Annotated in this window: 37 protein-coding genes, 1 pseudogene and 1 riboswitch; of the genes and pseudogenes, 30 read left to right on the top strand and 8 right to left on the bottom strand. The window is 27.7% G+C overall.

What is annotated here, in order from left to right; translation table 11 throughout:
* Positions 1-523: 523 nt before the first annotated feature.
* Positions 524-1174, bottom strand: a complete 651-nt coding sequence (locus BUA77_RS05685; RefSeq protein WP_072888179.1) for a site-specific integrase — start codon at positions 1172-1174, stop codon at positions 524-526.
* Between the two features lie 26 nt (positions 1175-1200).
* Positions 1201-1419: pseudogene (locus BUA77_RS05680) on the bottom strand (IS3 family transposase); the annotation flags it as partial.
* Positions 1420-2534: 1115 nt separating this feature from the next.
* Here BUA77_RS05680 and BUA77_RS05670 point away from each other — a divergent pair.
* A complete protein-coding gene (locus tag BUA77_RS05670) occupies positions 2535-2708 on the top strand; it encodes a hypothetical protein (RefSeq protein ID WP_330390026.1) in 174 nt (57 codons plus the stop codon).
* 33 nt (positions 2709-2741) lie between these two features.
* Positions 2742-2876: a DUF1659 domain-containing protein gene (locus BUA77_RS14165; RefSeq protein WP_200773929.1), complete on the top strand. Its 135-nt coding sequence runs from the start codon at positions 2742-2744 to the stop codon at positions 2874-2876.
* A gap of 723 nt (positions 2877-3599) precedes the next feature.
* Here BUA77_RS14165 and BUA77_RS13490 read toward each other — a convergent pair.
* Positions 3600-3728, bottom strand: a complete 129-nt coding sequence (locus BUA77_RS13490; protein WP_072888176.1) for an IS3 family transposase — start codon at positions 3726-3728, stop codon at positions 3600-3602.
* Positions 3729-4032: 304 nt separating this feature from the next.
* A riboswitch (Lysine riboswitch) is annotated at positions 4033-4211 on the top strand.
* 138 nt (positions 4212-4349) lie between these two features.
* On the opposite strand from BUA77_RS13490, the gene nhaC reads away from it, so the two are divergent.
* Positions 4350-5753, top strand: coding sequence for a Na+/H+ antiporter NhaC (gene nhaC / locus BUA77_RS05660; protein WP_072888175.1), 1404 nt, complete (start codon positions 4350-4352; stop codon positions 5751-5753).
* A gap of 307 nt (positions 5754-6060) precedes the next feature.
* A complete protein-coding gene (locus BUA77_RS05655; protein WP_143151307.1) occupies positions 6061-7692 on the top strand; it encodes a Na/Pi cotransporter family protein in 1632 nt (543 codons plus the stop codon).
* Positions 7693-7827: 135 nt separating this feature from the next.
* Here the strand turns inward: BUA77_RS05655 and BUA77_RS05650 are convergent, their stop codons facing one another.
* Positions 7828-8028: a cold-shock protein gene (locus BUA77_RS05650; RefSeq protein ID WP_072888173.1), complete on the bottom strand. Its 201-nt coding sequence runs from the start codon at positions 8026-8028 to the stop codon at positions 7828-7830.
* A gap of 213 nt (positions 8029-8241) precedes the next feature.
* On the opposite strand from BUA77_RS05650, the gene BUA77_RS14530 reads away from it, so the two are divergent.
* Complete coding sequence (locus BUA77_RS14530) at positions 8242-11505, top strand: S8 family peptidase (protein WP_072888171.1); 3264 nt, start codon at positions 8242-8244, stop codon at positions 11503-11505.
* 183 nt (positions 11506-11688) lie between these two features.
* Here BUA77_RS14530 and BUA77_RS05640 read toward each other — a convergent pair whose 3' ends face one another.
* Together BUA77_RS05640 and BUA77_RS05635 are read right to left on the bottom strand one after the other, a co-directional pair.
* Entirely contained in the window at positions 11689-12939 is a 1251-nt protein-coding gene (locus tag BUA77_RS05640) for a peptidoglycan-binding domain-containing protein (protein ID WP_072888169.1), read from the bottom strand.
* Positions 12939-14240, bottom strand: coding sequence for a LysM peptidoglycan-binding domain-containing protein (locus BUA77_RS05635; protein WP_072888167.1), 1302 nt, complete (start codon positions 14238-14240; stop codon positions 12939-12941). Before BUA77_RS05635 ends, BUA77_RS05640 begins: the two co-directional genes overlap by 1 nt.
* A gap of 114 nt (positions 14241-14354) precedes the next feature.
* Between BUA77_RS05635 and BUA77_RS05630 the strand changes: the two genes are divergently transcribed.
* The 3 genes from BUA77_RS05630 (at position 14355) to BUA77_RS05620 (ending at position 18253) form a co-directional block, all read left to right on the top strand.
* Positions 14355-15074: a PrsW family intramembrane metalloprotease gene (locus BUA77_RS05630; protein ID WP_072888165.1), complete on the top strand. Its 720-nt coding sequence runs from the start codon at positions 14355-14357 to the stop codon at positions 15072-15074.
* Complete coding sequence (locus BUA77_RS05625; RefSeq protein WP_084605540.1) at positions 15071-16369, top strand: RsmF rRNA methyltransferase first C-terminal domain-containing protein; 1299 nt, start codon at positions 15071-15073, stop codon at positions 16367-16369. Before BUA77_RS05630 ends, BUA77_RS05625 begins: the two co-directional genes overlap by 4 nt.
* A gap of 198 nt (positions 16370-16567) precedes the next feature.
* Positions 16568-18253 carry a putative bifunctional diguanylate cyclase/phosphodiesterase gene (locus tag BUA77_RS05620; RefSeq protein WP_072888163.1) on the top strand — a complete coding sequence of 562 codons (1686 nt, stop codon included), beginning with the start codon at positions 16568-16570 and terminating at the stop codon, positions 18251-18253.
* 13 nt (positions 18254-18266) lie between these two features.
* On the opposite strand, the gene BUA77_RS05615 is transcribed toward BUA77_RS05620, so the two are convergent.
* Positions 18267-18695 carry an endolytic transglycosylase MltG gene (locus BUA77_RS05615; RefSeq protein ID WP_072888161.1) on the bottom strand — a complete coding sequence of 143 codons (429 nt, stop codon included), beginning with the start codon at positions 18693-18695 and terminating at the stop codon, positions 18267-18269.
* 171 nt (positions 18696-18866) lie between these two features.
* Here BUA77_RS05615 and BUA77_RS05610 point away from each other — a divergent pair, with 171 nt between their 5' ends.
* From BUA77_RS05610 to BUA77_RS05555, 12 genes are all read left to right on the top strand, one after another.
* Positions 18867-20855, top strand: a complete 1989-nt coding sequence (locus BUA77_RS05610; RefSeq protein WP_084605538.1) for a 5'-nucleotidase C-terminal domain-containing protein — start codon at positions 18867-18869, stop codon at positions 20853-20855.
* A gap of 127 nt (positions 20856-20982) precedes the next feature.
* On the top strand, positions 20983-21804 hold the full coding sequence (locus BUA77_RS05605; RefSeq protein ID WP_072888159.1) for a hypothetical protein: 822 nt from the start codon (positions 20983-20985) through the stop codon (positions 21802-21804).
* Positions 21794-22327 carry a signal peptidase I gene (gene lepB / locus BUA77_RS05600; protein WP_072888157.1) on the top strand — a complete coding sequence of 178 codons (534 nt, stop codon included), beginning with the start codon at positions 21794-21796 and terminating at the stop codon, positions 22325-22327. The genes BUA77_RS05605 and lepB overlap by 11 nt, the downstream gene beginning before the upstream one ends.
* 9 nt (positions 22328-22336) lie before the next feature.
* Positions 22337-23095 carry a sugar phosphate isomerase/epimerase family protein gene (locus BUA77_RS05595; RefSeq protein ID WP_072888155.1) on the top strand — a complete coding sequence of 253 codons (759 nt, stop codon included), beginning with the start codon at positions 22337-22339 and terminating at the stop codon, positions 23093-23095.
* A gap of 59 nt (positions 23096-23154) precedes the next feature.
* Complete coding sequence (locus BUA77_RS05590) at positions 23155-23592, top strand: CBS domain-containing protein (protein WP_072888153.1); 438 nt, start codon at positions 23155-23157, stop codon at positions 23590-23592.
* Positions 23593-23690: 98 nt separating this feature from the next.
* A complete protein-coding gene (locus BUA77_RS05585; protein ID WP_330390024.1) occupies positions 23691-25349 on the top strand; it encodes a nucleoside kinase in 1659 nt (552 codons plus the stop codon).
* Between the two features lie 22 nt (positions 25350-25371).
* On the top strand, positions 25372-26289 hold the full coding sequence (gene glsA, locus BUA77_RS05580) for a glutaminase A (protein ID WP_072888151.1): 918 nt from the start codon (positions 25372-25374) through the stop codon (positions 26287-26289).
* Positions 26290-26368: 79 nt separating this feature from the next.
* Positions 26369-26950, top strand: a complete 582-nt coding sequence (locus BUA77_RS05575) for an ArsR/SmtB family transcription factor (protein WP_072888149.1) — start codon at positions 26369-26371, stop codon at positions 26948-26950.
* A gap of 71 nt (positions 26951-27021) precedes the next feature.
* A complete protein-coding gene (locus BUA77_RS05570) occupies positions 27022-27855 on the top strand; it encodes a deoxyribonuclease IV (protein ID WP_072888147.1) in 834 nt (277 codons plus the stop codon).
* Between the two features lie 155 nt (positions 27856-28010).
* Positions 28011-29150: an acyl-CoA dehydrogenase gene (locus BUA77_RS05565; RefSeq protein WP_072888145.1), complete on the top strand. Its 1140-nt coding sequence runs from the start codon at positions 28011-28013 to the stop codon at positions 29148-29150.
* A 14-nt stretch (positions 29151-29164) separates the two neighbouring features.
* Positions 29165-29947 (top strand): electron transfer flavoprotein subunit beta/FixA family protein, encoded by a 783-nt coding sequence (locus tag BUA77_RS05560; RefSeq protein WP_072888144.1) that lies wholly within the window; start codon positions 29165-29167, stop codon positions 29945-29947.
* Between the two features lie 12 nt (positions 29948-29959).
* On the top strand, positions 29960-30961 hold the full coding sequence (locus BUA77_RS05555; protein WP_242939086.1) for an electron transfer flavoprotein subunit alpha/FixB family protein: 1002 nt from the start codon (positions 29960-29962) through the stop codon (positions 30959-30961).
* Positions 30962-30971: 10 nt separating this feature from the next.
* On the opposite strand, the gene BUA77_RS05550 is transcribed toward BUA77_RS05555, so the two are convergent.
* Positions 30972-31379 (bottom strand): RusA family crossover junction endodeoxyribonuclease, encoded by a 408-nt coding sequence (locus BUA77_RS05550; protein WP_072888140.1) that lies wholly within the window; start codon positions 31377-31379, stop codon positions 30972-30974.
* Positions 31380-31452: 73 nt separating this feature from the next.
* Here BUA77_RS05550 and queG point away from each other — a divergent pair, with 73 nt between their 5' ends.
* The 10 genes from queG to BUA77_RS05500 all read left to right on the top strand — a co-directional run bounded on the left by queG (position 31453) and on the right by BUA77_RS05500 (position 41846).
* Positions 31453-32343: a tRNA epoxyqueuosine(34) reductase QueG gene (gene queG, locus BUA77_RS05545; protein WP_072888139.1), complete on the top strand. Its 891-nt coding sequence runs from the start codon at positions 31453-31455 to the stop codon at positions 32341-32343.
* Positions 32344-32610: 267 nt separating this feature from the next.
* Positions 32611-34827, top strand: a complete 2217-nt coding sequence (locus BUA77_RS05540; protein WP_072888136.1) for a Lon protease family protein — start codon at positions 32611-32613, stop codon at positions 34825-34827.
* A 53-nt stretch (positions 34828-34880) separates the two neighbouring features.
* The gene (nth, locus tag BUA77_RS05535; RefSeq protein ID WP_242939085.1) at positions 34881-35525 is read left to right on the top strand and encodes an endonuclease III; all 645 of its coding nucleotides are present in this window, start codon (positions 34881-34883) and stop codon (positions 35523-35525) included.
* Positions 35526-36953, top strand: a complete 1428-nt coding sequence (locus BUA77_RS05530) for a VanW family protein (RefSeq protein WP_072888134.1) — start codon at positions 35526-35528, stop codon at positions 36951-36953.
* A 100-nt stretch (positions 36954-37053) separates the two neighbouring features.
* Positions 37054-37890, top strand: a complete 837-nt coding sequence (locus tag BUA77_RS05525; protein ID WP_072888132.1) for a DUF2225 domain-containing protein — start codon at positions 37054-37056, stop codon at positions 37888-37890.
* The gene (gene cobU, locus BUA77_RS05520) at positions 37814-38374 is read left to right on the top strand and encodes a bifunctional adenosylcobinamide kinase/adenosylcobinamide-phosphate guanylyltransferase (RefSeq protein WP_072888130.1); all 561 of its coding nucleotides are present in this window, start codon (positions 37814-37816) and stop codon (positions 38372-38374) included. The genes BUA77_RS05525 and cobU overlap by 77 nt, the downstream gene beginning before the upstream one ends.
* A 5-nt stretch (positions 38375-38379) precedes the next feature.
* Entirely contained in the window at positions 38380-39249 is an 870-nt protein-coding gene (cobS, locus tag BUA77_RS05515; RefSeq protein ID WP_242939084.1) for an adenosylcobinamide-GDP ribazoletransferase, read from the top strand.
* Entirely contained in the window at positions 39243-39848 is a 606-nt protein-coding gene (locus tag BUA77_RS05510) for a histidine phosphatase family protein (RefSeq protein WP_072888128.1), read from the top strand. Before cobS ends, BUA77_RS05510 begins: the two co-directional genes overlap by 7 nt.
* Before the next feature lie 4 nt (positions 39849-39852).
* Complete coding sequence (locus BUA77_RS05505) at positions 39853-40674, top strand: Cof-type HAD-IIB family hydrolase (protein ID WP_072888126.1); 822 nt, start codon at positions 39853-39855, stop codon at positions 40672-40674.
* An 11-nt stretch (positions 40675-40685) separates the two neighbouring features.
* A complete protein-coding gene (locus tag BUA77_RS05500; RefSeq protein WP_084605544.1) occupies positions 40686-41846 on the top strand; it encodes a DUF362 domain-containing protein in 1161 nt (386 codons plus the stop codon).
* The last annotated feature ends 105 nt before the right edge of the window (positions 41847-41951 follow it).

The raw sequence follows: 41951 nt of genomic DNA, 5'->3' as shown, positions 1-41951 counted from the left end.
GATTTGAAGAAGATGTACCTAGGTTTATTATTGATGAATTTATTGAAGATGACTTTTTTGCTTCTGGTTGTGATATTGAGAATTTTGAAGTAAAAATGCCTATACTTATATGTCCAAAATGTAATGGTGAATTAGTTTCAAAAAATACAGATGAGTAGCTCTGCTACTCATCTGAGAGTATCACGAAGTGATATTTTGTTCTTTAACATATTTTATGATTACTAATATTATTTATCAGAAGAATATTTTTCAAGGATAGTTGAAATTTATTGTTTGTAAGTTTGATGGTGAACATTCTTATGGGGTAACAGTAACTTTAAAAAAATAGTAAAACAAATTTGTGGTAGGGAGGTAAAAGGGAGTAAATCTTTTTTTCGAGGAAATCTATCGTTGTTCTATCAAAACACATGTTGAAACTGTTGTACTACTAACTAGGAAATAACTGATTTTTCAATGGAATATTAATGATATAAAATGATTTTTCCACCATTCTTCCACCCTCGGTTTTAAGTGGGTGGAAGAATTATTTTATTTTACTATTCAAAACTCCTTCAAATATATTCACACTATCTTGATTCATTTTATCTGTTACATGAGAATAAGTGTCCATGGTTGTTGCTAACTTACTATGACCTAATCTTTTTTGAAAATCCTTTATATTTGCATCAGCTTCTAAAAGAATAGTAGCGTGAGTATGTCTTAAAGAATGAAAATTAAAATTAATACCAAGTTCATAATTTACAACTCTACTTAAATATTTTAAGCTATCAGTAGATACTAATTCTCCATTTTCTTTAGTACAAACTAAATCGGTACTGTTATATTTTTTATTAATTTCTTCAAATTTATATAAATTATTGCTGTAGAATTCACCATATTTTAGCCTATTCTCTAGTTGATATTTTTTATGTTTTTTAAGTATATCAATTAATGTTTTTCCTATTAATATTTCTCTTTGAGAACTAGTCGTCTTTGGTGTTCCAAAGCACCACTGCATAGCTTTTTTTAGAATTATTTTTTCAACTTTTATTTTGCCTTCTTCAAGATCTATGCAATCCCAAGTAAGTCCACATACTTCTGAATCTCTCATTCCTGTATTAAAAGCAATTTGTAAGGGTATATAAAAACTACTTCCAAAAGGAAATCTATCCACTATTTTATTAAATTCATCCACAGTTATAATTTTTAAATTCTCATTTTAAGTAAATTAGGCAACACTTTGTGTTCTTTTGTAGCCTTCATCATTTTTCTATAAGCGTTAGTTTTTCTTATTGGGCAAACTATATTGTATTTTTTCATGATTCTTCTAATTCTTTTTAAATTGTATTTTATTCCATATTCACTTTCTAGTACCATTTTTATTTGTCTAGCACCTTTTTTACGACCTTTGAAATTAAATGCTTTTAATATATTTTCTTTACTTCGCTTGTGAATGTTTTTTTACTCATGACCATACTCCTAATGTTTTTTATTTAATTATATACAAAATACCCTATAGAGTAGTTTTTTTTCATTGTCTACTCTATAGGGTACATTTTATAATTCATACCAGGTTTTATTAATGGAGCAAGAAAAATTAAAAGAACTGGTATCAAATTAAATATATATATAGTTAAATAAAATATATGGAGAGATAAATTTATCCATAATGTTTTTTTAGAAAGGTTAAAAGACGTGAAAAATTTTTTGAACAATTTAATTAGTATAATTAAATTAATAATGGTAGGTATAATAGAAAAAAGCATATATATAAAAATACAATTAAATATAAATTGAGGCATTTTTATAGTACTTGGATGGTATACTTCAATAATATAGCATATGAAAGAAAATAAATTTATTATAACTATAAAAAATGTTACTCTTAAAATAGTTATTTTTTGCATTAATTACACCAATCCTTTCATTTATTGAACATCAGCTTAATTCTAAATATATGCTTAATTATATCACAACATTATTCCATTTATTATCTTATGTTTATTTAAAGAATAATTCAGCTAAAACTACATAGAATTATATTAGGTGATTCGACTTAAGTATTTTATTCCATATTATTTCATAGCAAAAGAGATAGTTCTTAATTGGGCTACCTCTTTTTTATGCCATGGCATTTAATTTTATAAAAAATTGGATACCTGAGGTTGATATTAGAGGATAGGAATTAAGAATAAAAGCAAGAAAAGGAAAAGCACCTTTACTTGCTTTTTCTATTTAAAAATATTAAATAACGAAAGACTAAAGCTTACTTTAAGGTAAAGATATAGGGGTGCTTTAGGCTTTTTTAGTAATATAGTTTGAGATTGGCTTTGGATAAAATTGTAAAAGAATTCATTTTGATGTTATAATTTAATTTGTAATATATGTAAAGTTTAAATAGAATATGAAGTCTAAAAGAAGAGGTAGATAAATGAAAATACAACCTACAGGTTATTGGACTTTTTTTGCAATCCAAAGTATTGGAAAATAGATGATTCTCTATTAAATATTGAAAAAGGAATTCAAGATCCTATAGATGGTTGGAGAATAACAGATTGGCAAAAAGTAAACAAACATTTATAGAATTTCTAAGAAGCTTTGTAAAAAAAGATTGGGTAAATTTAATAAAAGAAGAAAACGTAATATTAATAGATAAAGAATTTATATTAGAAGATTTTAAAGAAGAAGAATTATGCAACTTAAATAATAATGCTAAACTGACATTGTAGGCCTACGAAAATAATTTTAAAGGAGGCGTTATTATGGCAGTTGCAATACCAGTTTCAACATCTGTAAGAATAAGCTATGAAGTAGGAGAAGAAAAGAAAAATGAAATAATAAATAATGTAAAGGATACAGCACTAGATGATTATGTATATGAATGTAAGAGGATATAAAGCAAGGTGGTAGAAAAATTAAATACTTCCGACATCAAATTGATGACGGAGTAAAAAAGGATAAGTCTAAGATCTGAAAGAGCAGAACTTAGACTTTTTAATTGAAAAAATAGGGTCAAAAGACCATGGAACTATTAGGTCAAACTTTAAGGTCGGCCATGGACTTTTTTCTTTAGGGTCTAAAATAACATACTCCTAAGAGTAAATATTTATCTTGTATAAGCTATTTCAATTGGATGATTTTTATCTAAAGTCCTAAAAAACACTTAAAAACTAAAATAAATGAGTTTTTATAATAAATTATTTTGTATAAGTTTTTTATAACGAATAGGAAATTATATTCCTATTTAAATTGTGGATAAATATAAATTCCGTTATGAGTTTCAAAAAAGTCTACATTGTAAAATCTTTAGAGTAAAGACTTTTTTATATAATAATTATTTCTCGGGAAATATATGGTTTTGTGCTGTGATATTTTCTTTTATATCATATAATTTCGAAAAAAGGCTTTTTATCTTATATAGAGTTATACCATATATATTATGTTTTAAAATATAGATATAGTGTAAGTAATTAGATAGTATTTATAGTAGATTATATTGCATTTATATAGTATAAGAATTTTTTTTGTATTGAGAAAGCCAAGGCTCACTTCTCATTAGAAATCACTTAAGAACAGGATAAGACTAAAAACGCAAAACCAACGTATTTAGTCTTTTTAATTCATCCACTGATAGTTGATTTTGAAAGGGCATATTCGTCACTTAACTCTGCAAGACTCTTCCCAGAGTTATAAAGTTCTACTATTGTATTCTTAAATTCTTGAGTATATCTCTTTTGTCCTTTAGCCATTGTAAACACATCCTTTTCCTAATATATATTTTAATGCGTTCGGCTTAATGTGTCTACAATATTATACTAACATCAATAGTTCAAAGTGAGTCTGAAATAGATAAAGGCTATATAGATATGGACTAGGTTTTAATTATATTTATACCTAGTAATATTATTTATTAAACAAGATGAAAATATAAAAATATACTGACTCTTAATAAGATTTTAAATATTCCACAAAATCGTCAAATATTGACAAAATTGTATTAATTAATATATAATAAATATATATTTAAAATTTAACAAAGTTTCATTTCTAAGTTAATGAGGTAGAGGAGCGGGGATTATGAGTAGTTTAAATGAGGCAGGCAGACCTATGAATTTAAATGAAAGGAAGACCGCCGAAGTGTATAATCTTTTGCCATAGATATATGCTGGTTTTATATCGAAGAGGTGTAAAACGACCACTTAAATATATTTAAGTGGTGAGCTATCTAAAGAAAGAGGTTATAGTGTCTATTGGTATATTTTAGGCATCTAGGAGTACTCTTAGATGCTTTTTTGTTTATATTCAAAGTTAAGCTGAAACTTTAATAGGCAGAATGTAAATTATGTATTTCTAAAATAAGGGGGATTTTGATGAAAGAAAAAAAGAATATTACACTAGGTATTTCACTTATACCTATAGCAGCTTTAGTGTTATTTTTATCTATAGCAGTATTTAAATATGAAGCATCTCCTCATATACCATTAATAGGAGCATCTGTTATAGCGGCTTTAGTTGCTATTTACTCAGGATATACTTGGTGTGAAATAGAAAAGGGTATATTAAAAAGTATTAACATGGGAATGCAGGCTATTTTAATATTAATGATAATAGGTACTATAATAGGAACTTGGATTTTAAGTGGAGTAGTTCCTACTATGATATATTATGGTCTAGAATTACTTTCTCCGTCAATATTTTTAGTTGCAACAGCTATAATTTGTGCAGTAGTAGCACTATCTACAGGTTCTTCTTGGACAACAGCAGGAACGGTAGGGATTGCTCTTTTAGGAGTTGGAAAAGGACTTGGAATACCTGATTATATGGTCGCAGGAGCTATAATATCTGGTGCTTATTTTGGAGATAAAATGTCACCTTTATCTGACACTACCAATCTTGCACCAGCCATGGCAGGAACAAATTTATTTGATCATGTAAAGCATATGCTATATACAACAGGACCATCTTTTATAATAGCTTTAATTTTATATGGAATAATTGGAATTAAGTATTCAGGTGGAAATGTAAATACAGATTCAATAAACTTAATACTTAATACATTAAACAATAATTTTAATATAAATTTATTTTTATTATTACCACCTTTACTAATTATAGCATTAGTAATATTTAAGGTACCAGCTATACCAGGGCTTATAGGAGGAAGTGTTTTAGGGGGAGTATTTGCAGTTATTTTTCAAAATGCAAGTTTAGAAAGTATTATAAATTCAGCACACTATGGATTTACATCTAATACAGGAATACAAATAGTTGACGATTTATTAACACGTGGTGGACTTGATAGTATGATGTGGACGGTATCGCTTATAATATGTGCTCTTACTTTTGGAGGAATATTAGAAAATACAGGAATGCTTGAAGCTATAGCAGAAAGTATACTAAAGCTTGCTAAAGGAACAGGTTCGTTAATATTAATTACTATACTATCAAGCTTATTTACAAACTTAGTTACAGGAGATCAGTATCTTTCAATAGTAGTTCCAGGTAGAATGTATAAAAATTCTTATAGAAAAAGAAAACTTCATCCTAAGAATTTATCTAGAACATTAGAAGATGCAGGAACATTAACTTCACCATTAATTCCTTGGAATACATGTGGAGCTTATATGTGGACTACATTAGGAGTTCATCCTTTTGCTTATCTTCCATATGCATTTTTAAATTTAATAAACCCATTAATTGCTATAATATATGGATATACAGGATTTACAATTGAACACGTAGATGATGACTTTTTTGAAGAAGAAATAGCATAGAAAAAATAATTTAACTCAACCAAACAAAAGTAGGAGTTCTTTAATTATAATTAAAGAACTCCTACTTTTGTTTGGTTGAGTTAAATACATATTCTTTGGCTATATACAAATAATATTAAAGCTAACTATATTCTTAACCTAAATTTAACCATTTTTGGCTTTAACTTAACTTATTGATAATTTTTTTTACTCATTCTTAACTTATTTTTAACCTAAACTTAACATTTAGGATAGTATATTTTGATAATATTAAAAATGTCGGAATTTTAATATTACTAACTAAAAAAAACAAGGAGGATTACATAACATGGCTATTAAAATAGCATTAGGAATTATAGGTGGCCTTGGATTATTTTTGTATGGAATGAACTTAATGGGATCTGGGCTGCAAAAGGCAGCTGGAGAAAAGCTTAAAAAGACAATTGAACTTTTAACTAGTAATAGATTTATGGGAGTTCTAGTTGGAACACTTGTTACAGCTATTATTCAAAGTAGTAGTGCAACTACAGTTATGGTGGTTGGATTCGTAAACGCAGGTATTATGAAATTAACTCAAGCAGTTGGAGTTATAATGGGAGCAAATATTGGAACTACAGTTACGGCACAGCTTGTATCTTTTAAACTAACGGATATGGCTCCAGTAGCTGTAGGGATAGGTATGATAATATACTTATTTTCTTCCAAAGAAAAAAACAAACAAATTGCTGAGATATTAATAGGATTTGGTATATTATTTATAGGTATGGATTTTATGAAACATGCTGTTAAGCCTTTGAGGGAAGTTCCAGCATTTACAAATATGTTGGTTAGCTTTGGGCATAATCCTTTCTTAGGAATTTTAATGGGATTTGGTTTAACAGTAATAGTTCAAAGTTCTAGTGCATCTATGGGTATACTTTTAGCACTTGCGTCTGAAGGTTTAATGCCTTTATCATCTGCACTTCCAATTCTTTATGGAGAAAATATTGGAACTTGTGTTACGGCACTGCTTTCAAGTATAGGTGCAAGTAAGAATGCTAAAAGAGCAGCTATTATGCACTTAACATTCAATATTATAGGAACTACTTTATTTGCGTTTGTATTAACTAATCCAATAACAAGTTTGGTAACAAAACTTAATCCAGTAGATGTTACAAGACAGATAGCAAATGCTCATACATTTTTTAATATTATAAATGTTATTATTCAATTCCCGTTTGCTATGCTTTTAGTTAAAATAGCTATGACAATAATACCAGAAAAAGATGATGAAGTAGTAGAACATAAACTAACAAAGTATATAGATGAAAGAATACTTGAAACTCCATCAATTGCTGTTGCTAATACAATAAGAGAAAGCTTAAGAATGGGTAAAAAAGCTGGAGAATCATTTGAGAGCGCAATGAATGGTTTCTTTAATAAGTCTAAGAAGAGTGTATATGAAACATTTGAAAAAGAAAGAATAGTAAATGATTTAGAAAAAGCAATAATGGAGTATATTATAAAATTATCAAATAAATCTGTATCTGTTGGAAATAGAGAAATAGTAGATGGGCTATTTCATACTATAAATGATATAGAAAGAGTAGGAGACCATGCGGATAATATAGCAGAACTTGCTATGGAGGTTATAGAAAAAGATTTACCGTTTTCAGATAGTGCATTAGAAGATTTAAAAGTAATGTTTGATAAAGTTATGAATGCATATAAATATTCATTAAAAGCTATGAAAAATGGAGATAGAAATCTAGCATTCAATGTAATAAAATTAGAAGAGCAAATAGATGAAATGGAAAAATCATATAGAAAAAATCATATATATAGATTAAACAATAATATATGTAATACTGAGTCAGGGATAATTTACTTAGATTTAATTAGTAATATGGAAAGAATAGGAGATCATGCTTCGAATATAGCTAAAGCCGTTATAGATGCAAGTACAAATAAAATAAACTAATAAAGGGACAGTCACTTAGTTTAAATTAAGTGACTGTTTTTTATTTCTTATTATTTTTGAAATCACAAAAGGCACTAGAAAAATCTAGTGCCTTTGTAAAAATCAATATATATATTAACAATATATAACTATCGATTATAATTTAACTACGTTAGCAGCTTGAGGTCCTTTAGGTCCTTCAGTTACTTCGAATTCAACCTTTTGACCTTCTTCTAATGATTTAAATCCTTCTCCTTGGATTGCTGAGAAATGTACGAATACATCATCTCCACCATCTACAGTGATAAATCCAAATCCTTTTTCGCTGTTGAACCATTTAACTATTCCTGTTTTCATTTAAAAAATCCTCCAAAAAAATTATATTCTGTAACATTGTTACTAATTCATAATACCATATATATAAATTATTGTCAAACCTTAAATTTAATATACATATATTTCACATTTTTAATTAGTAGCTACTTTTTTATTTATAAATATATATATTTATATCCTAAAATAATAAATTTAAAAGCTTTTAATACATAGAATTATAAAGGGGGTGATAAATTGAATTTTGAGGTTATTGTAAAATACCATGGAAGTCTAGATAAATTAAAAGAAGAAATGGGTGTAGAAGTTGAAGTATTGAATGAAAGATTTGCAATAATTACTTTAAAAGAAGAAAGTGATGTAAATAAACTTCTTGATTATGAAGAAATAGAGTATATAGAAAGACCATTTATATTAGGACCAAGCCTTACAAGTTTTGAAGCTAGTGGAGTTGATTCTTTTAAAGATAAAACGGGACTTACTGGAGATGGAGTGATTCTTGGAATTATTGATTCTGGTATAGATTATAAGCATCCATTTTTTATAAAGGAAGATGGTACATCTAAAATAATAAGTATATGGGATCAAACAAGAGAAGGAAATCCTCCAGAGGGTTTTACAAGTGGATATGAATATACTAGTGAAGATATTAATAATGCATTAAAAGGAGAAGATATTCCTTTTTTTGATCAGATAGGCCATGGCACACATGTGTCAGGTATTGCATCAACTATTGCTCCAAATTCTGATATTATAGCTGTTAAAGTAGGGACTAAAGGTATAGAGTCTTTTGCAAGAACTACTGAGTTTATGAGAGCTGTAAAATACATAATAGATAAAGCAGAAAGTTTAGGAAGGCCTGTAGTTATAAATATAAGTTATGGTACTAATGAAGGACCTCATGACGGAACTTCATTATTTGAAGAGTATTTAGATGAAATGGCTTTAAGATGGAAAACATCTATAGTTGTTGCATCTGGAAATGAAGGAGATAAATCTCATCATAAGTATGTAAAGCTTCAAGATAATATGTTAAAGCCTATTGAGTTTTCTGTAGGATCAGGAGAAAGAAATTTAAGAATTGAAATTTGGAAAAAATTCTCTGATGATTTTAGTTTTTCAATTCAAAATCCTTCAGGCGTATCTAGCCCTAGTATTGATAAAAATACTGGAGAAATAAATATGATACTTGGCAACACAAATATGAGAGCATTTTTTGTTTCAGCTACTCCATATACACTAAGAGAAAAAGCAGTAATTGAATTAAAAGGTAATCCTTATATACAAGAAGGTATATGGAAAATAACTTTAGATGCAAAGGAGATAGTTGAAGGAGATGTAGATATATATTTACCTATATCTGAAAAGTTAAGTAGAGATACAAAATTTTTAGATTCAAATTTAAACCTTACAATAACTACTCCAGCAACTTCTAAAAGAGTTATTTCGGTAGGAAGCTATGATTATAATAAAGGTACTTCTTCTGTATTTTCAGGAAGAGGAGATATAGATAGAAAGGTTGTAAAACCAGATATAGTAGCTCCTGGAGAAGAAATAGTATCAAGTATTCCAGGGGGAGGAGTTGGAGCACTTTCTGGAACTAGTATGGCAGCTCCTCATGTAACTGGAAGCTTAGCGCTTTTGATGGAGTGGGGAATAGTAGATAAAAATGACCCATTTTTATATGGTGATAGAATAAAAGCACTTCTTTTAAAAAATGCAGTAAGAGATAAGGAATTTTTAAAATATCCAGATTCAATTTGGGGTTATGGAAAGCTAAATTTAAAAAATATTAATCTGGCTAATTTTAGAGATTTATATAGAAAGGAAGATAATAATTTGAAGGAATATGTAATAGAATATCAAGGGGATATAAAAGAAGAATTAGGTCAAATGGGAATAGAAAAAGTTCAAATGATAGATGATAGATATGCAGTAATATATGTACCAGATGATTTTAATGTAGAAATACTAGTAGAAGAAATAGATAATATAGTTTGCATAAAAAAACCTTATAAAATGGTACCACTTATAGACACTAGTGTAGAAGAAATTGGGGCTAAATTTTTTCACAATCATCCATACATCCCTCTAACGGGAAGGGGGGTTTTGGTAGCTATAATTGATTCGGGAATAGATTATTCTCATCCTGATTTTATATATGAAGATGATACTTCTAAAATAGTAAGTATTTGGGATCAAACTTTAGAGGGAAACCCACCAGAAGGATTTATATCTGGAAGAGAATATACAAGAGAAGAAATAAATGAAGCAATTAAAACTGGTGAAAAATTAGAGACAAAGGATGAAACTGGCCATGGAACAAGGGTTGCAGGAATAATAGGATCAAGAGGAAGAGCAGATGAAAAATATGTAGGAGTTGCTCCTGATAGTGAGTTTGTAGTTGTAAAATTAAGAGATGATGAAGGGTATTATAATTCTGCTGATTTAATGCTTGGAATTAAATATGCATATGAAAAAGCATTAGAGCTTAAAATGCCACTGGTTATAAATATATCTTTAGGAACAAATGAAGGAAGTCATGATGGTAAATCTATGATAGAAAATTATATATATGAATTAACTAGAAATAGAGGAATTATAGCTGTAGCAGGTGCTGGAAATGAAGGAGATACAAAGACTCATTATAGTGGAAAATTTAATAATACTGGGGAAGTTCAAGAAGTAGAACTTAGAGTTGGAGAAAATCAAGGAGATTTAGATGTTTATATTTGGGGTAGAAAGCCAGATAGGATATCTTTAGGCTTTGTTTCTCCAACAGGAGATGCTATAGAAAAAATACCTGCAAAACTTAGTGAAACAGAACTTGTAAAGTTTACAATGGAAGGTGTAGAAACAAATGTTATATATAAATTTCCAGATGAGCTTACAGGAGATGAGTTTATATATATTTCCTTTAGCAATATAAAACCTGGAACTTGGATTATAAGATTATATGGAGATTATATTGTAGATGGTAAATATGATATGTATTTACCTAATAAAGTATTGCTATCACAAGGAACTGAATTCTTAAAGGCAGATCCTTACGGAACTATAGTTACTCCAGCCACTGCAGAAGCAATAATAACTGTAGGAGCATATAATCATAAAGACAATAGCTTATATAGAGCATCATCAAGAGGACCAACTAGAGATGATAGGATAAAACCAGATTTAGTAGCACCTGGAGTTAATATAACGACTACTGTTCCAGGCGGTGGATATGGAAGCTTAACAGGAACAAGTGCTTCTGGTGCTCATGCTGCGGGAGCAGTAGCACTACTTTTACAGTGGGGAATTGTAGAGGAAAATGATCCAAGGCTTTATAGTCAAAAAGTTAAAACCTACCTAATAAGAGGAACTAATATGAGAGAAGGAGATACATATCCTAATATATCTTGGGGATATGGAATTCTTAATTTAAGGAGAGCATTTGAAAAAATAAGATCTGTATTTAATTGGAATTATTCTAGACAGGTTAAAGATGAAAATATATGAAAAATAGGAGTAAGGGTATAAAACTAAACCCTTCTCCTATTTTTTTATTGTATAGGAAACTATAAATTTTTTAAACTGTTGATAACTTTGGTAACTGAATAAAAGTATCAACTATTTTGAGCAACGGAGTCCGTTAGGACTCGTTGGCGACATGAGCCATGCGATAGCATGAAGCGAATTTTTTTATTTTAGTTCTGCAATTTTAGTTACAGCTACATATATGTCAGAAATTCTATACCAAGTAGCAAAATCTACTGTTCCAGTTACAGGAAGTCTAAATATTTCTTGGAATTTTTTAACTGCATCAGCTGTTCCTTTACCATATACTCCATCTACTTTTACTTTAGGTATTGCTGGATAGTTTTGAGCAATTCTATTTAATTGTTGCTGAATTGTTCTAACAGGTTTTCCACTAGAGCCTATTCCTAAAGTATATCCAGGAAATGAAACAGGTACTCCAGATACAACTTGTGCTTTGTCAAATCCAATATCATCTCCATAAAAATATTTTAATATTTCATCATAAGATTTTCCTAAATCTCCTTGATACTTACTTCCCCATTGAGTCATCCAAGTAGGGCACTGGACCTGTACTCCGTCGCAGTATTGAGCAAGAAGAGGCTGTCTTCTACTAGATGGTCTTTTGAAATATAAATTAAATATATCATCTACGACTCGACTTATATTTTGATATATATTTCTTCCGAAAATAAATTTATGATCATATGCTGTTGAAGAGGTAATTGTAAAGTTTTTGCCTTTTCCTCTATACCATTCAGTAAATACTCTGTTTAATGTAAATGATACTATAGCACATACATTTGCATAAATAGTGCTAATAGGCCAAGTTGAGTATATTTCTGATGAGGCTACATTTTTTATATAATCTTTATACCTTATCCAGTAATTAGGAGCAGAAAAATCATCTGGAACACCATCGTGGACTATTACAAATTCTGGAACTTGAGGATAATCAAGTACTACAAATCCTGTTGGTGGAGGTATAACCTTATTAGGCGATTCTGGAATTTTTGGAGGATAATTTCCCCATAATGTATTTGGGCCTATTGTTATTACCATTGTATCTTGCCTCATAAATCTTGTGTTTTCAATTTTAACCAACTCTATTTGTTGTATAGCAAGTTCGGTTGGAAGTATTTGAACTCCATCTACAATAACATCTATATAGCCATCTTTAATAACTTCAACTACATAATCACTCCATGGCTTCACTTCAGAAGGTTTTTGTGAATATTTTAAGTCTGGAGCAGGAAGTTCTATTATAGGTGTTTGACCTGATATATCAGTAGGTAAATTTTCTGCTATAGTTTTTTGTGTATCAGTATCCTTTGTATATATATTAATTCTACAATCTTGTATTGGAGATTTAGTTTTTTTATCTATAACTTCAACTAATAATCTACCATCAGTCATTATTGCATCACCTTCTTAACTTTAAATAACTCATCTAGAATATACCAAGTAGGAGCAATTTTAGTATTTAACACCCAGTAACCAAATCCTTCTAAATTAAGCTGTTTTGCAAGTTCATGCTTATAAAGCTGACTTAAAGCATCTTCAAAGTGAACTTCACGAAGGTCTCCTTTTTCGTCTATATATTTAAAATAAGGAGTCTTAGATTTATTGTTCCATAGAATTTGAGCATTGTTATCTATAGCTAATTTATATGCATCTTTTAAAGTTACTGTTTTAGCAGGTTCTTGTTTATATTTGTAAACAGGCCAGTTATATCCATAAAGATTCATTCCCATATATATTATGTCACTTGGCATTTTAGTTAGAGCATAATCTATTACTCTTTTCATATTAGGTAGTGGAGCTATAGGTTGAGGATCTCCTCCTACCCATCCCCATTCATAGGTCATAAGATATGCTATATCTAGGTATTTTCCTAGTTCTTCATAGTCAAAAAATCCAACCCAAGGTCTATCAGACCAATCTTCCCATTTAGGAGCTATAGCCATTCCAAGTACTTTGTTTTTTTCATGAAGCTTTTCAGATAATTTTTTTACAAAAGTATTAAATAAATCTCTGTCTTCTGGATATAGGTTTTCAAAATCAAGTATTACTCCTCCATAGTTTTCTTTTACTGTTAAATCTACTATATTTTTAATTAAAAGGTCCATATTATTAGTGAGTACTTCTCTTGCTAAATCTTTATTAAAATTTTCTCCATCAAAATTAGTTATTACAGGAAGTGGGCTTATATTATTATCTAGAATAAACTTTGTTAATTCTTCAGGTATTTCACTTATTAAATTACCATCTTTATTTGTTCTTATATCGAATATTGCCATATAAGTAAGTTGTGGAGATATTTCTTTTATATAATCGTAGTAATTTTTATATTTAGTTCCTGGTTGAAAAAAAGGAAGAGTTGAGACTAATTTCTTTTTATTTTTTTTAGGTATTTTAATAATTTGACCAGGATAAACTACGTAAGGTGGTTTTAAATTATTAAAAGCAATTATATCTTTATAATTTACTTTAAATTTTTTAGCTATTTTATATAAAAAATCTCCAACTTGCACTTTGTAATTAAAATAATCTTCATTAGATGCTGTTGATTTTGAAGGTATTAAAAGATTCATTCCAACAGATAATTTATCATTATATGGAAGGTCATTAGCCTTTATAATTTCATCTATAGAAATGTTGTATTTTTTTGAAATATCATAAAGGCTATCTCCTTTAACAACTCTATATATTTCCATTTTATCCCTCCTAAATTAAACTATTATATAATATGAAAAAAAATATATTTTGTTAAGTGATTTTGGGAATTATAAATGATAACAATAGTTATATATTTAGGAGGGCGCTATTTTATGGATTTAAAACTTTTACTTATAGCTATAGCTCCAGGGCTAGCATTAGCATTTGGTATATATCTTACTGATAGGTATGATAAAGAGCCAGTTGACCTTTTACTTAAAGTATTTATATTAGGATGTTTATCAGTAATTCCTACTATAGTTGTTGAAAAATTTTTAAGTAGATTTAATGTGTTTTCTGGTATTATGTGGCCTTTATATACAGCTTTTTTAGTAGCTGGGTTTACAGAAGAATATTTTAAAAGATTTGTTGTATTAAAAAGTGCATTTAAAAGTCATCATTTTAATGAAAAACTAGATGGTATAGTTTATTGTACATTTTCATCTCTTGGGTTTGCAACAGTAGAGAATGTTATGTATGTTGTTTTTAGATTTGCTTCAAATCCTTATATAGGAATAGGAAGAGGAATATTATCTGTTCCTGCTCATATGCTATTTGGAGTAACAATGGGTTATTATCTTTCTTTAGCTAAATACTGTGTCCAAGAAGAGTCAAAATGCAAAGAATTTTTAAGAAAATCTCTTATAGTACCTGTAATTTTACATGGCATATTTGATTTTATTTTAATTGCTAATATGCCTATACTTATGGTATTATTTATTCCTTATGTGTTATACTTATGGAAGATTAATTTAGATAAATTGAATGAATATACTAAGAACTCAAGAGATACATTTGGAAGAATCAACAACAAAAGGAGAGAAGAATTTTGATTAATTTGCCACAAAAATTTTTAGAAGATATGAAGGAAATTTTAGGTGAAGAATATGATGATTTTTTAAAATCCTATAAAGATAGAAAAACTACAGGTCTTAGAATTAATAATTTAAAAATATCTGTAGAAGACTTTTTAAATATGGGGTTATTTAATTTAACCCCTATTTCTTGGTGTAAAGAAGGTTTTTACTATGATGATGAAGAAGTAAGACCAGGGAAAAATCCTCTTCATGAAGCTGGAGTTTATTATCTTCAGGAGCCTTCTGCCATGGCTGTAGTTCCAAATTTAGATATAAAAGAAGGTGATAAAGTACTAGACATTTGTGCAGCTCCTGGTGGAAAATCTACATATATAGCTTCAAAATTAAATGGAAGTGGACTTTTAGTATCTAATGAAATAAACAATATTAGAGTAAAAGCTTTAGGAGAAAACATAGAAAGATTTGGAGCTAAAAATGTTATAATAACTAATTCATCAGCTAGAGAACTTGAAAAAATATTTAAAGGATATTTTGATAAAATAATTATAGATGCACCTTGTTCTGGTGAGGGGATGTTTAGAAAAGATGAAGGTGCAATAAAAGATTGGACATATGATAAAGTACTTGAATGTAGGAGTATACAAGAAGAGTTATTAGATAGAGCTTATAATATGCTAAATACAGAAGGAATACTTGTATATTCTACTTGCACTTTTGCAAAAGAAGAAAATGAAGATGTTATAAATAATTTTTTAAGTAAACATGAAGATATAGCTCTTTTACATATGGAAAGACTATGGCCTCATAAAGTAAAAGGAGAAGGTCATTTTGTTGCTAAAATGAAAAAAAATTCTAAAGTTGAAAGTAAACTTAAAATGAGTAAAATCAAAAAGCTTACAAATGAGATAAAAGACTTTAAAGAATTTGAGAAAAAATTTTTAAATATAAAAATTGAAGGTAATTTAGAATTAAAAGGAGATAACTTATATTTAGCTCCAAATGAATATCCAAGCTTAAAAGGAATAAAAGTTTTAAGGAGTGGACTACATCTTGGAACTTTAAAGAAAAATAGATTTGAACCATCTCATGCATTATCTCACTATTTAAAGAAAGAAGACGTGAAATTTGTACATAATTTAAAATTAGACTCTAAAGAGGCAATGGATTATTTAAGAGGAAATATATTAAATACAGGTGAGAGTAGAGGTTGGGTATTAGTTACAGTAGAGGGGTTTCCTCTTGGATGGGGTAAAGAATCTAATGGAATACTCAAAAATCATTACCCAAAAGGACTTAGAATAAAATATTAAAATAAGTATAAAAATGCCACCTAATATATTATTTGATATAGTAAAAAAGTATTAAAAAATATAAATATAATCGGTTAGAATGTAAATTTTTCATTTGAAATGATATAATATATATGAAATGACATAGTTTTGTAGAATTTTATAATCTTATATATTTTGAATATATAAGATTATATATGACTTAATTGGAGGATATATATGAATAAAAGACATTATAAAAATATATCGGGATTATTTTTTTTAATGCTGTTGTTTTTGGCAACAATAATTATATCGTCTAAAAATAGTTTGCCTATAAACATATTTGATTTTGTAGTTGAAGGTGTATGCTTTATTTTTGCTGTAATTTGTATTTTTTTATCAATAGATTTAAAAATAAGATATTTAAGCATTGGATGGATAATATTTTCAATATCATTGCTTACAGATTCTATTGATGAACTTAAATTTATTTCAATACCAGAATGGATTGATACTTTATTTGAGAAAATTTTTCTAGTATTAGGAGTGATATTTATTGCTTATGGTTTTTATAAAGCTATTAGAGAAAAAGAAAAACTTTTAAAGAAATTAAAATATGTAGCTTATAATGATCCATTAACTAATCTACCAAATAGGAGAGTCATAGAAAATAATTTAAATTCAACTATTAATAAAGCATTAAAAAATAATAGTAAAGTAGGTATATTATTTATAGATTTAGATAAATTTAAATTTATAAATGACTCATTAGGGCATAGTGCAGGAGATTATGTTCTTAAAGAGGTTGCTAGTAGGTTAAGAAAAATTATTAAAAAAGATGATTATATTGCACGATTGGGCGGAGATGAGTTTATAATAATATTAAGTGATATTAATGATAAAGATGAAATAGTACATATTTCTAGAAAAATTTTAGATAACTTTGAAAAACCATTTATATTGAAAGAAAAATCAATTCATATAACATGTAGTATTGGAATATCTATATTTCCTGAAAATGGGAAAAATATAGAGGAATTGATGAAAAATGCAGATATAGCTATGTATAAGACTAAGGAAAAAGAAGGAAATAGCTACCAATTTTATGATTGCAAAATGAATAATCAAATAGAGAAGAAATTTGATATAGCAGAAAGCCTTAGAGTAGGACTAGAAAAAAGAGAGTTTATTCTTCACTATCAACCTAAGGTTGATATTAAAACAGATAAAGTTATAGGTCTTGAAGCATTAGTAAGATGGAATCATCCTGAAAAGGGTTTAATTTATCCTAATAATTTTATATCTGTAGCAGAAGAAACTGGTCTTATTAAAAAGTTAGACGAATATATATTAGAATTAGCTTGTATTCAAGTTAAAGAATGGGAAGATAAAGGTTTAGATCCAGTAAATATTTCTGTAAATATTTCACCAAAACTACTCAATGAAAGTAATTTTGTTGAAAAGGTAGAGTCAATTTTAATAAATACAAAGATTGACCCTTCACTTATAAGCATAGAAATTACTGAAACAGCTGCTATGAGAGATAAGGAATATGCTTATAAGGTTTTAGGTCAGTTAAGATTAAAAGGAATAAGGATACTTTTAGATGACTTTGGAAAAGGATATTCATCATTAAGTTATTTAAAAGATTTTCCAATAGATGTATTAAAGATTGATAAATCATTTGTTGATGAAATATGTTCAAACAATATAAATAGTGCAATAATGAGAGCTATAATAGATATGGCTAAAGCGTTAAATTTAAAAGTATTAGCAGAGGGAGTAGAAACTCAAGAACAATTAAAGCTTTTAAATGATTTTAACTGTGAAGAATATCAAGGTTATTTATTCAGCAAACCTGTGCCTGTAAAAGAAATTGAAGATATGTTAAAAGAGAGATATAAAAAGGCTGTCAATGCATAATGACAGCCTTTTGCTATTTTGTAAGTATATGTATAATTTCTTCTAAGGAAGAACCTTTTGTTATTTTATAAGTACCTGCTTTCATAGAGTTTTCTAAGTTAGATTTTTTAAGAGTATTTAAAAAATCATCTACAGAATCAATAAGTTCTAAATTCTTTAAGTTTTCAGCTATTTTTATTCCTGTTTGTCCAGATTTAATTTCAAAGCTTACTATTTCTTGTATAGTTATTTTGGGATTTTCAGTAGTATTTTTTTTGATAGAATTGTTAGGTATTTTATCTTCTACTTTAATTTCATTATCAATTTTAAATGCACTTTTTGCCTCACTAGAGTCAAACCAACCATAAAGCTGCCAACCTATAGTAGAAATTATTACTAAAAGAACTACAAATCCAAGAATTAGGTCACTTATTTCATAAAGAATATCTTTGAGTTTTTCCATAGTATATTACCTCCCTTATATATTTTAGAATATCAGCAGATATTTGTAAATTCAATATAAAAATTAAATTAAAAATGGAGGAAAATGTTATCTTATGTAGAATATTATATTGTATGTAAGAAATCCTATATTGTTTTTAATTAAATACTAATAAAAGAGGAGGGTTTATTTTTGAGAAAAAAAGTATCAATATTAATTATAATGGCATTATTAATAAGTGTAGTTACGCCTATAGGAGCTGTTGCAAATGAAAAAGAAACTAATATAACTATACTCGGAACTAGTGATGTTCATGGAAGAATATTCCCTTGGGACTATGCATTAGATTCAGAGGATAAAGATGCAGGGTATCTAAAAATTGCATCAGTAGTAAAAGACATAAAAAGTAAAAATAAAAATGTAATTTTAGTAGATGCAGGAGATACAACTCAAGATAACTCTATTGAGCTTTTTCAAGATGAAGAAAAAAATCCAATAATAGAGGTTATGAATGATATAGGATATGATACATGGACATTAGGTAATCATGAATTTAATTTTGGGCTTGATGCATTAAATAAGGCTGTTAAAACATCTAAAGCAACAGTTCTTGCAGGAAATGCATACAAAGAAAATGGAGAAAGAGCATTTGATGCTTATAAAATAGTAGAAAAAGATGGCGTTAAAATAGCGCTAATAGGAATGATTACTCCAAATATACCTAGATGGGAAGCATCAACTCCAGAGCATTTTAAAGGACTTAAATTTAAAAATCCAGTTGAGGAAACTAAAAAAGTTATAAAAGAATTAAAAGATAAAGCAGATGTATTTATTGGAGTATTTCATATGGGACTTGATAATGAATATACAGATTTTGATGGAAGTAAAACTATAATTGAGGCAAATCCAGAGCTTACTGCTGTTATTATGGGGCATGCTCATAGTGATATTTCTGGTGAGATGATTGGGAATACAATAGTTGTTGAGCCTAAAAGCTATGGAAATAGAGTATCTAAAATAGATTTAAAACTTAAAAATGAAAATGGAAAATGGATTGTAGTAGATAAAACTAGCGAAAATATATACACTAAAAATTATCCAGTAGACAAAGAATTGGAAGAAAAATACAAAAGAATTCATGAAATTTCTAGAAATGATGCGAATACTGTGATTGGAACTGTAACAGAAGATTTTATAAAAGATACTCAAGTATTACCAGGAATACCGAGAGTACAAGTTGAAGATACAGCTTTGATAGACTTTATAAATGAAGTTCAAATGCACTATTCTGGTGCTGATATATCAGCTGCTGCAGCTTTTAAAAGCGATATGAATCTTTTAAAGGGAGATTTTAAGAAAAAAGATGTAGCAAATATATATAAATATGCAAATACATTAATTGGAGTAAAAGTTACAGGAAAGCAATTAAAGGATTATATGGAATGGTCAGCAAGATATTATAATACATATAAAGATGGAGATGTAACAATTAGCTTTAATCCTGATATAAGAGGTTATAACTATGATATGTTTTCAGGGATTGAGTATGATATTGATATATCAAAGCCTGAAGGACAAAGAATAGTAAATCTTAAATTCAAAGGAAAACCAGTTACAGATGATATGATATTTACTTTAGCAGTAAATAATTATAGATTTGGAAATATGGTTAAAGATGGATATTTTAAAGCTGAAGATAAGGTTTATGATTCATCTGAAAAATTTGCAGATGGAAGTATTAGAAATCTTATAGGTCAGTATGTAAAAGAAAAGAAAACTATATCTCCAAAGGTCGATAATAATTGGAAAATAATTGGTATAGATTTGAATAATCCGTTAAAAGATACTATTTATAAATTAGTTAAAGAAGGAAAAATAAAAGTTCCAACTTCAGAAGACGGAAGAACTCCAAATATAAAATCTTTAAATGTATATGAGCTTCAAAAAATGGGATTAATTCCTACCGAACAAAAAACTCAAAAAATTGAAAAGAAAGAAGAACAGTCTAAAGAAATAGTTAAAGATAATGTAGAGAAAACTTATGTAGTTAAAAAAGGAGATGTACTTTGGAAAATAGGCAAAAAGTTTAATGTTGATTGGAAAACTTTAGCTAAATATAATAATTTAAAAAATCCAAATTTAATATATCCAAATCAAATAATTAAAATACCTGTAATGTAATTTAAAAAGGCCCTAAATTTAGGGTCTTTATTAATATTAAAATTTTAAACGTGTTAATAATTCAAATAGGAGGGCATATTATAATATAATATTAGTTATAAAAATTATAATCCGTGGGAGTGATTATATGGGTAGTATCGATAAGAAATATGAATTTGTAATATTAAAATTTTTAAGCAGATATAATTATGACGCAGTAGTAGATATATTAGAAGAACTAGGAATAGAAAATGGAGATTTACATACATTTGTTAGTTCTTGTAAATCTTCAGTTAATTTTGATTTTAAAACTTCTATAAAAAAAATAGATAGTTTAACACCACAAATTAAAAATAGGAAAGAAATAAAAGCACTTAGAAACAATTTAATAGATTTATTAGATGGAGAACCAGAAGCTATATTTTCTGAATTCATAGAAAATATAAAGATACAACTTATAAATGAGGAATATATAGATTTTTTAGGAAGGATATACAGATTAAAAGAAGCTCTTTTTAAATATATATTTGTAAGAAATCAGTCTGGAAAAAATAAAATATCAATGCTTGGGTATATGGTATCTAAAAAAAATATATTGAATATATTGAGAAAGAGGTATAATATATATACGAGTAATCTAACTCATGGGATAACTAAATATATAAACAAATATATGAGAAAAACTAGGAAAATGAGTAAAGCCCTTGAAATATTAAATAGCGAAAAATTAGAAAATTTAATTAGGTTAAGAAATGATTCTCCTGTTGGTCATGGATTCAAAGGAGTAAGTAAAGAAGATATAGAATCTATATATGGAAAGCCTTTTGAAGTTGTAGATGATTTTATAAGTGCATGTGAATATTTAGATTTTGATATAAAATTTGATAAATATGATGATATAAATAATATAATAATAGATTTAATAAGTAAATATATAAGCACTAAAGGAGATGAATGCTATGAGCAATAAATTGAAAAAGGAAATTATAGAATGGGTTAAAACAATAGCAATATCACTTGTGATAGCATTTGTTATAACGCAGTTTATAAGACCAACTCTTGTAAAAGGATATTCTATGTATCCAACACTTGAAGAAAATGACTATCTTATAATAAATAGGATACCATATACAACACATGAGCCATCTAGAGGAGATATAGTAGTCTTTAAATCTCATTTAACTCAAGAAAATGGAAAAGAAAAGGATTTAGTAAAAAGGGTTATAGCTGTACCTGGAGATAAAATAAAGATTATAAGTGGTAAGGTATATGTAAATGATAAAGAAATTAAAGAACCTTATATAAATGGGGATTATACAGATGGATATATAGATACTATTGTTCCAGAAGGATTTGTATTTGCAATGGGAGATAATAGACCTAACAGTTTAGATAGTAGAGATCCTAGAGTTGGTATGGTTAGTGAAGATAATATAATAGGAAGAGCTTTTATAAGACTTTATCCTTTAAATAAGGTAGGGTTTTTAAAGTAGGTGATTCAATTGAAACTGGGAATATCAGCCATGGCATATGATATAAAAGAAAAAATAGATATATGTAAGGAACTAGGATTTAATCATATAGAAGTTGGAATAGATAATTTAGAGGATTGGGATTTTTTGTATGAAGAAAAGGAAGAATTAAAAAAAAATGATATAAGTATTGGTGTTCATATGCCAATGGAATTAAATACTTGTGAAAGTATAAAATATATAAGAAAATGCTGGATTGATTTTTTTATAGAAAACTATAAAAAAGGTAAGATATTAGATGTAAAATACTATAATTTACATTTAGGCTACGGTTTAAAAAATAGAGTTAAAAATTATAGGGAAAAATATTTAAATAATACCCTATGTTTTTTTCAGAAGGTACTAGAAAATATAACCAATGCAGAGATATATATCGAAAATACATATGTTTCAGAAGGACATTTGGTTAATTTAGGTGATAATGTAAATGATTTTGAATACATATTTAAGAATGTAAAAAAGGATAACTTTGGATTTTGTTATGATAGTGGTCATAATCTAATAAATAGTGATGATTATGTAAATAAATTAAGTAGCTATATTAAACTTATTCATCTAAGTAATAACGATGGAAAAAGTGATTTACACTTAGGATTAAGTGAAATTGGATTATTAAGTGAAGAAGATATAAAATATTTATTAAATTTAAAAAGTGTTAAATATATAGTTTTAGAAATGAATGAAAAATTTTTCCAAAGTAGTAAAAATATCATTTTTAAAAATTTATAAATAAAACCTCTTAAAAAAAGAGAAAATAATATTGATTAAAAAAATGGGAGGTTTTAAATATGAAAGTAAGAGATGTAATGACAAAAGATGTATCATATGTAACTGTAAATTCTAATATAGCAAAGGCTGCAGATATTATGAGAGATTTAGATGTTGGGATAGTTCCTGTTTGTGATGAAAATAAAACTCCTGTTGGAGTAGTAACAGATAGAGATATAGTTTTAAGAAGTGTTACAGATACTGTAAATTCTAATCAACATGTAGGAAGTATAATGAGTAGAAATGTTGTAAGTGTAACTCCTGATACAGATGCTCATGAGGCAGCTTCATTAATGGCTAGTAATCAAATAAGAAGACTTCCAGTAGTTGAAAATAACAAATTAGTAGGAATGCTTTCTTTAGGAGACTTAGCAGTTGTAAATATACATGTAAATGAAGCAGGTGAAGCTTTAAGTCATATTTCAGAGCCAGCAAGTCCAGATAAAAGAATGTATTAAAAATATTATACAAGTTAAAAAAAGAGAGCATTTGCTCTCTTTTTGTACATATATTATTATTATCCTTTATAAAAAAATAGACAAGGAGAGTGATGCGAGTGAGCATAATAAAAGTTAAAATAATGAATGAAGAAAAAGAATATGAAGTTGGAACTAAATTAATTGACATAAGCAAAGAATATGAAAAATTATATAAAAGTCCTATAGTTTTAGGTGTTGTAGATAATAACTTAAAAGAGTTGAATTATGAAATAGAAAAAGACTGTAGTATTGAATTTATAGATTTGAGCCATGAAGATGGAATTAGAACTTATATGAGAAGTTTGTCCTTCGTATTTATAAGAGCTTGTGAAGAAATGCTTTCAGGATGTAAAGTAAGTGTTGAGCATTCTTTGGGGAAAGGATTATATTGTGAAATACATTATGATAGACCTATAAATGAAATTGATGTAGAAAAAATTCAATCAAGAATGAAAGAAATAATAGAAGAAGACGTACCATTTGAAAAAAAGAAACTTCCTATTAAAGAAGCAATAAAAATATTTGAAAGTAGTGAAAAAAATGCAAAGGTAAATTTATTTAAATATAAAGAGTCTGAAACAGTTAGTATATATAAGTGTGGATGGCTTAAAAATTATTTTTATGGATATATGGTTCCATCTACAGGATATTTAAAATTATTTGAATTAAAGTATTATAATCCTGGAGTTGTAATACTTGGACCTAAAAAAGATCATCCAAATGAAATTTCAAAGTTTCAGCCTCAACCAAAGCTTGCTGGAATTTACAAAGAAGCAGAAGAGTGGGCTAAAATAATGAATGTTGATAAGGTTGCCTCTTTAAATGATTTAATAGAAAGAAAAGAGTATCCATCCTTAATAAGAACAGTAGAAGCTCTTCATGAAAAAAAAATATCTCAAATAGCTGATATGATAGTCAAAAACAAAGAAAAAGGAAGAATAATTTTAATTGCAGGACCTTCATCTTCTGGTAAAACTAGCTTTGCTCAAAGACTATCTATACAGCTTAGAGTTAATAAACTAAATCCTGTTTCAATATCACTTGATGATTATTTTGTAAATAGAGAGGATACACCTAAAGATAAAGATGGGAATTATGATTTTGAGTCTATATATGCTATAGATTTAGATCTTTTTAATGATCATTTAGAAAAATTAATATTGGGTTATGAAATAGAAATTCCATATTTTAATTTTAAAACAGGTAAAAGAGAATACATAGGAAAAAAATTAAAAGTTACAGAAAATCAGCCTATAATAATGGAGGGAATACATGGTCTTAATGATTTACTAACAGAATCTATTCCAGATGGAAATAAGTTTAAAATATATGTAAGTGCATTAACTCAACTCAATTTAGATGAACATAATAGAATACCTACAACAGATTTAAGGCTTATAAGAAGAATTGTAAGAGATAATCAATTTAGAGGTCATAGTGCAGTAAGAACAATACAAATGTGGCCTTTAGTAAGAAGAGGAGAAGAAAAAAATATATTTCCATATCAAGAAAAGGCTGATATTATGTTTAACTCAGCTTCCGTTTATGAACTAGCAGTTCTTAAAAAATATGTTGAGCCTTTATTAAGAGAAATAGATGAAAATACTAAAGAGTATAGAGAAGCAAAAAGACTTTTAAAATTTTTACAATATTTTGTTCCTATAGAAGAAGAAGTAGATATTCCACCAACTTCTATATTAAGAGAATTTATAGGAGGAAGTAGGTTAGTACATTAATTACTAGAAATGGGGGATTGATTTGAAAGAATTATTACAAAAGATAATTGATGAAAATAAAAAATATACTAAAAAAGGCAATGTAGCTACTTATATCCCTGAACTTAAAAAAGCTAATAGAGATGATTTAGGAATTTGTATAATAGATATGGATAATAATATATATCAAGTTGGAAGTTATGAAAAGAAATTTACAATTCAAAGTGTATCAAAACCTATAACTCTTGCTCTTGCTCTTATGGATAATGGTAAGGAGAAAGTATTTTCAAAAGTAGGAATGGAGCCAAGTGGAGATCCTTTTAATTCTATAATGAAGCTTGAAACTACGAAACCTTCTATACCATACAATCCTATGATAAATGCTGGGGCAATAATGATTACATCTATGATTAAGGGAAAAAATAATGATGAAAAACTTGAAAGAATGTTAAAATTTTTTAGAAAACTTTCAGGAAATGAAAATCTAGATATAAATTATGATGTTTATATGTGTGAAAAACAAACAGGTGATAGAAATAGAGCCATGGCATATTTATTAAAAAGTGAGGGAATACTTGAAGAAAATGTAGAAGAAGTATTGGATCTTTATTTTAAACAATGTTCTATTGAAGTTACAGTTAAAGATTTAGCTAGAATAGGATTAAATCTTGCATCTCATGGAGTGGATATTAGAAATGGAGAAAGATTAATTGAATCTGATATATCAAGAATTGTTAAAACTTTTATGGTAACCTGTGGTATGTATGATGCATCTGGACAATTTGCAATAAATGTTGGAATTCCTTCAAAATCCGGTGTAGGAGGAGGAATTATGGCAACAGTTCCAAATGAGATGGGAATAGGAGTTTTTGGACCATCACTTGATAAAAAAGGCAATAGCATTGCTGGGGTTAAAGTTTTGGAAAACTTATCTGAGAAATTAAATTTAAGCATTTTTTAAACTTAATATATATAAAAAATTTTGACAATTGCAACTTTAAATAATATAATATATACAAAAATGAATAATGGGTGATGTCATGAAGGATATTTTGGTTTTAAGAGATATCGAAGAAATAAAGGCTATATCTCATCCCTATAGAGTAGAAATATTAGAAGCTTTTGGGGAAGAGCCTCTTTCAGCAAAACAACTATCTGAAGTATTAGGAGAACCTCATGCAAAAATAAATTATCACATAAAAACTTTATTAAACGTTGGTATATTAGAATTAGTGGAGGAGAAAGTAAAATCTGGAATAATAGAAAAATATTATCTTCCAAAAGCTAAAATGGTAGTTATAGATAAAAGTATATTAAATTCAGGTATTGATAATAACGTAGCACAAACGTTAAATCAAGCATCTATTTCATTATTTGAAAAAATAAGTGATGATTTTTATAGAGCAGCTGAAAATAATGAGGTACAATCAAAGCATGTAAGACATTATAATCAATATTATTTAACTGAAGATGAATGTAGAGAGCTTATGGAGGTATTAGCTGAAAAACTAGGAGAAATTTTAAAAGATAAAGATAAGAAAGAAAGAGAAAATGTTAGACCATATAATATAACTTTAATGGGTGTTCCAGATTTAAGAAGAGAGAAAAAATTAAAAAAATAAAGCATCGACAAATTTGTTGATGCTTTATTTTTTGGGTATAATTAAAATATATATAACAAGGAGGGGGATTTATGCTAGTAATTGGATCACATATATCAATAGCAAAAGGATTTTCACATGCTGCAAAAACAGCTTTAGATATAGGAGCAAATACATTTCAATTTTTCACCAGAAACCCAAGAGGAGGGAATGCTAAGAAATTTGATGAAAAAGATATAGAAATTTTTCAAAAAATAAGGAAAGAAAATAATTTTGGAGCATTACTTGCTCATGCTCCATATACTATGAATTTAGGTGGAAAAAAAGATGATGTTTATGAATTTGGAAGAAAAATATTTAAAGAAGATATTCAAAGAATGGATATTTTAGGAATTGAATATATGTGCTTTCACCCAGGAAGTCATATTGGAGGAGGTATAGATTTTGGTATAAATAGAATAGTAAATGCTTTAAATGAAGCATTAACTGGAAATGAAAATATTACAATACTTCTTGAGACTATGTCTGGAAAAGGAAGTGAAATAGGTTATAGCTTTGAACAATTAAAAGAAATTATAGATAAGGTAGACTATAGTGATAAACTAGGAGTATGCTTTGATACATGTCATACATTTTCAGCAGGATATGATATTGTAAACAATTTAGATGGAGTGTTAGAAGAATTTGATAATATAATAGGACTTGATAGATTAAAAGCAATACACTTTAATGACAGTATGATGCCTTTTAACAGCAATAAGGATAGGCACGCAGGAATTGGAGAGGGAGAAATAGGTTTTGATCCTCTTATTAATTTTATTACTCATCCAAAATTAAAAGATTTACCATTTTTTCTAGAAACTCCTTATGATGAAGAAGGTCATAAAAGAGAAATTAAAATGATTAGAGATATAGTTGAAAAATAAATTACTAAATTTAAATCTTATATAATTTTCATTTGATTAAAGGAAATTATATAAGATTTTTTTTATGTCTGAGTTATAAATTTAACTATATATAAATATATATTAATGTGTATGATTTTTAGGACAAGAATAATTTTATTTTAGGAGGGATATTGATGGAATTTACTTTTTCAAAAGAACATGAGCTATTAAAGCAAATGTATAGACAATTTGCAGAAAATGAAGTTAAGCCCCTTGCCCATGAAGTTGATGAAGAAGAGAGATTTCCAGTTGAAACTTTAGAAAAAATGAAAGAATCAGGTTTTATGGGAATACCTTTTAGCAAGGAATATGGTGGAGAAGGTGGAGATAATTTAGGATATATTTTAGCTGTTGAAGAGCTATCAAAATATTGTGCAACAACAGGGGTTATTTTATCAGCACATACATCTTTATGTGCATCTCCTATAAATGAATTTGGAACAAAAGAACAAAAAGAAAAATATCTAGTTCCTTTAGCTAAAGGAGAAAAATTAGGAGCTTTTGGCCTTACAGAGCCAAATGCAGGTACTGATGCCTCATCTCAGCAAACTACAGCAGTATTAGATGGAGATTGTTACATACTTAATGGATCGAAGATATTTATAACTAATGCAGGCTATGCAGATATTTACATAATTATGGCAATGACTGATAAGTCTAAAGGAACAAGAGGGATATCAGCATTTATAGTTGAGGCTGGAACAAAAGGATTTAAAGTAGGATCTAAGGAAAAAAAGTTAGGAATCAAAGGTTCATCAACATGTGAGCTTATTTTTGAAGACTGTAAAGTACCTAAAGAAAATCTTCTTGGAAAAGAAGGACAGGGCTTTAAAATAGCTATGAAAACTTTAGATGGAGGACGAATAGGAATAGCAGCTCAAGCTTTAGGAATAGCTCAAGGAGCTCTTGATACTACTATAAATTATGTTAAGGAAAGAAAACAATTTGGAAAATCTATTTCAAATTTTCAAAATACTCAATTTCAAATAGCTGACATGGCTACAAAAATAGAGGCTGCAAGACTTTTAGTTTATAAAGCAGCTTTTAATAAAGATAGAGGGATTTCTTATTCAAAAGAAGCTGCCATGGCAAAACTATTTGCATCTGAAACTGCCATGGAGGTTACAACTAAATGTGTACAGCTACATGGTGGATATGGATATACAAGAGAGTACGAAGTTGAAAGAATGATGAGAGATGCTAAAATAACTGAAATATATGAAGGGACTTCAGAGGTACAAAAAATGGTAATTTCAGCAAGTTTACTAAAATAAGGAGGGGATAATTCATGAATATAGTTGTTTGTATTAAGCAGGTTCCAGATACAACTGAAGTAAAGCTTGACCCTAAAACAGGAACTTTAATTCGTGAAGGAGTTAAAAGTATTATAAATCCAGATGATAAAAGTGGATTAGAAACAGCTTTAAGATTAAAGGAAGAAATAGGTGCTTATGTAACTGTAATTTCAATGGGACCAAAGCAAGCAGAGATAGCTTTAAGAGAGGCAATTGCCATGGGGGCTGATAGGGCAATACTTCTTTGCGATAAACTTTTTGCAGGAGCAGATACATGGGCAACATCTTCAACTTTAGCAGGAGCTATAAAAAAACTAGACTATGACTTAATAATAACAGGAAGACAAGCAATAGATGGAGATACTGCTCAAGTTGGAGTTCAAATAGCTCAGCATTTAGACGTACCATCTATAAGCTATGTTGAAGACTTAGATATTTGTGAAGATGGACTTATTTTAAAAAGAGTATTTGAAGATGGATACTACAAAATGAAAGTTAAAACTCCTTGCTTAATAACAACTTTAAAGGAAATAAATGAACCTAGATACATGAGAGTAAGAGGAATATATGATTGTTTTAAAAATGATAAAGTAGAAATTTGGGATTTTAAAGATATAGAGGTTGACAAGTCAAATATTGGATTAAAAGGTTCTCCTACAAAAGTTAAAAAGTCATTTACTAAAGGTGCAAAGGTAGCAGGAAAAGTATTTGAGGTTACTCCAAAAGAAGCTGCAAAGATTATTATAGAAAAGCTAAAAGAAAAATACATAATATAGGAGGGGAGTATTGTGGAATATAAAGGAGTACTTGTTTTTATAGAGCAAAGAAATAAGGAGGTTCAAAAAGTTTCATTAGAGCTCCTTGGAAAAGGAAGAGAACTTGCTGATAAATTAGGAGTAGATTTAACTGCTGCTGTTTTAGGTTATGATATAGAAAATATTTCAGATGAATTAATTCATTATGGAGCAGATAAAGTAGTAATAGTAGATGATAAAAGATTGAAATATTATATTACAGAGCCGTATACTAAAGCATTAAAAAAAGTAATTGATAATGAAATGCCAGAAATTGTATTAATAGGAGCCACATCTATCGGTAGAGATATTGGACCAAGAGTATCAGCAAGAATACATACTGGACTTACAGCTGATTGTACATCACTTGATATAGACGAAGAAAATAAAAACCTTCTAATGACAAGACCAGCTTTTGGAGGAAATATAATGGCAACTATAGTTTGTCCAGAACATAGGCCTCAAATGGCAACTGTAAGACCTGGAGTTATGCAGAAAATACAAAAAGATATAAATCGTGTAGGAAATATAGAATTTTTTGATGTAAATCTTAGTGATAATGATGTCAATGTAGAAATTTTAGAAATAGTAAAAGAAGAAAAGAAAAAAATAAATATAGAAGATGCAAAAGTTCTTATATCAGGAGGAAGAGGTATAGGAAATAAAGAAAATATATCTATTTTGAAAGAGCTATCTAATGAGTTAAAAGGAGAGGTTTCGGGTTCACGTGCTGTAGTAGATGAGGGCTGGATTAAAAAAGATAGACAAGTAGGACAAACAGGAAAAACAGTAAGACCTGACCTTTACTTTGCGTGTGGTATTTCAGGAGCAATTCAGCATATTGCTGGTATGGAAGATTCTGAATTTATAGTTGCTATTAATAAAAATAAAGAAGCGCCTATATTTGAGGTTGCTGATTTAGGTATAGTTGGAGATTTAAAAAAGGTAATTCCTGCTTTAGTTGAAGAAATAAGAGTATCTAAATTGAAAGATTAAAACCGGTTATTTAGCCGGTTTTTTCAATTTTATAACTCACTTTATATTTTGATGATTCATAAAGTTCTATCTCAACTCTTGGATTTTCTTTATCTATATAGTCAAACAAAAGAACTGGCTTTAGTTGTTTATCATTTTTTATTATTCCACTTTTTTCTATGCCATCACATATACTCTTAGGATAATTATGTAAATCTCCCATTCTTTTATTAGGAAAATATAGTTTTAAAATAGTTATTATATCGCCTTCTAAAGAAGGACCTTGGTACTGTTGATTTATATATCCTGCTATCATGTTTTCGTATGCGATATATTTTGAATGTTTTCCTTGTTTAGGCATCCATGCTTGACCGTGAATATTGTATAGTTTAAAATTAGATTTACTAATAGGTCTTCCGGGTATAGTAATAATTATCATAAAATCACCTCATTAGTATTTTATATTGGTTTATGAAATATAGTCAAATCATATTTTGGGAAAGGAAATACGTATGAAGAAAAAACTAAAAGACTTTTGTAAATCCTTAGGTATAGAAAATGTAGGAATAGCACATATAGGTCCATATAAAGAGCTTGAAGAAATATTAAAAGATAGAATAAATAAGGGGTATTATACAGGCCTTGAAGAAGAAGATATAAAAAAAAGAGTAGATCCAAGAATTACTATGGAGAATGTAAAGTCTATTATTGTATGTTTATTTCCTTATTTCTCGGGAAATGTAAAAAAAACTAATATTTCTAAGTATACATACTCTATAGACTATCATATAATTGTAAAAAATAAGCTTGAGAATATATGTAGTTATTTAAAAGATAATATAAATGATTTTGAATATAAAATATTTGTAGATACTGGACCTTTAGTTGACAGATATCTAGCTAAAATATCGGGAGTTGGATATTTTGGAATAAATAATAACATAATAACTGATAAATATGGATCTTATGTAAGTATAGGGTACATTTTATCTAACTATCCTTTTGAAATAGACAAACCTATTGATAAAACTTGTATAAAATGTGGTCTGTGTATTAAAAAATGTCCAGGAGGAGCTATTCTTGGCAATTTTGAAATAAATCCAAATAAATGTCTTTCTTTTGTAACTCAAAAAAAAGGAGAATTATCGCAAGAAGAAAAAGAAATGTTTATTAAAAATCCTTCTGTATTTGGGTGTGATATATGTCAAGATGTATGTCCACATAACAAAAGAGTGGAAGTTACAAATATTGAAGAATTTAAAAATGATTTGATTTATAAATTAGAATATGAAGAAATAAAAAATATATCTAATAGAGAATTTAAAAGGAGATATGGTAATAGAGCATTTAGTTGGAGAGGTAAGAGTATTATATTAAGAAATTTAGAAATTATAAATAGTTAAATCAAAATAAAAAAATTCGCTTCATGCTATCGCATGGCTCATGTCGCCAACGAGTCCTAACGGACTCCGTTGCTCAAAATAGTTGATACTTTTATTCAGTTACCAAAGTTATCAACAGTTTAAAAAATTTATAATTTCCTATTCGTTATAAAAAGTCATAATATCATTTTCTTAAAGAATGATACTATGACTTTTTTCTTTTAAATTTTTTGCTAAACAAATGAAGTGTTAATACATATTATGTATTAATATGAAAGGGGGTATAGTATGAAATATAAAACAACAGCAGACATTAAGCCTTTGAAGGGAATATTGGGTCAAGAAAAGGCTACATGGGCAATGGAATTTGGTTTAAAGATAGATGATCCAGGATATAACATATATATAAGTGGTGAAACAGGTACAGGAAGAACCTCCTATGCTTTAAATATATTAAAAAAATATGCTAAAGATAGAGCAAAAAATAAAGATTGGTGCTATGTATATAATTTTGAAAATCCAAGAGAGCCAATTGCTTTATCTTTTGAAAAAGGAAAGGGAAAAATATTCAAGAAAGATATAGAAAAATTCATAGAAAATTTATATGATGAACTTCCAAGAGCTTTTGATAGTGAAGAATATGAAAAAGAAAAAAATAAAATATTAGATGAATATGAAATTAAAAAAGAATTATTAATAAAAAAAATGAAGGAACATGGAGAAAAAAAAGGATTTAAATTTAAATCTAATAAGTTTGGAATGATATTTGTTCCAAAAGATGAGAATGTAGACACTACATCGGAAGAATTTTTAAAAGTAAAGAGAGAGCTTGAAAATCTAACAATGCAGGTAGTATCTAAAATAAAAGAACTAGAAAATATAGCAAAAGAAGATTTATTAAATCTTGAAGAAGAAGTAGGAACTATTGTAATAAATCCACAAGTTGATAATTTAATAAAGAAATATGGAGAAGATTATAAAGTAAAAAAATATTTATTTCATTTAAGAGATGATATTTTAGAGAAGATGTACTTATTTTATTTAGATGAAGAAGAGCTTAAAAATATAGATGAAAAACAATATCTAATAAAATATCAAGTTAATTTATTTATAGATAGTGTAGGTAATGGAAATATGGATAGTGCTCCCGTTGTTTTGGAAATTAATCCAAATTATATTAATTTATTTGGAAAGGTTGAGTATGAAAGTGTTAATGGAATAATTAGAACGGATTTTACTAAAATTGTTCCTGGTGCTCTTCATAAAGCTAATGGTGGATATTTAGTAGTATATATAGATCAAGTTTTAAGAAGTCCATATTCTTGGGATATGTTAAAAAGATGTCTACAGGTTAAAGAAGTAAAAATTGATACATTAACAGGAATTAAACCAGAGCCAATACCTATAGATGTAAAAGTTATTCTAATAGGAAGTCAATATCTGTATAATATATTGTATAGATATGATGAAGAATTTAATAAATATTTTAAAGTTATTGTAGATTTTGATAGTGAGATGAACAGAAATGAAGATAATGAAATTGGAGTAGCTAGATTTATTTCATCTTACTGCAATGAAAATAATTTAAAACACTTCACTTATGATGCAGTTAATGTTGTTTTGAAATATAGTTCAAGACTTGTGGAAAATACAAAAAAACTATCTACTAGATTTAATAAAATTGCCGAAATAATAATAGAGTCTAATTTATTTGCAAATATAAGAGGTTCTGAGTTTGTAGAACCAAATGATGTTAAAAAAGCAATTTATGAAAAATGGAATAGAGTTAATAAAATTGAGAAAAAAATAGATGAAATGTATAAAACAGGGCAGTTGTTAATTTCTGTTGAAGGAGAAAAAATAGGAGTAATAAATGGTTTATCAGTTATAAACATGGGTGAATACTCATTTGGAAGACCTGTTGTTATAACTGCAACAACAAGTCCTGGAAATAAGGGAATAATAAATATAGAAAGAGAAGCAAAACTTAGTGGTCGTATACATGATAAAGGGATTTTAATATTAAGTGGGTATTTACTAGAAAATTTTTCAAAAGAAAGACCAGTTTCAATTACTGCAAATATATGCTTTGAACAAAGTTATAGTGGAGTAGATGGAGATAGTGCTTCAGGAGCAGAACTTTATGCACTTTTATCTTCTTTAAGTCAGATTCCTATAAAACAAAATATAGCGGTTACAGGTTCTATAAACCAAAAGGGAGAAGTTCAAGTTGTAGGAGGAGTTACTCAAAAGATAGAAGGATTTTATCATATATGTAAAGCTAAGGGATTAAATGGGAAGCAAGGAGTAATACTACCTAAAAACAATTTAAATAATTTGGTTTTACTTGACGAGGTACAAAAGGCTATTGATGAAGGTAAATTTCATATCTATCCTGTAACTAGAATAGAAGAGGCTATAGAAATTCTAACTGGTAAGCCTTTTGCATATATTTATGATAAAATAATAAATAGACTTAATAAATTTTATGAAATATCAAAGTAGCCTTTAAGGCTATTTTGATATTTTTCAAAACTATTTAAAATGGAAGTGATATTGTGATAGTTGATACTGTTATTAATAAGGTTTTAGATATACTTGAAGATTATTATCCAGATGCAGAATGTGAATTAAACTATGAGACGCCATTTGAACTTTTAGTAGCTACAATTCTATCTGCACAATGTACAGATGTAAGAGTTAATAAGGTAACTAAAGAACTTTTTGCAAGATACAATAAACCTAAAGATTTTAGTAATTTAAAAGAAGAAGAATTAGGAGAAATTATAAAAAGTTGTGGACTTTATAAAAGTAAAGCTAAAAAAATAATTCTATCATCAAAAATTATATTAGATAAATATAATGGACAAGTTCCAAGTAGTTTGGAAGAACTTATTAGCTTACCTGGGGTGGGAAGAAAAACAGCCAATGTTATTTTGAGTAATGTATTTAATGTGCCAGCGATAGCTGTGGATACTCATGTTTTTAGGGTAAGTAATAGAATTGGTATAGTTAAAGGTAAAGATCCTGAAGATACAGAATTTAAATTAATGAATGTAATACCTAAGAAAAGATGGTCAAAAGCACATCATTTGTTTATATTTCATGGAAGAAGAATATGCAAAGCAAGAAGTCCTAAGTGTAGCATATGTCCTATAAATAATTACTGTAATTACTATAAAAAACATGGGGAGGAAATTTAATTGAAAAAAAGTATTCTTTTAATTTTTTTATCAATTCTATTAATATTTTTAACAGGAGGACTTTTATTTAGTTATTCACTTAAAAATAATGGTAAGATTTATGAAAATATTTTTATAGAAAATGTAAACGTAGGCAATTTATCTAAGAAAGAAGCGGTTGATTTAATCAAGTCTAATTATTCTATACAAAACATTAATTTAGTTCATAATAATCAAAAATTCACTTTAAATTTAAATGAAATAGATTTTAAATTTAAAGTTGATGAGGCTGTAGATAAAGCATATGATGTGGGAAGAAATGGAAACTTCTTTATGAATATAAAAAAAATATTAACTTTAAAAAATGGAAAACAAGAGTTTATAGAATTAGAAAAACAATATGATGAAGAAAAACTAGATGATTTTTTAGCAAGTATTGAAAATCGTATAAATAAAGAGCCTAAAAATGCTACTATACAAGTTAAGGGAAAAACTATTAATATTACAAAAGAAGAAAATGGATATGCTGTAGATATAAAAAATTTGAAAGAAACCATATTAACTCAGATAGAAAAGAATGATTATCAAGATATATCAATAATTGTAAAGGAAATACATGCTCAAATTAAGTATGAATATCTTAGTAAAATAGATACTCTTTTAGGAGAATATTCAACTAGATTTAATGTAAGCAATAAAAATAGAACTGAAAATGTTAAGCTTGCATCACAAAAGGTAAATGGAATATTATTAAATCCTGGAGAAGAATTTTCATTTAATGATTCTACTGGAAAAAGAGGTTTATCTCAAGGCTTTAAAATGGCTCCAGTAATTATTCAAGGACAGCTTAAAGAAGGAGTAGCAGGTGGAGTATGTCAAGTATCTTCAACATTATATAATGCAGCACTGTATTCTGGAGTGACTATAACAGATAGAAGAAATCATACTATACCATCTTCTTATGTAGATAAAGGAAGAGATGCTACTGTTTCTTATGGAAGTATAGATTTTAAGTTTAAAAATAACTATCAAAATCCTATATATATAGAAAGTATAGTTAGTGGAAATAATATGATTTCTAGGATATATGGAAATCATAGTGATAAGAAAAATATCAAGATTACTACAAATATTACAAAAACTATACCTAGACAAGTTGAGATAAAAGAAGATCCTACTATGGAAAAAGGAAAAGAAGAAGTAAAAGAGAAAGGAAGAGATGGATATAAAGTAGAAACATATAGATTATATATAGAGAATGGAAATGTTATAAAAAAAGAATTAATATCTAAAAGTTATTATCCACCAAGAAAAAAAATAATAAATAGAGGAACTAAGGAAACTAAAGCGGTTGAAACTATCAAAACCGATGACAATAAAATTAATGATGAAATTAATGATAATTTAGACAGTTTAATATTTGAAAATGAAGATAATGAAATAAATTAATAGTCCTTAAGAATTATATTTATTTTGACGAAATAGACTGTAGGTTTTATCATATATATAGTAGTAAGAACCTATAGTCTATTTTTAAGAGGTGAACATATTGGATAGAGAATTATATGATAAAAAAGTAAAGTGTCCCATATGCATAAATGAATTTACAACTAAAAAGGTAAAAACTTCAGCTCTTAGAACATTAAAAAGAGATACAGATTTTTGTGTTCATTATAAAACGGTAAATCCATATTTTTATAGTATATGGATATGTCCTAAGTGTGGATATGCAGCTACTGAAAGTAAATTTAACTTAATAAAAAAAGAACAACATATTGTAATTAGAGAAAAGGTAACTTCAATATGGAAAGAAAGAGATTATGGATTGAAGAGGGATATTGATACTGCAATAGAGAGTTATAAGTTAGCTTTATATGAAGGAAATATACTAAATTGGAAGAATTCTTATATAGGTGAATTATGTCTTAAATTATCATGGCTGTATAGATATAAGGGAGAAGAAGAGCTTGAACATAAATTTCAAAAGCATTCTTTAGATATATTCACAGATTGTTTTTCAAAAGAGAGATTTCCTATAGCTGGAATGGATTCAGCATCACTTGCTTATTTGATAGGAGAACTTAATAGAAAATTTAAAAATTATGAACAATCAATAAAGTGGTTTCAAATGGCTTTAAGAGATCCTCAAATAAAAAGAAAAAAACTTTTAGAAAATATGGTTAGAGATCAGTGGCTCTTAGTAACAGAAGAATATAAAAAAGTTAAACAGGAGAAAGAAGAAAAAGAAAATAATTTAGAACATAGTGAAGAAGTATATTTAGAAGAGAAGAAAGAGGAGAAGGCTAACTATGAGCAAGATAATAATGGTGACAGGAGGAGCAAGATCAGGAAAAAGTTCTTTTTCAGAAAAGCTATGCAAAGATAAAAAAGGAAAAGTGGCTTATATAGCCACTTCTATAGCATTTGATGAAGGTATGAAGGATAGAATAAAAAAACATAGGCAGTCTAGACCCAAAAATTGGACAACATATGAGATATATAAAGATATTTATAAGGAGATAAGCGAAATATCAAAAGTTAATGATGTAGTACTTTTAGATTGTGTAACATTACTAGTAAACAACCTAATGTTTGAATTTAACATTAACTGGGATAGTTGTTCCAGAGAAGAAATAGATAATATAGAAAATTATATACAAAATCAAATAGATAAATTAATAGATGAAATAAGAAAAACAAATATATACTTTGTATTTGTAACAAACGAATTAGGTATGGGTATAGTTCCCGAAAATAGACTATCTAGAATATATAGAGATATAGCGGGAAGGGTTAATCAGAAAATAGCTAGTTTAAGCGATGAAGTATATTTAGTAGTTAGTGGTATACCTATGAAAATTAAGGGGTAGATTGCATGAGTAAGTTTGGAGAAAATATATTTATGTTAATAGTAGGTATTGTTGCTATATTTTCTTTACTTCGTGAAATTAAAAATAATAAGAGATTTTTGGGGATATTAACTTTTTTAACTAGAATTCCTATAAAAGTAAATGTAGGATTTGATGAAGATTTTCATAAAGGATTGATTTATTTTCCTAGTGTTGGATTTATACTAGGAGTATTATATTTTATTATTACATATATTAGTGTTAAGGTTTTTGGATATTACATAGGAACTGTAATTTTTTTAATATCTCAATGTATTCTTACTGGTGGACTTCACTTAGACGGAGTTGGAGATACATTTGATGGAATTTATAGTTATAGAGATAAAGATAGAATACTTGAGATAATGAAAGATTCTAGGCTTGGAACTAATGCTCTTTTAGCTATTTTATTTTTAGTGCTTTTGAAATTAGGATTTGTATTTAGTATTATATCTAAAAATGTATATTATCCATTAGTATTAGCTCCTGTATTTGGAAGATTAGCTATAGTATTTGCTTGTTATAAGAATAAAAGTCCTAGAGAAAATGGTATGGGAAATGTTTTTATAAATAAAGTTACAGAATCTCAAATAGCTAGTGTTATAGCTAGTACTTTAGGTATTACACTATTTACACTGCTCCTAAATTTAATATTTGGATTTGTAGATATATTACATGGAAGTGTGATAGGATATAATACTTTATTTGTAATTATATTATTTATATTAGTTAGGATATATACAGAATATATAAGTAATATTATTGGTGGTATAACAGGAGATATATTAGGGTGTATATGTGAACTTTCAGAACTTTTATATTTAATATTTATATATATGGGGGTATATAAATGGTAAAATTCATATTTGTAAGGCATGGAATAACTATAGACAATGAAAATATGAGACTTTCAGGATTTATTGATAGTAAATTAAGTGATATAGGAAAAGAGCAAGTAAAGAAAACTTGCAATAGACTTAAATATGAGGGAATAGATTATATATATTCAAGTCCATTAACAAGAGCAGTAGAAACAGCTAGGGAAATAGCAGATTTTAAAAATGTAGAAATTAAAATTTGTCAAAATTTTAGAGAAATGAACTTTGGAGATTTTGAAGGTTTAACGTTTAAAGAAATACAAGATAAATATAAAGATGAATTTAATAAACTTAAAAAGGATGCATTTAAATATAAATTTCCAAATGGAGAAAATATGATAGAATTTCATCATAGAATATCTAGTCAGCTTGATGATATAATAAAAAAACATGATAATGAGACTGTATTAATAGTATCACACTCTGGAGTTATAAGATCTTCTCTTTCTCATCTTTTATCAAAAGATCATATATATCATTGGAATTTCAAAATTGACAACTGTAGTATTACAATTGTAGAAGTTATGGATAACTTTGCTGTAATAAATACTTTAAATAATATAGAACATTTGAGGTGAAAAAATGAGGTATAAATTAATAGTTACAGATATGGATGGAACTTTATTAAGCGATCATAAGGAAATTAGTGAAGAGAATAAAAGAGCTTTAAAAAAAGCACAAGATATGGGAATAAATGTAGCTATAGCTACAGGTAGAATATATACATCTGCAAAGTATTATGCAAAACTTTTAGGCCTTGATACTCCAATTATAGCTTGTAATGGAGCAATAATAAGAGAAGAAAAAACAGGTAATACATTATATGAAAATGTTATTTCTATTGAGGATTCTTTAAAAGTTTTTGATATATGCAATAAATATGATATTTATTATCATTTTTATAATGATAATGGATTTTACTGTAAGGAATTAAATCACTCTTCTTTAGCTTATTCTAAATGGAATGAGTCTCAACCTAAAGAAGATAGGCTTAATATACAGGTAGTAGATAATCCGTTAGAGATTATAAAAAACACAGATAATATATTAAAATTCGTAATAATAGATGAAAATTTAGAAAAACTAGATGAAGTTATGAATGAATTAAAAAAAATAGATACAGTAGAGGTTAGCAAATCTTGGTACAACAATATAGAAGTAATGAGCAAAGGTGTATCTAAAGGGCTTTCCGTAAAAAGGCTTGGAGAATATTTAGGAGTAAAAAAAGAAGAAATAATAACATTTGGGGATAATTTTAATGATTTAAGTATGATTGAATATGCTGGAATGGGAGTTGCCATGGGGAATGCTGAAGAAGTTGTAAAGAAAAATGCGGATTTTGTAACTGCTTCTAATAAGGAAGATGGAGTAGCAAAAGCTTTAAAGGAAATTTTAGATATTTAATGGGAGGAAGTATGAAAGAAGTAGTTATAAAAAAATGTGAAAATTATTTATATGAGAATGTAAAAAGTTCTTTTAAAGATTTATTAAAAGAACTTGGAGGGCTTGAAAAGCACATAAAACCAGGCAGTAAAGTTTTAATAAAAATGAATTTGCTTATGAAAAAAAGGCCTGAAGAAGCTACAACTACCCATCCTATACTTTTAAAGGTATTATCAGAAGAGTTATTAAAATTAAATTGTAAAGTAATAGTAGGAGATAGCCCTGGAGGAGTATATAACGAAAGAGTCCTTAGGGCTATTTATAAAACTTGTGGAATTGAAGATATAGCAAAGGAGCTTGATATAGAGCTTAATTATAACACAGATGAAGTAAGGGTTGAAAATCCTAAGGGAAAGCTTGTTAAGTATCTAACTGTAATAAAACCTATTGAAGATGTAGATCATGTTATATCTTTATGTAAGCTTAAAACTCATGTAATGGCTACTTTTACAGGAGGAGTTAAAAATTTATTTGGAGTAATTCCAGGGCTTTTAAAAGCTGAATATCATTTTAAAATGCCTGATGTTAGAGATTTTACGGACTTATTAGTGGATATATGTGAATATGTAAATCCATGTCTTACTATAATGGATGGAATTGTTGGTATGGAAGGAGAAGGACCCTCTGCAGGAAACCCAAGAAAAGTTGGTGTGATTTTAGGATCATCTAGCCCATATGCACTTGATGTTGTTGCTTGTAATATTATTAATCTAAATCCAAGTAATGTTCCAACTATTCAAAGAAGTGTAGAAAGAAAAATTTTAGAAAAAGATTTTTCTGATATAATAGTAAAAGGTGAAAAAATAGAAAATATTATTATAAAGGATTATAGAATACCAAACACACAAAGTATAGACTTTTTAGAAGGAAGAGTACCTAAGTTCTTACAAAAGTATTTAAATATGTTTTTTAAGCCAAAGCCTATTTTTATGTATAAAAAATGTGTAGGTTGTGGAGAATGTGAAAGAGTTTGTCCACCAAGGGCTATAGATATGAAAGGTAATAAGCCTTATGTTAATTTAGATAAGTGTATAAGGTGTTTTTGCTGTCATGAGCTTTGTCCTAAAAAAGCTGTAGATATAAAAAAACCGTTATTTTTTAAGTATTTTATAGGTAGTTGCAAAATAGAGTGAAAGGTTATCCACAGAAAAATTGAGTTGAAATTACTAAATAGAAAGAGTTATTAACAGTAATATTCAAAAAAAGACGCAGTTAAATAAAGGTTCAGTAAAACCTTT

The organism is Tepidibacter formicigenes DSM 15518 (genome assembly GCF_900142235.1).
Classification (GTDB): domain Bacteria; phylum Bacillota; class Clostridia; order Peptostreptococcales; family Peptostreptococcaceae; genus Tepidibacter; species Tepidibacter formicigenes.
Note: the sequence above shows the minus strand (reverse complement) of the source record. Positions and strands in the feature narration are given on the sequence as shown.

Bases quoted from the DNA above. Each gene is read 5' to 3' on its own strand.
- BUA77_RS05640 (WP_072888169.1), bottom strand. From the start codon at position 12,939: ATGACTGATGGTAGATTATTAGTTGAAGTTATAGATAAAAAAACTAAA.
- BUA77_RS05615 (WP_072888161.1), bottom strand. From the start codon at position 18,695: ATGGAAAAACTCAAAGATATTCTTTATGAAATAAGTGACCTAATTCTT.
- BUA77_RS05565 (WP_072888145.1), top strand. From the start codon at position 28,011: ATGGAATTTACTTTTTCAAAAGAACATGAGCTATTAAAGCAAATGTAT.
- BUA77_RS05650 (WP_072888173.1), bottom strand. From the start codon at position 8,028: ATGAAAACAGGAATAGTTAAATGGTTCAACAGCGAAAAAGGATTTGGA.
- cobS (WP_242939084.1), top strand. From the start codon at position 38,380: ATGAGTAAGTTTGGAGAAAATATATTTATGTTAATAGTAGGTATTGTT.
- BUA77_RS05605 (WP_072888159.1), top strand. From the start codon at position 20,983: ATGGGTAGTATCGATAAGAAATATGAATTTGTAATATTAAAATTTTTA.
- nhaC (WP_072888175.1), top strand. From the start codon at position 4,350: ATGAAAGAAAAAAAGAATATTACACTAGGTATTTCACTTATACCTATA.
- BUA77_RS05550 (WP_072888140.1), bottom strand. From the start codon at position 31,379: ATGATAATTATTACTATACCCGGAAGACCTATTAGTAAATCTAATTTT.
- BUA77_RS05575 (WP_072888149.1), top strand. From the start codon at position 26,369: ATGAAGGATATTTTGGTTTTAAGAGATATCGAAGAAATAAAGGCTATA.
- lepB (WP_072888157.1), top strand. From the start codon at position 21,794: ATGAGCAATAAATTGAAAAAGGAAATTATAGAATGGGTTAAAACAATA.
- BUA77_RS05510 (WP_072888128.1), top strand. From the start codon at position 39,243: ATGGTAAAATTCATATTTGTAAGGCATGGAATAACTATAGACAATGAA.
- BUA77_RS05500 (WP_084605544.1), top strand. From the start codon at position 40,686: ATGAAAGAAGTAGTTATAAAAAAATGTGAAAATTATTTATATGAGAAT.
- BUA77_RS05655 (WP_143151307.1), top strand. From the start codon at position 6,061: ATGGCTATTAAAATAGCATTAGGAATTATAGGTGGCCTTGGATTATTT.
- BUA77_RS13490 (WP_072888176.1), bottom strand. From the start codon at position 3,728: ATGGCTAAAGGACAAAAGAGATATACTCAAGAATTTAAGAATACAATA.
- BUA77_RS14165 (WP_200773929.1), top strand. From the start codon at position 2,742: ATGGCAGTTGCAATACCAGTTTCAACATCTGTAAGAATAAGCTATGAA.
- BUA77_RS05540 (WP_072888136.1), top strand. From the start codon at position 32,611: ATGAAATATAAAACAACAGCAGACATTAAGCCTTTGAAGGGAATATTG.
- cobU (WP_072888130.1), top strand. From the start codon at position 37,814: ATGAGCAAGATAATAATGGTGACAGGAGGAGCAAGATCAGGAAAAAGT.
- BUA77_RS05620 (WP_072888163.1), top strand. From the start codon at position 16,568: ATGAATAAAAGACATTATAAAAATATATCGGGATTATTTTTTTTAATG.
- BUA77_RS05570 (WP_072888147.1), top strand. From the start codon at position 27,022: ATGCTAGTAATTGGATCACATATATCAATAGCAAAAGGATTTTCACAT.
- BUA77_RS05505 (WP_072888126.1), top strand. From the start codon at position 39,853: ATGAGGTATAAATTAATAGTTACAGATATGGATGGAACTTTATTAAGC.
- BUA77_RS05635 (WP_072888167.1), bottom strand. From the start codon at position 14,240: ATGGAAATATATAGAGTTGTTAAAGGAGATAGCCTTTATGATATTTCA.
- BUA77_RS05560 (WP_072888144.1), top strand. From the start codon at position 29,165: ATGAATATAGTTGTTTGTATTAAGCAGGTTCCAGATACAACTGAAGTA.
- BUA77_RS05630 (WP_072888165.1), top strand. From the start codon at position 14,355: ATGGATTTAAAACTTTTACTTATAGCTATAGCTCCAGGGCTAGCATTA.
- queG (WP_072888139.1), top strand. From the start codon at position 31,453: ATGAAGAAAAAACTAAAAGACTTTTGTAAATCCTTAGGTATAGAAAAT.
- BUA77_RS05590 (WP_072888153.1), top strand. From the start codon at position 23,155: ATGAAAGTAAGAGATGTAATGACAAAAGATGTATCATATGTAACTGTA.